Origin of the sequence: Anabaena sphaerica FACHB-251 (genome assembly GCF_014696825.1) — a bacterium.
Lineage (GTDB): Bacteria > Cyanobacteriota > Cyanobacteriia > Cyanobacteriales > Nostocaceae > RDYJ01.
This window is the reverse complement of record NZ_JACJQU010000004.1, coordinates 288358-346028: the sequence shown is the minus strand read 5'-3', so window position 1 is coordinate 346028 and position 57671 is coordinate 288358. Positions and strand designations below refer to the sequence as shown.

Annotated in this window: 53 protein-coding genes, 1 tRNA gene and 1 pseudogene (1 of these 55 running past the window's edge); 25 read left to right on the top strand and 30 right to left on the bottom strand. The window is 39.3% G+C overall.

The annotated features are described in order from the left end of the window. The 3 genes and pseudogenes from H6G06_RS10435 to H6G06_RS10425 all read left to right on the top strand — a co-directional run. Positions 1–19: pseudogene (locus tag H6G06_RS10435) on the top strand (Uma2 family endonuclease) (it extends 545 nt beyond the left edge of the window). A 32-nt stretch (positions 20–51) separates the two neighbouring features. After that, positions 52–573, top strand: coding sequence for a CDP-diacylglycerol--glycerol-3-phosphate 3-phosphatidyltransferase (gene pgsA, locus H6G06_RS10430; protein WP_190559718.1), 522 nt, complete (start codon positions 52–54; stop codon positions 571–573). Positions 574–661: 88 nt separating this feature from the next. Beyond that, on the top strand, positions 662–1531 hold the full coding sequence (locus H6G06_RS10425) for a DUF928 domain-containing protein (RefSeq protein WP_190559716.1): 870 nt from the start codon (positions 662–664) through the stop codon (positions 1529–1531). Positions 1532–1887: 356 nt separating this feature from the next. On the opposite strand, the gene H6G06_RS10420 is transcribed toward H6G06_RS10425, so the two are convergent. Beyond that, positions 1888–2820 (bottom strand): NAD-dependent epimerase/dehydratase family protein, encoded by a 933-nt coding sequence (locus H6G06_RS10420; RefSeq protein ID WP_190559714.1) that lies wholly within the window; start codon positions 2818–2820, stop codon positions 1888–1890. A 180-nt stretch (positions 2821–3000) separates the two neighbouring features. On the opposite strand from H6G06_RS10420, the gene H6G06_RS10415 reads away from it, so the two are divergent. From H6G06_RS10415 to H6G06_RS10395, 5 genes are all read left to right on the top strand, one after another. Next, a complete protein-coding gene (locus H6G06_RS10415) occupies positions 3001–4143 on the top strand; it encodes a glycosyltransferase (RefSeq protein ID WP_190559712.1) in 1143 nt (380 codons plus the stop codon). A 112-nt stretch (positions 4144–4255) separates the two neighbouring features. Continuing rightward, positions 4256–5014, top strand: coding sequence for an undecaprenyl-phosphate galactose phosphotransferase family protein (locus H6G06_RS10410; protein ID WP_190559868.1), 759 nt, complete (start codon positions 4256–4258; stop codon positions 5012–5014). A 415-nt stretch (positions 5015–5429) separates the two neighbouring features. Beyond that, positions 5430–6509, top strand: coding sequence for a GDP-mannose 4,6-dehydratase (gene gmd / locus H6G06_RS10405; RefSeq protein WP_190559710.1), 1080 nt, complete (start codon positions 5430–5432; stop codon positions 6507–6509). 27 nt (positions 6510–6536) lie between these two features. Beyond that, positions 6537–7481 (top strand): GDP-L-fucose synthase family protein, encoded by a 945-nt coding sequence (locus H6G06_RS10400; protein WP_190559708.1) that lies wholly within the window; start codon positions 6537–6539, stop codon positions 7479–7481. Positions 7482–7603: 122 nt separating this feature from the next. Continuing rightward, positions 7604–8218 carry a 5-formyltetrahydrofolate cyclo-ligase gene (locus tag H6G06_RS10395; protein ID WP_190559866.1) on the top strand — a complete coding sequence of 205 codons (615 nt, stop codon included), beginning with the start codon at positions 7604–7606 and terminating at the stop codon, positions 8216–8218. Positions 8219–8223: 5 nt separating this feature from the next. Here the strand turns inward: H6G06_RS10395 and H6G06_RS10390 are convergent. The 4 genes from H6G06_RS10390 to H6G06_RS10375 form a co-directional block, all read right to left on the bottom strand. Beyond that, positions 8224–8297 (bottom strand) — tRNA-Pro (locus H6G06_RS10390). A 129-nt stretch (positions 8298–8426) separates the two neighbouring features. Further along, the gene (locus H6G06_RS10385; protein ID WP_190559707.1) at positions 8427–8792 is read right to left on the bottom strand and encodes a DUF1818 family protein; all 366 of its coding nucleotides are present in this window, start codon (positions 8790–8792) and stop codon (positions 8427–8429) included. Positions 8793–9068: 276 nt separating this feature from the next. Further along, a complete protein-coding gene (locus H6G06_RS10380; RefSeq protein ID WP_242039651.1) occupies positions 9069–9575 on the bottom strand; it encodes a hypothetical protein in 507 nt (168 codons plus the stop codon). A 151-nt stretch (positions 9576–9726) separates the two neighbouring features. Beyond that, positions 9727–9963, bottom strand: coding sequence for a DNA-directed RNA polymerase subunit omega (locus H6G06_RS10375; protein ID WP_190559705.1), 237 nt, complete (start codon positions 9961–9963; stop codon positions 9727–9729). Between the two features lie 106 nt (positions 9964–10069). Between H6G06_RS10375 and H6G06_RS10370 the strand changes: the two genes are divergently transcribed. After that, positions 10070–10621 carry a hypothetical protein gene (locus H6G06_RS10370; RefSeq protein WP_190559703.1) on the top strand — a complete coding sequence of 184 codons (552 nt, stop codon included), beginning with the start codon at positions 10070–10072 and terminating at the stop codon, positions 10619–10621. 9 nt (positions 10622–10630) lie between these two features. Here H6G06_RS10370 and H6G06_RS10365 read toward each other — a convergent pair whose 3' ends face one another. Further along, positions 10631–11779 (bottom strand): extracellular solute-binding protein, encoded by a 1149-nt coding sequence (locus tag H6G06_RS10365; protein ID WP_190559701.1) that lies wholly within the window; start codon positions 11777–11779, stop codon positions 10631–10633. Between the two features lie 530 nt (positions 11780–12309). On the opposite strand from H6G06_RS10365, the gene H6G06_RS10360 reads away from it, so the two are divergent. Then, on the top strand, positions 12310–12684 hold the full coding sequence (locus H6G06_RS10360) for a hypothetical protein (RefSeq protein ID WP_190559699.1): 375 nt from the start codon (positions 12310–12312) through the stop codon (positions 12682–12684). On the opposite strand, the gene cobT is transcribed toward H6G06_RS10360, so the two are convergent. The 3 genes from cobT to H6G06_RS10345 form a co-directional block, all read right to left on the bottom strand. Then, positions 12661–13785 (bottom strand): nicotinate mononucleotide-dependent phosphoribosyltransferase CobT, encoded by a 1125-nt coding sequence (gene cobT, locus H6G06_RS10355; RefSeq protein ID WP_190559697.1) that lies wholly within the window; start codon positions 13783–13785, stop codon positions 12661–12663. The two genes, H6G06_RS10360 and cobT, sit on opposite strands and share 24 nt — an antisense overlap. A gap of 60 nt (positions 13786–13845) precedes the next feature. After that, positions 13846–14580, bottom strand: coding sequence for a DUF2232 domain-containing protein (locus tag H6G06_RS10350; protein WP_190559695.1), 735 nt, complete (start codon positions 14578–14580; stop codon positions 13846–13848). A 124-nt stretch (positions 14581–14704) separates the two neighbouring features. After that, positions 14705–15403: a Crp/Fnr family transcriptional regulator gene (locus H6G06_RS10345; RefSeq protein WP_190559693.1), complete on the bottom strand. Its 699-nt coding sequence runs from the start codon at positions 15401–15403 to the stop codon at positions 14705–14707. A gap of 414 nt (positions 15404–15817) precedes the next feature. Between H6G06_RS10345 and H6G06_RS10340 the strand changes: the two genes are divergently transcribed. Together H6G06_RS10340 and H6G06_RS10335 are read left to right on the top strand one after the other, a co-directional pair. After that, the gene (locus tag H6G06_RS10340) at positions 15818–20347 is read left to right on the top strand and encodes a hypothetical protein (RefSeq protein ID WP_190559691.1); all 4530 of its coding nucleotides are present in this window, start codon (positions 15818–15820) and stop codon (positions 20345–20347) included. Positions 20348–20696: 349 nt separating this feature from the next. Then, the gene (locus H6G06_RS10335; RefSeq protein WP_190559689.1) at positions 20697–21404 is read left to right on the top strand and encodes a sugar transferase; all 708 of its coding nucleotides are present in this window, start codon (positions 20697–20699) and stop codon (positions 21402–21404) included. Positions 21405–21444: 40 nt separating this feature from the next. On the opposite strand, the gene H6G06_RS10330 is transcribed toward H6G06_RS10335, so the two are convergent. Further along, a complete protein-coding gene (locus H6G06_RS10330) occupies positions 21445–22278 on the bottom strand; it encodes a carbohydrate ABC transporter permease (protein ID WP_190559687.1) in 834 nt (277 codons plus the stop codon). 151 nt (positions 22279–22429) lie between these two features. Between H6G06_RS10330 and H6G06_RS10325 the strand changes: the two genes are divergently transcribed. Then, positions 22430–24073, top strand: a complete 1644-nt coding sequence (locus tag H6G06_RS10325; RefSeq protein WP_190559685.1) for a metallophosphoesterase family protein — start codon at positions 22430–22432, stop codon at positions 24071–24073. Between the two features lie 418 nt (positions 24074–24491). Here H6G06_RS10325 and mdh read toward each other — a convergent pair whose 3' ends face one another. The 5 genes from mdh to H6G06_RS10300 all read right to left on the bottom strand — a co-directional run bounded on the left by mdh (position 24492) and on the right by H6G06_RS10300 (position 28131). Next, positions 24492–25469: a malate dehydrogenase gene (mdh, locus tag H6G06_RS10320; protein WP_190559683.1), complete on the bottom strand. Its 978-nt coding sequence runs from the start codon at positions 25467–25469 to the stop codon at positions 24492–24494. A 108-nt stretch (positions 25470–25577) separates the two neighbouring features. Beyond that, the gene (ndhO, locus tag H6G06_RS10315; RefSeq protein WP_190559681.1) at positions 25578–25793 is read right to left on the bottom strand and encodes an NAD(P)H-quinone oxidoreductase subunit O; all 216 of its coding nucleotides are present in this window, start codon (positions 25791–25793) and stop codon (positions 25578–25580) included. Positions 25794–26117: 324 nt separating this feature from the next. Beyond that, positions 26118–26951, bottom strand: coding sequence for a DNA-formamidopyrimidine glycosylase (locus H6G06_RS10310; RefSeq protein WP_190559679.1), 834 nt, complete (start codon positions 26949–26951; stop codon positions 26118–26120). Between the two features lie 128 nt (positions 26952–27079). Beyond that, positions 27080–27295 (bottom strand): photosystem I reaction center subunit IV, encoded by a 216-nt coding sequence (locus tag H6G06_RS10305; protein WP_190559677.1) that lies wholly within the window; start codon positions 27293–27295, stop codon positions 27080–27082. Positions 27296–27537: 242 nt separating this feature from the next. Beyond that, positions 27538–28131 carry a PAP/fibrillin family protein gene (locus H6G06_RS10300; protein ID WP_190559675.1) on the bottom strand — a complete coding sequence of 198 codons (594 nt, stop codon included), beginning with the start codon at positions 28129–28131 and terminating at the stop codon, positions 27538–27540. Positions 28132–28380: 249 nt separating this feature from the next. On the opposite strand from H6G06_RS10300, the gene H6G06_RS10295 reads away from it, so the two are divergent. Next, positions 28381–28617 (top strand): DUF3134 domain-containing protein, encoded by a 237-nt coding sequence (locus H6G06_RS10295; protein ID WP_190559673.1) that lies wholly within the window; start codon positions 28381–28383, stop codon positions 28615–28617. A gap of 80 nt (positions 28618–28697) precedes the next feature. Then, positions 28698–29801 carry a phospho-N-acetylmuramoyl-pentapeptide-transferase gene (gene mraY / locus H6G06_RS10290; RefSeq protein WP_338422926.1) on the top strand — a complete coding sequence of 368 codons (1104 nt, stop codon included), beginning with the start codon at positions 28698–28700 and terminating at the stop codon, positions 29799–29801. Positions 29802–29880: 79 nt separating this feature from the next. Here mraY and H6G06_RS10285 read toward each other — a convergent pair whose 3' ends face one another. From H6G06_RS10285 to H6G06_RS10260, 6 genes are all read right to left on the bottom strand, one after another. Beyond that, complete coding sequence (locus H6G06_RS10285; RefSeq protein WP_190559669.1) at positions 29881–30060, bottom strand: PCP reductase family protein; 180 nt, start codon at positions 30058–30060, stop codon at positions 29881–29883. A 31-nt stretch (positions 30061–30091) separates the two neighbouring features. Then, on the bottom strand, positions 30092–30595 hold the full coding sequence (locus H6G06_RS10280; RefSeq protein WP_190559667.1) for a MogA/MoaB family molybdenum cofactor biosynthesis protein: 504 nt from the start codon (positions 30593–30595) through the stop codon (positions 30092–30094). Positions 30596–30658: 63 nt separating this feature from the next. Then, entirely contained in the window at positions 30659–30994 is a 336-nt protein-coding gene (gene psb28 / locus H6G06_RS10275; RefSeq protein ID WP_190559665.1) for a photosystem II reaction center protein Psb28, read from the bottom strand. 120 nt (positions 30995–31114) lie between these two features. Continuing rightward, positions 31115–31567, bottom strand: a complete 453-nt coding sequence (dtd, locus tag H6G06_RS10270; RefSeq protein WP_190559663.1) for a D-aminoacyl-tRNA deacylase — start codon at positions 31565–31567, stop codon at positions 31115–31117. 74 nt (positions 31568–31641) lie between these two features. Beyond that, positions 31642–32766, bottom strand: coding sequence for a CobW family GTP-binding protein (locus H6G06_RS10265; protein WP_190559862.1), 1125 nt, complete (start codon positions 32764–32766; stop codon positions 31642–31644). 119 nt (positions 32767–32885) lie between these two features. Further along, the gene (locus tag H6G06_RS10260) at positions 32886–33125 is read right to left on the bottom strand and encodes a Uma2 family endonuclease (protein WP_338422925.1); all 240 of its coding nucleotides are present in this window, start codon (positions 33123–33125) and stop codon (positions 32886–32888) included. 175 nt (positions 33126–33300) lie between these two features. On the opposite strand from H6G06_RS10260, the gene cysS reads away from it, so the two are divergent. From cysS to H6G06_RS10245, 3 genes are all read left to right on the top strand, one after another. Next, positions 33301–34755, top strand: a complete 1455-nt coding sequence (gene cysS / locus H6G06_RS10255) for a cysteine--tRNA ligase (protein ID WP_190559661.1) — start codon at positions 33301–33303, stop codon at positions 34753–34755. Between the two features lie 53 nt (positions 34756–34808). After that, positions 34809–35894 (top strand): AI-2E family transporter, encoded by a 1086-nt coding sequence (locus tag H6G06_RS10250; protein ID WP_190559659.1) that lies wholly within the window; start codon positions 34809–34811, stop codon positions 35892–35894. 128 nt (positions 35895–36022) lie between these two features. Continuing rightward, positions 36023–37459 (top strand): TldD/PmbA family protein, encoded by a 1437-nt coding sequence (locus H6G06_RS10245; RefSeq protein ID WP_190559657.1) that lies wholly within the window; start codon positions 36023–36025, stop codon positions 37457–37459. A gap of 159 nt (positions 37460–37618) precedes the next feature. On the opposite strand, the gene H6G06_RS10240 is transcribed toward H6G06_RS10245, so the two are convergent. Next, positions 37619–40648 carry a CHAT domain-containing tetratricopeptide repeat protein gene (locus H6G06_RS10240; protein ID WP_190559655.1) on the bottom strand — a complete coding sequence of 1010 codons (3030 nt, stop codon included), beginning with the start codon at positions 40646–40648 and terminating at the stop codon, positions 37619–37621. 44 nt (positions 40649–40692) lie between these two features. Beyond that, complete coding sequence (locus H6G06_RS10235; protein WP_190559653.1) at positions 40693–41571, bottom strand: hypothetical protein; 879 nt, start codon at positions 41569–41571, stop codon at positions 40693–40695. Positions 41572–41930: 359 nt separating this feature from the next. Between H6G06_RS10235 and H6G06_RS10230 the strand changes: the two genes are divergently transcribed. The 5 genes from H6G06_RS10230 (at position 41931) to H6G06_RS10210 (ending at position 45912) form a co-directional block, all read left to right on the top strand. After that, positions 41931–42401 (top strand): M23 family metallopeptidase, encoded by a 471-nt coding sequence (locus tag H6G06_RS10230; RefSeq protein WP_190559651.1) that lies wholly within the window; start codon positions 41931–41933, stop codon positions 42399–42401. Between the two features lie 194 nt (positions 42402–42595). Then, the gene (locus H6G06_RS10225; RefSeq protein ID WP_190559649.1) at positions 42596–42976 is read left to right on the top strand and encodes a hypothetical protein; all 381 of its coding nucleotides are present in this window, start codon (positions 42596–42598) and stop codon (positions 42974–42976) included. Positions 42977–43140: 164 nt separating this feature from the next. Next, entirely contained in the window at positions 43141–43800 is a 660-nt protein-coding gene (locus H6G06_RS10220) for a Uma2 family endonuclease (protein ID WP_190559647.1), read from the top strand. A gap of 57 nt (positions 43801–43857) precedes the next feature. Then, on the top strand, positions 43858–44559 hold the full coding sequence (locus tag H6G06_RS10215) for a Uma2 family endonuclease (RefSeq protein ID WP_190559645.1): 702 nt from the start codon (positions 43858–43860) through the stop codon (positions 44557–44559). A 3-nt stretch (positions 44560–44562) separates the two neighbouring features. After that, the gene (locus H6G06_RS10210; RefSeq protein WP_190559643.1) at positions 44563–45912 is read left to right on the top strand and encodes a TldD/PmbA family protein; all 1350 of its coding nucleotides are present in this window, start codon (positions 44563–44565) and stop codon (positions 45910–45912) included. A 284-nt stretch (positions 45913–46196) separates the two neighbouring features. Here the strand turns inward: H6G06_RS10210 and H6G06_RS10205 are convergent, their stop codons facing one another. The 7 genes from H6G06_RS10205 to H6G06_RS10175 form a co-directional block, all read right to left on the bottom strand. After that, positions 46197–46394 (bottom strand): hypothetical protein, encoded by a 198-nt coding sequence (locus tag H6G06_RS10205; protein ID WP_190559641.1) that lies wholly within the window; start codon positions 46392–46394, stop codon positions 46197–46199. A 668-nt stretch (positions 46395–47062) separates the two neighbouring features. After that, on the bottom strand, positions 47063–50197 hold the full coding sequence (gene infB / locus H6G06_RS10200; protein ID WP_190559639.1) for a translation initiation factor IF-2: 3135 nt from the start codon (positions 50195–50197) through the stop codon (positions 47063–47065). A gap of 138 nt (positions 50198–50335) precedes the next feature. Then, positions 50336–50575 (bottom strand): hypothetical protein, encoded by a 240-nt coding sequence (locus tag H6G06_RS10195; RefSeq protein WP_190559637.1) that lies wholly within the window; start codon positions 50573–50575, stop codon positions 50336–50338. Between the two features lie 314 nt (positions 50576–50889). Next, entirely contained in the window at positions 50890–51159 is a 270-nt protein-coding gene (locus H6G06_RS10190) for a YlxR family protein (protein ID WP_190559635.1), read from the bottom strand. A gap of 146 nt (positions 51160–51305) precedes the next feature. Next, positions 51306–52583: a transcription termination factor NusA gene (gene nusA, locus H6G06_RS10185; protein ID WP_190559633.1), complete on the bottom strand. Its 1278-nt coding sequence runs from the start codon at positions 52581–52583 to the stop codon at positions 51306–51308. Positions 52584–52702: 119 nt separating this feature from the next. Further along, positions 52703–53164, bottom strand: a complete 462-nt coding sequence (gene rimP / locus H6G06_RS10180) for a ribosome maturation factor RimP (protein ID WP_190559631.1) — start codon at positions 53162–53164, stop codon at positions 52703–52705. A 232-nt stretch (positions 53165–53396) separates the two neighbouring features. Beyond that, positions 53397–54848 (bottom strand): hypothetical protein, encoded by a 1452-nt coding sequence (locus H6G06_RS10175; RefSeq protein ID WP_190559860.1) that lies wholly within the window; start codon positions 54846–54848, stop codon positions 53397–53399. A 666-nt stretch (positions 54849–55514) separates the two neighbouring features. On the opposite strand from H6G06_RS10175, the gene H6G06_RS10170 reads away from it, so the two are divergent. Together H6G06_RS10170 and rfbB are read left to right on the top strand one after the other, a co-directional pair. After that, positions 55515–56474 carry a transposase gene (locus tag H6G06_RS10170; RefSeq protein ID WP_190559629.1) on the top strand — a complete coding sequence of 320 codons (960 nt, stop codon included), beginning with the start codon at positions 55515–55517 and terminating at the stop codon, positions 56472–56474. A gap of 128 nt (positions 56475–56602) precedes the next feature. Next, positions 56603–57667, top strand: a complete 1065-nt coding sequence (gene rfbB / locus H6G06_RS10165; protein WP_190559858.1) for a dTDP-glucose 4,6-dehydratase — start codon at positions 56603–56605, stop codon at positions 57665–57667. Positions 57668–57671 lie beyond the last annotated feature (4 nt).

Sequence of the window (57671 nt, the reverse complement as noted above, 5' to 3'; positions counted from 1 at the left end):
TGCTTGGCTGAAATTATAGAAATCATCAACTTAACATTACCTGAAAATTTCATGAATCTACCAAACTTGATTACTTTTTCAAGACTTTTGGGAATACCATTTTTACTTTATGGTTTATATATTCCCACACCCCAAGCCCAATGGATATGTTTAACTATATTTTTAATAGCAGCATTAACTGATTGGTTAGATGGTTATTTAGCGAGGAAACTTAATCAAATTACTGATTTAGGTAAATTTCTTGATCCATTGGTAGATAAATTATTGGTACTTGCACCATTATTGGTGTTAGTTGAATTGGGAAAAATACCAGCTTGGGGAGTATTTGTAATTTTAGCACGAGAATTAGCGATCGCAGGTTGGCGTGTTAATCAAACTACTATCACTGGTGCAAATATTTGGGGTAAATTAAAAACCGTCAGTCAAATCATTGCGATCGCCCTACTCATAGCACCTTTATCACCAGCTTGGCAACTTCCTTCATTAATTGCCTTCTGGGTTTCCGTAATTTTAACTATAGCTTCTGGAATTATCTATATACTACCGCCAAAAAGCGGTATGATTACTGAATAAAGCAAATTAAGCAAGTTAAATCAAATAAATCTAGTACATAGATCTTAATAAATTCCCTTGTTCTCATAATCTGCTTAGAGCAATATTTATGGTGAGAAAAAATACTTCACTTACCGCCAAAAAATTAGTCGTTAGATTGTTAACTGCTATATTCATCATCTCCAGTTTATCAACTCAGAGTAGAGCGCAATTAACCCAAGGATACCAAGTTAGCATTAAATTTCCACCAGTAGCCGACCGGGGAGCGCCAGAAAGAACGGCACCAGGAGGAAGAAGAGGGGGTTGTGACTTGGATAACCTCGCCCAAGAAGCAACACCATCAGATACTAATACCAGTAAAATCAAAATAACGGCCATAGCACCCATAAATAACATTACAACAAGCGTAGCTCCTAACCCTTCGGTTTATGTGCATATTCCTACTATCACAGATACACAAGTTAAATTTAGTGTTCTTGAACAAAAAACAAAAACAGAAGTGTATAACACCAATTTTTTACTATCTCATACTGCGGGAATAGTAAAAGTAAATCTGCCAGAAGCAGTGAAATTACAACCACATAAAATTTATACTTGGGAGTTTTTAGTCATTTGTGATCCTGAAGATTCATCTGATGATAAATTAGCAAGAGGATGGCTTGAGCGTATAGCTATAACTTCAGAACAACTGGAAGAAGTAAAGCAACTACAACACAAGCCGATAGAACAAGCAAAATTGTATGCAAAATTTGGTGCTTGGTATGAAACTTTAGAAATTCTGGCATCATTGCGTGAAAATCCTCAATCAAAAACAGAATGGGATGAACTTTTAGAATCTGTGAAATTACAACAATTAGTTAATGCTTCTGTAACTGATTGTTGTAAAGTGCCTAATTCTCCCACTATACCTACCAATTCAAATAACAGCGAAAAACTTAAACCAACTTCTGCACAAAACACTGAATTGAGAGGGAATTGATAATTTGAAAAAAGTCGGAAAACCTTATGAATTCTGGGCTAAAACCCTCAAAATTAAAGGATGAATTTCATTTTCACAACCTATATCTGAAATAGATTTAAAGGAAAATATTACAGAATTAAAATCTACATTATCTAGTGCAACTGAAGCATTGCGTCGCGCTCAACTAGAAATTTTAAAGCAAGCAAGAAAAATTTAAACATCTATATTATTGGTCAGCTTTTGTATTAATAGGTGATTGGTTGTAATATCATGTCTGTTTAAATAGTTATCATATCTGTTTGGCTGGTAATTGGTGATTGGTGATTGGTAATTGGAAAAATTTGATTACTCAGTTACCAGTCACCAGTCCCCTATTACACTGCTTTCAAAATCTCATCATCAACAGAAAAATCTATCTCTTGTTTATCTGCACCACTAGCTAAATAATCATTTTGCAAAGAATCTTGCAAACCAGAAATTAAATCATATTCAGGTTGCCAATTTAATTCTGTCATCGCTTTATTTACCGATGCAAAAAAGTGTTGTACCCGCATTGGGAAAGCTTTACGTTTGCCAAAATCAAACTTTTTCGGATCGTAATGCACGATTTTAATGTCATCGGCAGATTTACCAGCAGCAACAGCACAAGCACGGGCTAAACCATCGAAAGTCACAAAGCGATCGCCAGAAATATTATAAATCTGTCCAACCGCCTTTTCATTACCAATCACCTGCACCATTGCCTGTGCTAAATCCTGAACATGGCCTAATTGAGTAAAGTGCATCCCATTACCAGGAATTGGAATCGGGCGATCGCGCATAATTCTATCAAAAAACCAGCTTTCCAAAGGATTATAATTCTGGGGTCCGTATATATAAGTTGGACGAATCGAAGTAAAAGGAATACTTAATTGCTGTAAGTAAGCTTCCGTCTCATGCTTACCCTTGTGACGACTCTTCGGATCAACAGTATCACCTTCGATATGGGGCATTTGATCAGATTTCAGATATACCCCCGCCGAACTCATATACACAAAATTTTTTACCCGTCCTTGGAAAATTTCCGCCAACGGTTGAGTATCAGCAAGTTCTCGACCATTATTGTCAAAAATGACATCAAAGGTTTCTTGTGATAACTTGGCTTTTAACTGGCTAGGGTCAGTGCGATCGCCTATAATTTGTCCTACACCATCAGGCGCTGAATGATTACCACGATTAAACAACACCACCTCGTGTCCAGCTTTCAGCAGTAGCTGAGTCAAGTAGACACCTATGAACCGAGTCCCACCAATAACCAGAATACGCATAAAATCCCAATTCCTTAGTAACTTGGGTGGCAATATCACCCTTGTTTTGAGGTTATCAGGTTACAGGTGACAGGTGACAGGTGACAGTGAAGAAGAAAGGGAGCAGGGAAAGCAGGGGAAGATTAATCAACCAATGCCCAATGCCCCAATGCCCAATGCCCAATGCCCTATTTTTAAACTATGTCTTCAAAATATGCTTTGGTTCATGAGTGGCTGACACCTAAAGCCACAGGCGGTTCAGAACTCGTAGTCAGGGAGATATTGAATCACATTGATGCTGATTTATATGCCCTGATTGATTTTGAATCCAGCAATCCTGAAAGTTATCTTTACAAGCGTCAGATTGGTAAAACCTTTCTCCAGTACTTGCCATCAGCCCACAAAGGTGTACAGAAATATCTGCCCTTGTTACCATTGGCCATCGAGCAACTAGATTTGCGGCAATATGACGTGATTCTATCTTCATCTCACGCTGTAGCCAAAGGCATCCTGACAACCCCTGATCAGCTGCATATCTGTTACTGCCATAGTCCTATGCGTTATGCTTGGGACTTAACCTTTGATTATCTCAACCAAAGCAAACTAGGAAAAGGCGGAATAGGATGGATCACAAAATACTTATTGCATAGTTTACGTCAATGGGATGTATTGAGTGCCAACCGCGTTGATTACTTCATTGCCAACTCCCAGCATACAGCCCGACGGATTTGGCGTTGCTATCGACGAGAAGCAAAAGTCATTTATCCACCAGTAAATATCGAAAACTGTCCCTTTTCATCGGACAAAGAAGATTTTTATCTGATCGTTTCCCGATTAGTCAGCTACAAACAAGTATCCTTGATTGTCAAGGCTTTTAATCAGCTAAAACGACCATTGGTGGTGATTGGTACAGGACCTGAAATGAAACATCTGCAAGCGATCGCAAATCCTCATATTCAAATACTGGGATGGCAACCAGAGGAAGTGGTAAAAACATATATGGCTCGTGCTAAGGCCTTTGTCTATGCAGCTTGTGAAGATTTTGGCATAGCCTTAGTAGAAGCACAAGCCTGTGGCACTCCAGTTATTGCTTACGGTGCAGGTGGTGCTATTGAAACTGTGCGAGATATTCGCACTTGTTTAGATACAGGAACAGGTATATTCTTTAAAGAACAAACCGTAGCAGCTTTGGTGGAGGCCGTAGAAAAATTTGAAGCCTATCAGGATTTTTTAAAATATGAGTATATAAAAATACACTCAACTCAGTTTTCCAGACAGGTTTTTGCAGATCGCTATCTAGATTTTCTTAATCAGTGTCAAGAAAAAAGACCTTACCTGAAGTAATAGTCAGGATTTTTGTATTTCTTTTCTAGGCTTTTGGGAATTTTACCCCAGAATCACTGCCTTTTAGCTTTAAGATCGGGACTATGTGTGGTGTGGATTATTAAGGAGTATGATGACTGCCCAGAGTTCACTCCTCTCCGGCAAGCGATACCCACGTAAAGATGCTAGTGCCTCGACGCATACTTTAGCAAAACGTGGTCAAAAAGCTAAACCCCCCAAGGTAAAACCTAGAGGTTTGGTTTTTCAGGATTTAAACGGAGAGTTTGCCAAACGACTGTTCGATATTGCATTTTCGCTGTCGGTTTTGATCTTGTTTTTCCCAATATACATAATCTTGGCCTTACTGATTGCTGTAAGCTCAGAGGGTCCAATTTTTTATGTCCAAGAACGGGTTGGTAAAAACTATCACCGCTTTAAATGTATTAAATTCCGCACTATGGTCAGCAACGCAGATGAAATTCTCGTCCAAATGATGGAAACATCCCCAGAGTTGCGCCAGGAATTTGCCAGTACTTTTAAACTCAAACAAGACCCCCGGATTACCAAAATTGGTCACTTCCTGCGAATTACTAGCTTGGACGAATTTCCGCAGTTTTGGAACGTTTTAAAGGGGGATATGAGTGTAGTCGGTCCACGACCCCTAGTAGTGGAAGAATTACCAAAATATGGCTGTCACATCGATGAAATTTTAACCATCCGTCCGGGAATTACTGGATTATGGCAAGTGTCTGGACGTAATGATATTCCTTACCCCCGTCGAATCCAAATAGACCTGCATTATGTCAAATTCAGAAATTTTTGGCTAGATTTATGCATCATCTTGAAAACCATTAATGTGGTCATCATACCCAACAATAATGGCGCATATTAACCCAGATTGCTAGTTATAACCGTGATCGGGACATGGTAGGGTCTGGGGAGATGGGGAGACAAATCAAGTCAAAAGTCAAAATTAAAGAACTTCTGCCTCTTGCCTCCTGCCTCCTGCCTCCTGCCTCCTGCTATTAATTTTATTAAATTTTTATAAACATCAATAATCCATGAAATTTTGGCAAAGATTCAAAAATATATAAAATAATACTAAAAATTTAGACTCGGATCATGAGAAACTAACTTGTCAAAGTGCTTTTTGTTAAGTATAGTAGTTGACATTTAAGCTTTGATAGCAACTAAGACTTGTATATTTAACATCAGGCAATTTTAGCAACTTATTGCTAATTTTTATTGCTAATTTACATAGGATTGGCTGTATCTTTTAGAACTTCAATAACAAGGGATAATTGGGCATGACAGAACAAAAACGAGCGTTGATTACTGGTATCACTGGTCAAGATGGTTCATATCTGAGTGAATTTTTGCTAGAACAAGGTTATGAAGTTCACGGGATTATTCGCCGTACCTCTACCTTTAACACAGATCGCATCGACCACATTTACGAAGATCCTCATAAAGATGGGGTCAAATTATTACTTCATTATGGTGACTTGACAGACGGTACTACACTGCGTCGGATCTTAGAAGAAGTCAAGCCTACAGAAATCTACAACTTAGGCGCTCAATCTCATGTCAGAGTCAGCTTTGATTCTCCAGAATATACTGTAGATGCAGTGGGCATGGGAACCTTACGGTTATTAGAAGCTATCCGCGACTACCAACAACGTACAGGGATTCAAGTCCGGTTCTACCAAGCAGGTTCTTCGGAAATGTATGGCCTCGTGCAAGCAGTTCCCCAAAGTGAAACAACACCCTTTTATCCCCGCAGTCCCTACGCTTGCGCTAAAGTCTATGCCCACTGGCAAACAGTGAATTATCGAGAATCTTATAACTTGTTTGCTTGCAATGGCATTCTTTTCAACCACGAATCACCCCGTCGAGGTGAAACCTTTGTCACCCGTAAGATCACTAGAGCAGTAGCCCGCATTTTTGCTGGAAAACAGAAAAATATATATATGGGCAATTTGGATGCCAAGCGGGACTGGGGTTACGCCAAAGATTACGTAAAAGCTATGTGGTTGATGTTGCAGAAAGACCAGCCAGATGATTACGTCATTGCTACGGGTGAAACTCACTCGGTGCGCGAATTTCTCGAATTAGCTTTTGGCTATGTGAATCTCAACTGGGCAGATTATGTGCAGTTTGATGATCGTTATCTGCGCCCTGCTGAGGTAGATTTGTTGATTGGTGATCCTACCAAGGCACAGCAAAAGTTAGGTTGGAAGCCTTCTGTAACCTTTCCAGAACTTGTATCCTTGATGATGGAAGCTGACTTGCAAGCATTGGGTTGCACTTCCCCTAATGGGAATGGTTCACTACAACCCAAAGATATTGCTACTAACCGTCAGGAACTAGGCGCTCTCCATTTTTGATTTACACCCCCCGCCAAGGATAAAAATATGACTGCCTTAGAGCTAAAAAATAAACGGATTGTTGTCACTGGTGGTTCGGGTTTTCTAGGCCGTCAAGTAATAGATCAGCTGTGCAAAGCTGGGGCTGACAGTGAAAAAATTACAGTAACGCGATCGCGTGATTGTGATCTGCGAGTTTGGGAAAATTGCCAACGCGCAGTTGACCAACAGGATATTGTCATTCACTTAGCCGCCCATGTCGGCGGTATTGGTCTCAACCGCGAAAAACCCGCAGAGTTGTTCTACGATAACTTGATGATGGGAACCCAGCTAATTCATGCTGCCTATCAAGCGGGTTTAGAAAAATTCGTCTGTGTTGGGACTATCTGCGCTTATCCTAAATTTACCCCAGTTCCTTTTAAGGAAGAAGACCTTTGGAATGGCTATCCAGAAGAAACCAACGCCCCCTATGGAGTGGCAAAAAAAGCCCTTTTAGTGCAGTTGCAATCTTATCGTCAGCAGTACGGCTTTAATGGTGTTTACCTACTCCCGGTAAATTTATACGGTCCTGAAGATAATTTCAACCCCAGTAGTTCCCACGTTATTCCAGCCTTAATTCGCAAAGTTCACGAAGCCCAAGTTAAAGGAGAAAAGCAACTTCCTGTGTGGGGTGATGGTTCTCCTACCCGTGAGTTTCTGTATTCCACAGATGCTGCACGGGGTATTGTCATGGGTACTCAGTTCTACAACGACTCTGAGCCAATTAATTTGGGTACAGGTTATGAAATCTCGATCCGCGATTTGATTAATCTGATTTGTGAATTAATGGAATATGAGGGGGAAATTGTTTGGGAAACTGACAAACCCAACGGACAACCAAGACGTTGTCTAGATACCGAGAAAGCCAAGGAAGCTTTTGGTTTCACTGCTCAAGTCAGCTTCCAAGAAGGGCTGAAAAATACCATTCAATGGTATCGTCAAAACGCTGCATAAGTAAAAATGCAGGGTTTGATCTCGTATCTCGTTCCCAGTCTCTGACTGGGAATGCCATCACAGAGGCTCTGACTCTGGTACTATCAAAGGCAGAGCCTTTAGAATTCATTCCCATACAGAGTATGGGAACGAGAGAAATTCGTTATATTGAAAACTGCACATTGCTAAAAATTGATTCACAGCTAAACAAGACAAAACTGCGCCGCAGATTGCTGAAAACTCGTCAATCTATGACTGTTCAAGAGTGGAGAGAAAAGAGCGATCGCATTTCTGACCAACTCCAAAATTCGCCTTTATTTAACCAAGCAACTACCATTTTGGCCTATTTCAGTTTTCGTCAAGAACCTGATCTCAGTCCACTTTTTACCGACTCTCAACGTCGTTGGGGTTTTCCCCGTTGTGTTGGTAAGTCCCTATCATGGCACTTATGGCAACCTGATGATGTGCTTCAAGTTGGTGAATATGGCATTACTGAACCACACCCAGAAGCGCCAACTATAGACCCTACGGAAGTAGATTTAATTATTGTCCCCAGCGTAGCTTGCGATCGCCAAGGATACCGTTTAGGTTATGGTGGTGGATATTATGACCGTTTGTTGAGTTCTCCAGCTTGGTCTAAAATACCGACGATGGGAGTAATTTTTGACTTTGCCTATTTCTCTCAACTACCGTTTGATAATTGGGATAAACCGTTACAAGCAATAGTTAGTGAAACACATCTGTTTACTTGTAACTGAATCAATCGGAGCGGCGGGATTCGAACCCACGACCTCCACTACCCCAAAGTGGCGCGCTACCAAGCTGCGCTACGCCCCGTTCACTTAATTTTTAGATTCTCAGTTCAAGATTTTGGATTGGGGATTTTTTCCAAATCTGTGAATCTAAACTTAATTAAGTCACTCTTACGAGAATAACACAAGGTTATAGAAAATAGCAAGCCTTTTATCAAAAAACTTTCAGTATTCCTGTAGCTTGCAGCAATCCTGGTACTGCATCAGCATCCCATTGTCCTTCTATACACCGTCCTGTATTGAGGATAAAGCGCAAACTGTAGGAGTGAGGATACCCTTCTACCTCCATCCATAATAAATCGCTTTCGGCTTCACAGGCGATTTTTTCTTCATCCATTAATTCTGTGGCTAAATGCTTCATCGTATCTGCCAGCTGATTTAATAAGCGGCAAAAGTCGTTTAATTCAACTTCGGTTAATTCAACTGCCCAATCGTCTGTACCTACTAAACCTTTAAATTCCGGTGCGTCTGGTTTCCACCCTATACGCCAACCAGTTCCACTTTTAATCACTTTTTGCATTAGTAGTTAGTTAGTCGTAGGGGCGAAGCATTCGGGCGATAAATGATCGGTTTTTTCCAAAGACTATTCTCCGAATGCTTTTTGCATTAGTAGTCGTAGGGGCGAAGCATTCGGGCGATAAATGATCGGTTTTTTCCAAAGACTATTCTCCGAATGCTTTTTGCATTAGTTGTAGGGGCGAAGCATTCGGGCGATAAATGATCGGTTTTTTCCAAAGACTATTCTCCGAATGCTTCGCCCGTACATTAGTTATTGGTCATTAGTTATTCTCCCCTGTCACCTGTTCCCTGTGTTAAATATATCAACCAGGACTTGTACTAGGTTATTACGTTGGTTGCGGGTAAGTTTTTTTATGGTGGTGCGATCGCCCTCCAGTGGATTTTGCGTTAAGGAATCCTTACCAGGATAGGATGCTTCATATATCGTTTCATTGGCATTTAAATAATCAGCTAAGGTTAGCTTCCAATCTAAGCGATATATTGGGGATCTGCCTTTAACATAAATGTGATAACGAATCAACCTACTAGCTAGGGTGTTATTTTCGGCTACCTTACCAGTCTCTTTACTGCTATATTGGTTTTCTTTTGGCAGATCGGGTAATTGCTTATACACTAATTGCCAAACATCACTAGGGCTAATTCTCTGCGCTACAGCAGGTGAGATGCTATCAGAATTTGAGTTTCCTAAACCCAATACTATAAAACTCACTGTTATTAAGGCAATTATCAATCCTAAGTTAAACCGTAAAAATAAAAGTTTTTTCTTTTTCATTGTTTTAGCCATCAGTAAGCTGGGAACTGGAAACTAGTATCCAATTCCCAGAATCATGCAAATTATAATTCTATAGATCCTGCACCTAGCCTTCATCCCTTGGCTAAAGCACGGGCGTGTCCGACTCAGGAGGACACACCTTCAAGGGTTTTCGACATTTATCTTATAATTCCCCGATAATTTCTGGCTGAGTCATTTCATCAGACATCTCAATAATTGCTCTAAGTACAGGTTTCATCATACTATCCTCATTATTCTCAAAATCTTCGTAACGCCGACGCTTGGCACGATTAGCCACTTGAACTGTAATCCGATAGCGATTTGATGCGGCGCTAATGAGATCCTCAGAACGGTGCATAATTTGAGACTGGGTTGTCTCGAACTTGGAACGCTTAAGCATAATTAGTGGTTGTTGGGATTCTACACCAGTTTAGCAGTACCGATAGAACCTAAGAAATTTGAATCATATATATTAGAAATATTACAAGAAACTTTCAGGTGTACTTATGTCTAAATACAAGGTCATCACCCTCCAAAAATCTCTGTCACTAATATTCAGCTTAACCACTACTTTTACTATTTTACCGATTCTAGCCTCACGGGCAGAAAATATACCCCGTCCTTCTGATGCACCACTAGAACTAAATTTATTAACTAAGCCTACAGGTTCTGTAATCACAGCTAATACTATTAACCGCCAAAGTCTAACCATCCCTAGTTTATGGTGGGCAAAAGAAACCTCGGAAAATAAACTTTTAGATAACTGGATAGCATATCCAGCTTCTGAAAAAAAATCAGCCCGTGTAGACTTGATAGTTAATCAGCAAATTTGGAGTTTATTAGACTATCTAGAACGCTACAAATTTGTTAATCGTTTGGGTACAATCGCTAGGAATTTTGGTTATAACGTCCGAGTTTTCAATTATCAAAAAGAAATGTTAGCAACTTACACTTGTAATCTGGATATAAATCCAGATTTATGCAATATCCAAATGCGTAATCAGAGTAGGCTAGGTTTACGTCAAACTCTACAACAGAAATTGAGTGATTCACAATAAGTAGCAGTATTAGCCTAGATTTTTCATCTTCTTAAACAACGAATCATACTTCTGTGTTGCTGCTGCTGATAATGGTAGTAAAAATTCGCTTTTATCCAACAATTCTTGATTGATGAGTAACAGGTTTTGTAATGGTTCTGAAATATCAGAAGCAGCAATATTTGTGGCAATTGGTGTATTAGTTTTAGTCAATATAGTAATTTGCTTGGCTATATTTGGTTGCCAACAAAAATTAACCCATTCAGATAGTAAATTGTTTTTGTTAACCCCTGCGGGCTGTACCCATAAGTCTGCCCAAATTGCTGTTCCTGATTGGGGAATTACTGCGCTAAGTTTCGGATAACGAGTGAGTACAGGTATAACGTCATTTGACCAACCCACAGCTAACCAAGTATCTCCGGTGATTAGCGGTTCTAGGTATGTAGTGGAATCATAAAATTTTACTTGTTGATTTAATGTCTGTAATTCTGTTTCTAAGGAAGAAATTTGAGCAATATTTTCTGTATTATAAGATTTTCCAAGTTTCTTTAATACCAAACCAATTACTTCTCTGGGGTGATTGAGTAAGGAAATGCGCGATCGCAACTCACTACGCCATAAATCATCCCAATCTTGTGGCTGCCAATCAAATTGTTGTAACTTTTCCCGATTATAAATAATTACTGTATTACCCCAGCGATAAGGTGCAGCCCAAACTTGGCCTTGGGGATTTAAATTACCTTGATCATCCCGTTTTACTAGTTGCTGCCACTTTTGATTTAAAGCCGACCATTGTTTAATTTGTTCTGTTGCCAGTGGTTGAATCAGTTTCTGTTCAATCGCTGCTTTTAGCCAATAATCTCCCAATGTCACCAAGTCAGATTTAGAGACTTTTTGACTTTGGGTAAATGGAAGAAAACGTCTCCATCCTTCTTTATTAGCTTCTGGTTGTTGCCAAGTTTGTAACTGTTTAAATAAATCATGAATCTGATTAATGGGGACAAACTTTAAACTCGCCTGTGACTGTAAACTTTTGCGAAACTGATTAACCACGTGACCAGGTATGGAACCTTTTAATAGCTGCACGTTGAATTGTGTCTGGTTCTTGCCGTTACACCCAATCAGCATTTGGGAAACTACCAGCCCGCTTGTACCTAGTAAAAAAGACCTTCGATCCATTGATTTTTAGCTGTAGGACTATAAACATAATCTTAACTACAGGAGCAGAATAGCTAAGGATATGACGACATCCCACTCCTGTGTCCTTAAAAACTGATGATAACAAATTGGGATCGATTATATATATGATTTCATGTCGAGGAATAGTTTAGAGCAGTTTTCATGTACTCATACCACACCCTAAACTCATCTATTTTTTCCTTTGCGTCTTTGCTTCTTCGCGCCTTTCCTGGAAATTTTATTTAGTTAAAAAGGCAAGTAGCAAGCTGGTTTTACTGCTTACCGTTGCTGCCAGTTTGAGATGGGAGCAAAATTTAGGGGTTATGTATGTCAATCACCGCCCAATACTTCATGTTTATCAATACATATTTGAGTGATATTTATAGTAAGTATTGAGTTATGTATATAAATCTGAATTTATCTACCACCACACCAAGAAAAATATGAAAGATTAAATAAATCATAAGTATTTTTAACATTGGCAGTAAATTGAATAACATATAGAGATTATTTTGTGATAAAGGTATTAAATGGATTCATTGCAAAAACAGATACTGACTTTGAGCCAGAAAGTAGATGCTCTATACCAGGTAATTGACAACCTTGACAAGAAACTGTCTCAGGGTTTGTCTGATTGCTTTTTAGAGCCAAAAAAGCTAAAAAATAACTATCTAGAAAATCATGAAGTTGAAAATTTCCACTTAAAAGGGCAGATTAATTTCACTTCTAATCTGGAACATAAGGATGTGTTAATTGATGGCATTTACCCAGACATGAATCTGCAAGCTGGAGATAAGCAAATAACGCCAGAAATTCAAATTCAACGACTAACAGCGCAATTAACAGCAGCATACAATCGCATTGCTGCCTTAGAAGAACAATTAATGAGACAAAGAATTCATTAATTCCTCAAGTTGCGATTCAATAGCTGTTAAAAGTTGTTCTTGCTGCCAATTTTGACTGAGATAGGCAGCTATACACGCGGCTCCAGCACCAACCCCTTCTTTAACGAAACCCTGCTCATAAGCTTGGAGTTGGGGATAACGAGAATCAGTAAAACTTAACTGTGTAGCTAGTAGGGGAGGAGTTTCTTTACCCTGATTTATGCTGTTTTTACCTAAGCTGAGGGCTAAGTCAACTGTAGCACCAGTTGTGTCTTCCGCTACCCAACGGGTTGTACCAACGACGATAGCTTCTGGTTGCCAAGATAAAGAGTAAGCTTGAGCGATCGCTTGCAACAAAGCATACACAGCCAGCATTTGCGTCCCACCAGCCAACAAAACCCCACAGCGACGACTAGCGGCGATCGCCATCCCAGCCACTACAACTTGCATGGGATCTCCCACCGCCGCCACAAGTTCCAGAGGATCTGTAAACTTGTGAAGTTTTTCCAGCCCAGCTTTTACCACATCCCACTTTTGTAAATGATTACAAACAGGATGGCTACTGTTCACCTTTCCTGCTGCATCAATACCCAAACCAGTTAAAAGTGCCAAAGCGGTGGTAGTGCCGCCGACAACGCACTCACTTAAAATCAGATATCCCTGTGAAATATCAGCACTGAGTTGAGAACCCCAACGCAAACCCTGTTCCAGCAGGTGTTTTACCGTGGCTATTTCCATAGCTGCACCTGTACTTAAGCACCTAGCAGTCGTGCCACCCAAATCGATTAATGGTACAGATGGAATTAAGGGTAAACCCGCATTAAACAAATAAACTGGCAACTGTAGAGCAGCAACTACAGCACGAGAAATCAGCACTGGGGAAGCGCCAGCAGTCAAAGGTGGTAGAGGATATTTGGGCTGATGCGCTGCACCATAATACAAAAACTCCGCATCAGCACAAGCTGTATATTTTCTATCTTCTGGAGTCAAACCCGCAGCGGAAATACCTGGAATTAAACAAGTTTCTGTAAAACCTAAAACACAGGCAAAGACAGGTAAACCACCGCGATAACGTCTTAGCCATGCCTCACCCTGTTCAATTTGCGTATATATACGAATCATTTTCAGTTGTCAGTAGAAACAGGGAATAGGGAATAGGAGTTTTGAATTACAAATTACGAATTATCCCTCATAATCCAACAGTACTTGTACCCAACGTGGGGCGCGGGGGATGGGATTTCCCAGACGATCCAAAAGTATCCATGCTGCCAGATGTACCACAAACAAGTAAATCAAGTTGTTGAATGCAATCAAAAGCATCGCTCCTACTTGAATGACAAACACACTGGGAGTTGCTAATATTTGCAGCTTCAGGAAGATCCATTCAATAATTTCAGTGACTTGGTTAATTACATAAACCCAGAGGTCTTCACCAGATAACACCGACAGTAACCACAGACGGAAAAACACACCCAAAGTACCCAATAACATCCCTAAAGTAATCGACACAATCCAGGGTACACGACGATGCCACGTTGCCCCCAACAGCACACCCATCAATCCAAAAGGCATCACAAACAACATACTACGAACAGGTCCCATCAGCACAGCTAACAGCAACCCAGAGGTGACAGCAGCCATCCATGCAGCACGTTTACCCCAACGCAAATAAACTAAAGCGATGGGGACTGGAAAAAATATCCGTAAAACTGGACCTAAAGGAAAATAGAAATTAATAAACCAAATCAAACTAGCAGTGCTGGCTAAAAATGCTGTTTCCACCATCCTCAAGGGTGTATCAACCTTCAGTTGAGGGCGCTTTAACTTTTGGTGTTGATCTGACTGATAACCAGGGGTTGATGATTCAGGTGATGAATCTTCCTCCGGTTCATCTGGTAGAGAATCTAAAATACTCATATCAAGTCTATTTTAACACCTATCATATCTGTTTTAGCTGGTAATTGGTGATTGGTAATTGGTAAGAATAAACTCTTGCCTGTTGCCTGTTGCCTGTTGCCTGTTGCCTGTTGACTGTTCCCTGTTAAATGATCATTTTTTCCAAAGCGGCCACATCGGGTATACACATTACATCTTGCTCCCTTAGAATCAAGCCTTTTTTTTCCAGCCTTGTCAGTACCCGTGTTACTGTTTCCCTTGCTAGTCCACTCAAACTGCTCAATTCCCGGTGAGGTAAATTAGGAATTTCTGTACCTGTCTGTCCTCTCTTACCCTGTCCTTCTGCCAAAAATAGTAAAGTATCTGCTACCCGTGATTGACTATCTGATTCTCGCAGACGTAAACGGCGATTTACTTGTCTTAATCGTCGCGCCATTAATTGCGCCAATCTCATTCCCGCTAAGGGTTCTGTTTGCAGTAATTTGACAAAATCTTGAGCAGGCATACTGCCAATCATAGTTGGAGTGAGAGTAATTACATCAGTGGAACGGGGAACTTCATCTAGCGCCGCCATTTCTCCAAATAATTCCCCATGCCCAATAATATTCAGTGTTACCTCTTTTCCTTCTAAATTGTAAGTACGGATTTTTACCCATCCCTCTATAATAAAATACACAGAGCCACCCCAGTCATTTTCTAACAGGATCACTTGGTTGGCTGGGTGGGTACGAGTAACAAGATGTGCGAGGGCTGTTTCCACAATAGATTCAGGCAACCCTTGAAAAAAGGGCGCTGAAGTGATCCAGTTTTGAGCGGATGTCTGCAAGCTATATCGGTCTTCCATTAGGACATATTTATTAAAGCTGCTATGAACAAAACAAGTAAGATATGTGTTTTCAACCTCAGCTATCAAATTACAGCCACTTTCAAAGATGAAACTAAACTATGTTACACAAGAAAACGACAATATAATTTTTTCTCAACAATCTTTACCTTGTCTCAGTATTTGCTGATTAAATACACCCGGCTTACCTCCCTGTCACCACGACCACATAAAATTTTGATTTTACACCTAACTTAGCCCAAAATTTGGCTAACGATCTGAGAAGGAAGCTAACCATCTGGATCAAGTTGCATCTCTCAGTAATTCATAACATAATTGCCCTCAGAAGTACGAGCAATAACTTTTATCACTCAGAGCTTCTGTAATTGTAAATACCATAACATCACAGTACATTTCTAGCTAAGGTAACTTAACGTGACTTCCCGTGCAGATGAAATTCACAAGCTGATTGCAGACATTGACAACTTACTTGCCAATAGTGGCAATCGTCTATCAAAACTGCTGTCTGGTCAGGGACAAGAAGAAAGAGATGTTTTACAGAGAGTTCGTGACTTTTTGGTTACACTCAACGAAAGTGAGACACCAGCAGAAACTCCTCCCGAACAGTCACAGACAGCACCACTATCATCGTTGTTGGCGCGATATGTGGAACAAGAGCAGAACCAAACTGCGTCACATTCGTATCAATCCCAACAGGAACAGACTAATTTTACCGCAGAACAATTAAAAGATGAAATTTCGGCTTTGCTTCAACCATTGCAAGCAGAATTATCAGGGTTGTTGCAAGAAAGGGCTTCTCTTGTGCAAGAAATTAGGCAGTTGGAGCAAAAGCGACTGCAAAATTATTCCTTAACACAGCAGTTGGCAAACCAAGAGCAGATAATTACTGAATTTTTACAAGTGCTGATCAGTCGTTTAGTGCCAAATTTAATCCCATATTTGACAAGAAACGCACCTAATCCTCTTAGTTTGACGACAGGTGAACATAACCCAGAAATAGGCAACTCTGCTATTCAATCTGTTTTAGAATCAGTCGAGGGGGTAGAACGGTTAGCTAGTCTCTCTAGAGAGTTGGATCAGCGTTTGCTGTCGCTAGATGGAACTGTTAACTTTGTCTTTGGGGCATTAGAGAGTAATATCAACACCTATTATCAGTCTTTATCCCAAGCACTAGCAAGAATGCACAGTCAGGGGATGCAAAGTGAACAGTTGATGGCAAATTTTCTGAATAATTTGAATCAGAATTTACAACAACAATCCCCAGACGCTCAACCTTTGATATTTGGGGTAAATACTGCCACAGAAGTACAACCAGTTTCTTCCATTACTGAGGAATTAATCCAGGAAATTGCTGCTGATACTCAAGAAACTCCGACGATGGGGAATCTGGATACGGTACTGTCAGAAATTACCGCCCAGGAGCCTTCAGTTTCAGTTACTGATACTTTTCCCACTGTTGATGAATTTCCACTTGAGAGTGCGGAAGAATCAATCCAGGAAACTCTGATTGTGGAGAATCTGGATGCCGTGCTGTCACAATTGAGGACAGGGGAGCCTTCAGTTTCAGTTACTGACACTTTTACCACTGTTGATGAATTTTCACTTGAGAGTGCTGATGAATCAATCCAGGAAACTCCGATTGTGGAGAATCTGGATGCCGTGCTGTCACAATTGAGGGTAGGGGAGCCTTCAGTTTCAGTTACTGACACTTTTACCACTGTTGATGAATTTTCACTTGAGAGTGCTGATGAATCAATCCAGGAAACTCCGATTGTGGAGAATCTAGATACAGTGCTGTCAGAAATTACCGCACAGGAGCCACCAGCTTCAGTTACTGACACTTTTACCAATGTTGATGAATTTTCACTTGAGAGTGCTGATGAATCAATCCAGGAAACTCCGATTGTGGAGAATCTAGATACAGTGCTTTCGGAAATTACCGCACAGGAGCCACCAGCTTCAGTTACTGACACTTTTAGAACCGCTGATGAATTTCCACTTGAGAGTGCTGATGAAGTAGATCAACTTTATGCGAGTTTGTTTGGTAGTGCAGATGCGACTAACTCCACAGAATCCACTACTTTGTCAGTGGTGACAAGTGAGGTATATAACACTTCTGAGATTGACGAAAGTTTGCCAGCATCAGCCATCATTCCAGAACAACAAGATGATAATTTGCTGGTTTCCTCAGAGTCGCTAGAGCAACTGGATTTAAATCATTTAGATCAAAGTAACAATTCTCTACCAGAAATTGCCGCTGTTGTTGTAGAACCTACAGAGCAAGCATCTGATTTATGGGAGAAATCATTGTTGCCAGAGGATACGCAATCACAAGCTGAATTTGCCAGCGTTCCTACATTACTCAACTCTCACCCAGATAGTAGTGATACCATCACAGTCCTGACTGACTTATTGGTTGATCTCAGCAGTGAAGAACAAATTGCAGAAGTTTTATCTTTTGAAGATAATCCTGAAACAGCATCTGTAGAAACTCCCATCCTAACTTCTCCTGTGGAGGCATCAACAGAGGAGCAAGATTTACTTGCAGCTACTTATATTTCGGCTTCACCACAGGAAAATTTACTCTCTCTAGAAGATACAGATAGGTCTACGCAAGGCATACCGAATATTGTTCTAGATGGAACACAGTTGCAGCAATTGGATCGAGATTTAGCAAATTTTGATTGGCGCTTCAATTCTGGATCGGAACAGACAACAGATTTAGAAAGTTTCCAGGTTTCGGTGTCTGACAGTCAGGATATGCTCGATACAGGAATGCTTTTCGTAGAATCTCTTAGCAGTCCTCCATCAGAAAATATACCCTTAACTGCTGTCTCTAATCTGGATATTCCTCAAACTGAAAAAAAAAAGGAAGTCACAAAATCTCAACCCGAAGCTGTTTTGCTTGCCGATGAAAATTTTGATGACAATTTAAGTGATAATTCTCTCGTGAGAGTCAAAGACCCGAACTCAGTTTGGTATTTAGGAATTGACTTGGGTACGACTGGGATTTCTGCGGCTTTGTTGAATCGCTCCCAATTGGTTGTGTATCCTATCTATTGGTCAGCAGAAAGTAAATCAGGTGAAACTTCTTTTGAGCAATCATTTCGTTTACCCGCAGAAGTTTATCTACCTACGGCTTCCATCCCTCACCCAGAAGCTGAAAGCACAGCTAATATTGAGCAGACAGCGCCGGCAGCAGTTGCACAAGATAAAACTCTCTCCACACCTGCACCCAAACAAAATCTTTATTCTGCCCATTTAAAGCCTTTTTTACACCTGGCCATTCCCTACAAAACTACGCAGCAGAAATGGGAACCCGTGTTGCAGTTAAATGAATTTTCTGCTGGTCCTTTAATTTGGGTGGTGCGATCGCTCTCTAAACTGCTGTTAACTCTCAAATCAGACCAAACAAGTACGACTCCAGCTTTAATTGCTCATGGGGTGGGGATAGATAAACAAGCTTTCTTTGACATCATTAATAATATTGCTGGTGTTGTTTGTACTTGTCCCTCCAGCTGGTCAGAACAATATCGCTTTAATGTGCGGGAAGCTATACTCACTAGTAAGCTTGTCTCCCATGCCCAACAGATATTTTTTGTCGAGGAAGCGATCGCTAGTTTGCTGCCAGAACTTGATCCTGCTAATTCTCCATCAGTGCAGTTGCATGAAAATCAAGGTTTGCGTCCTTTAAAAACCGACGAAAATCTCAACCAGGGTACAACCCTGGCGCTGAATATTGGCGCGACTGCCACAGAAATGGCACTCGTTGATTTACCGACAGACGTGAGCCAATTAACATACAGAGATTTCATGCTCCACAGTTTTGCCTACGCTGGTAAGGCGATTGAGCAGGATATTATTTGTCAGCTACTACTGCCACCACAATCTCACCAACCCCGTGGAAGGTCACAAGCTAACACTTCTAGTAGTAATCCTTGGCATTGGCAACCTTCACTTCCTGGTTTAGACCAAATACAGTGGTCTAGTTTGAGTTTGGAAGGGTTAGAACTACCGCGAGTTGGGGAACCAGATATGCTCTACCGCATCCGCTTGCAGCAAAGATTGGAAAGTTCTTTGTTGGGACAAGGATTGTTAGACGCTGCTATGGCTCTAAAACTGATTTTGCAGCATCACGAATCTTTCACCCTGGAATTAGCCGATCAATTTTGGGTATTGCAGCGACGAGATTTGGAAAGCCAGGTTTTTGTACCTTATGTGCGTCGTCTCAACCGCGAACTTAATAAATTATTAGTGGCTCGTGGTATCCCCACAGAAGCTATTAATCAAGCAATTCTCTCTGGTGGAGTGGCTGCCATCGGCACAGTCAACCGTTGGTTAAGACAAAAACTCCCCAACGCCAAAATTATTCAAGATTTATATTTGGGTGAAAATGGCGCTCCTAAATGCAGTCGAGTGGCTTATGGGTTGGCTATGTTACCTCTGCATCCCCAGGTTTTAGAAATATCTAGACAACAGTATACAGATTACTTCCTGTTTTCTGAATTGTTAAAAATTTTACCGGATAGCTTAGGTGGTGAAACCATGCGTTCCCTATCTTTCGGTGAAGTTCTGCAATTATTTGAGAGTCGTGGTATCAATACCCGCATTTGTCAACAGCGGCTGCTGGCTTTCTTGGAAGGTGAACTACCTGCTGGTTTAATACCTGCTGTTGCCTTTGAAACTGGATCAGAACAAGATGGAAACCAAACTTCTTTACATTCTATATGGTTGGCAAAAACCTCTCAGGAAAATTCTGATTATCGAGCGATCGCATCCACTCCATTGTTTCAAAAACAAGGCAATCTCACTTATCGTCCCAATTCTCAACAACTTCTGTTTTTGCGTCGCTATCTGGATGCTATCAAAGCTATTTCTCTCCAATCACTGGAAGAACCTTATGCGGTTAATTTTTTCTTAGCAGTCAACCCTCAACAGCATTAATAGTCCAAAAAAACTTCTTCCCAAAGTAATATATTAAGAGGATTAAAAGGGAGATTTACGCAAATATTCACTGAGTCTAAATCATAAGCGCCCATTTCCAAGTAGAAACACTATCTACTCAAGAATGGGTGTTTATTTCTCACATTTGTTCACATCTATTTTTTAGCTTCTTTACAAAAAAAACATCAAAAATTTAAAACAACTTGGTTTAATAAAAAGATTGTGTGAAGTTCTGGTGTTTGGCTTTTTAAGGTAGGGAAAATTACATACAATTTTTTTGTATTGATACACTTTTCTATCTTTACCTATCTAAAGATAGATGTAAAAATTAAATAAATAGTTAATAGTTATGTCATTTTCTACTCTGACAAATCAAACAAAAAGTTACAGCGTGGCTAATGTGAGTGTTCCTCCCCATCTGACTCTGATGGAATTATCACCACAGTCAATCCACCCATCAGTCGCTAATAATACAAAAAGATTAATTGACATACTCGGAGCCATAGTTGGTTTAATAATTACATCCGTGGTAGCGGTTCCTATAGCAATTGTTACCTTATGTTCTGATCCAGGCCCCATATTTTATTCTCAACTTCGCTGTGGTCTAAACGGACGCACCTTTCGGATCTGGAAATTCCGTTCTATGGTGGTTGATGCAGATAAACTCAAGTCTCTAGTCAAAAACCAAGCCAAAGGTAACATCTTTAAATCTACAGAAGACCCTCGTATTACTCCTTTGGGTAAGTTCTTGCGACGCACTAGCTTAGATGAGCTACCCCAATTTTGGAATGTTTTAATGGGAGATATGAGTTTAGTTGGTACTCGTCCCCCCACTCCTGATGAAGTTATCAATTATGCACCCCATCACTGGGAAAGATTGCTAGTTAAACCGGGTATGACTGGAGAATGGCAGACCAGAGGACGTTCCACCATCACAGACTTTGAAACGATAGTCAGTATGGATTTAGACTATCAGCGTAAATGGTCTATTGTTTATGATTTGATTTTAATTTTTAAAACTTTTTGGGTAGTCTTAGATAGAAAAGGAGCTTATTAGGTGACAGGTGACAGTAAAGACACTGGTAATTGATAACTGATTAACCTTTAACACCGCTACCCGTATCGGTGGGTACAATAAACCTTTGTAAAAACAAAAATAATAGCAAAACTGGAGCGATAGAAATTACCGACCCAGCTGCTACCAAGCGCCAATCTAAAGAAAATGTACCTGCTAATTTAGCAACTCCCAAGGGTAAAGTATATAAACTCTCATCTTGGATGACAATCAAAGGCCATAAAAAGTCACTCCAAGCACCAATAAACACAAAAATAGCCAGAGTTACTAGTGCTGGACGAATAGCTGGTAACATCACAAACCACCACAATCCTAGCTCAGAACTGCCATCCATGCGGGCGGCTTCTTCTATTTCTTTAGGCACACCTATAAAAGCTTGTCTTAATAAAAAAATGCCAAAAGCAGAAGCTAAACTGGGAAAAATCATCCCTAAATAACTATTTGTTAACCCTAACTGCACTGTCAAAATATATAAAGGAATCATCACGATTTGAAAGGGAATCATAATTGTGGAAACAATAGCAATAAAAATTCCGTTTCGTCCCACAAATGATAATCTTGCCAGAGGGTAAGCAGCTAAAGCACAAAACAGCAGATTCAATCCCACAGTCAATAAAGCCACCAGAATACTGTTATATAAATATTGTCCAAAAGGTAGAGATTGCCAAACACGAGTGAAGTTCTCTAAAGTCGGTTGACTCGGCCATAACTGTGGTGGAGATTGTAAAATATTTTCTGTAGGGGATTTTAAGGCTGTGCTAATTAACCATAATAAGGGGAAAAGGGTAAACAGTGCGATCGCTGCCAACAATCCATACATGATGAGAATTTGCAGTTGTGATTTTTTAAAATTCATAAATCTCCTGGGAAGTTTTGCATTTAAAGTTTTTGCATTTAAATTAAATAATTACTCTCGCTACAACAGCCGGAAAATTTCCCTAATAACTGTACTTTTTCTGGTAATATATTTGACCTTAATAAGTGTGAGTTCCTTTGCTAAAATAATCATGATATCACCACTGCAACTGCTGACAGATCCATTTTTGCAACTACCAACAGAAAATTCTGTACGAGTAGTTTGGTTTACTGAGTTTGCAGGTGATCAACATTTAGTTATCTCCGGTGAGAAACTTGATCACAGTTTAATTGCAAAAACTACCAAACTGAGCCGCACTAGAGAAGATCAACTATCAAGAGTAGCAAATCAAACTGAAAACGGGCAAATTTATCAACAACCCGTAAAACGTGAAATTTGGCGACATGAAGCCGAAGTTACGGGTTTAACTCCAAATGTGCGAGTTCCCTATTATGTCACGAGTACAAGAGAGGATGGAGAAAAGGTTAGCAGCAAAGTTTTTACCCTTGCACCTACTCCAAAACCCGGTACACCTTTAAAAATTCTCCTCACCTCAGATCATCAATTAAAACCGATGACGGCCGCAAATCTCCAAAAAGTGGTAGAAACTGTAGGAAGAGTTGACGGAGTATGGTTCGCAGGAGATTTAGTCAATGTTCCAGACCGCGCTTCAGAATGGTTTGATGATAATCGCGGAAATGCTTTATTTCCAGGTTTGCAAGGTCGCGCTAATTATCAAATGGAACATAACGGTGTAAAATTCACTTACACAGGTGGTAAAATTATTCAAAATGCCCCTATGTTTACTTGTATTGGTAATCATGAAGTCATGGGGAGATATGCCAGAACGGGAAGTTTAGATGATGAATTTAATGATACGATTCCTCGTGTAGTTGCTGAAAAATTGTATGGGGAAAAATCTTTAAAAGATAATTCTTTTAATACTGTCACATACGAAGAAATTTTTACTTTACCTGAAACTAAAACGGGTGGAAAAACCTATTATGCAGTGAATTTTGGTGATGTGCGCCTAGTGGTTTTGTATATTACGAATATGTGGCGACCTCCTCAATTAAAGTCAGAACGTAAAGGCAGATATATAGAACCAGAAAAAGATTTTAATGATCCTGAGAATTGGGGTTACGGACAGTTAATTTATGAACCTATTTTTCAAGGTAGTGAACAATATAATTGGCTTCAGGAAGAATTAAATAGTCCTGAATTTAAACAGGCAAAATATAAAGTTGTCATGTTCCATCATCCGCCTCATACTTTGGGTGATAATATTGTTCCAGCTTATACGAATCCTGTGACTATCATTAAACGGTATGAAGCAGGAAATATCAAAGCTATTCGTTATGAATATCCCAAAAATGCAGATTATATTATTCGTGATGTTATTCCTTTATTAGAAGCTGCTAAAGTGCAGTTAGTATTTTATGGCCATTCCCATTTATGGAATCGCTTTGTAAGTTCAAGCGGAATGCACTTTCTAGAAACTTCTAATGTTGGTAATTCTTACGGTGCAGCTTGGGGTGAAAGAAAGCGAGAAGTACCAACAGGCTATCAAGAGGATTATACTGAAATAGGTGATCCCAATGGGCTAGAACCAATAATACCAACCATTTCTCCATTGTTAGGAGAAGATAGCAAGCCGCTACCTTATATTGCTAGTAATGATATTACAGTTTTCAGCATCTTCGACACAGGAACAGGTACTATTAGTAGCTATCGTTTTGATACTAGAAAACCTAATTCAGAGGTCATTAAGTTTGATGAATTTAAGTTGAAATAATTAGCCGTGAGCAATCAAATTAACCCTCTTTGATAATTTCAGCCAAGACCCCTACGGCGACCCAGCCGATGAGGAATATCGCTACTAATAAGCTGACAAAAATATTGCTGATGAAGGAGAATATTTGAGGGGGCAGTAGCTCACTGCCCTTTGTTTTTTAATGGAAATATTAACCCTGCTTTGTCACTCTCGGAAAACAATAATCTAATCCATCTTTTGTAACTCTTATTTCATCAAAGTTGGGCGCTTTTTTATGTATTAAAAAATAAAATTGCTGTATAAAATGTCAAAGCCAAAGCCCCGTAAACCTTTCAGGTATTGCATTTTCCCAATCTGACAGAACAGGGATACAGGAAAATAAAAATCAGGTATTGCATTTTCCCAATCTGACAGAACAGGGATACAGGAAAATAAAAAATTATTCTAAAACTGTCAAAACTTCCTGCGCCCTCTCAATATTGCTCCTCACTGACTCCGCTGAAGTTTGCAAAGCTGCCCTTTCTTCATCGCTGAGAGTCAATTCCAAAATGCTCTCAATTCCGCCGCATCCCAAACGACAAGGCACACCAATTACAAGATCATTTAAACCATATTCACCTTGTAAATAAGCTGCCACTGGCAACAACCGCGACTGATTTAATAAAATTGATTCTACCATCAGGGAGGTAGCAGAAGCAGGAGCAAAAAACGCGCCTCCTGTGTGCATTAATTCCACGATTTCTGCGCCACCGTTGCGGGTTCTTTGTACTAAACGTTCAATTGTTTCTGCATCTAACAATTCTGTAATAGGAATACCATTGACAGTGGCATAACGGGCTAAAGGAACCATTAAATCACCGTGACTACCCAAAACCATCGCTTTGACATCCGCAGGTAAAACTCCTAATTCTAAAGCAATGAAAGTTTCAAACCTAGCTGAGTCTAACACCCCAGCCATGCCCATTACCTGATTTCTGGGTAAATTTGTAGCTTGCCAAGTTAAATAAGTCATCACATCCAAAGGATTGGTGACAACAATAAAAATAGCATTGGGAGAATGTGCGATCGCATTTTTTGCTGCCTCAACCACAATCTTGGCATTAATTTTCAGCAAATCATCCCGACTCATCCCCGGTTTGCGGGGAAAACCAGCCGTAATTACCACAATTGCTGAATTAGCCGTATCTGCATAATTATTAGTACCGCTAATTTGCCGATTATGTAACTCAAGTCCCCGCGCTTCTAGCAAATCTAAAGCTAAACCTTGAGGCATTCCTTCGACAATATCCAACAACACCACATCAGCGAGATTTTTCTCTGCAATGCGTTGGGCTAAGGTACTGCCAACCCTACCAGCACCCACAACAGTCACACGGGGAGATTTACATAAAACTGGGGAAGATGGGGAATCAGACATAATTTCTCTATGATGGCGATAATTCAATCATCGTAGGGTGGGTTAGTGACAACGGAACCCACCTTGCTTATAGCTTTTACGTTAAAGCACAACTATGAACTATGTTTGTTATACAAACTCTTCCAACTGTTCCAACTTTAACCAAATATTCGGCGTTGCTACTTTCCCGAACTTAACCAAAGCGTAATCACCCTTGATATCTACCACTTCCCCCTGACTTTCAAATAAATAGGAAGGAAAGCGGGAATCACTAGCTTTAGCTTCTACACTATTTTCCAATTTCTCACGGATAGCGCGAACCATATTTCCTTTTTTAACCGCCATTAGTTCCCCTCATAATTTATAAACGCTTTTATTCATAATTTTATATCGTGCCAAGATCCAAAGGCACAATTTCTTTCCTAAAAAAATATAACCACCTACGATCAAGTAAGCGGTTTTGGAAGAAGTCCAAATTTGTTTGTTACAAGATAGTTCTTCCTTATCAAAATTATCATAACAAATTTTAAATCCTTTGTCAACCTCTTGTATCCAACTAATGGCGATTCCTACAAAGCACTTCGCTATCACTGTTATTTGAACAAGAAAGCTGATAACAATGCAGCGGTCATCAGGAAAAACTCTTTACTGCCACCTATTAGGTGTTCCCTACTTCTGACATTGGGAACAAAAATGACTAGAACGCCCACCTAACTTAATACGCGCAATCACATTACCACAAATTTTACAAGGTTCCCCAGTGCGGTTATAAACCCATGCTTCACCGCCATAATTTCCGTTAACGCCTTTAACATTGAGAAAATTACTAAAAGTTGTCCCACCAGCGGCAATACTTGCGGATAAAACTTGAATTATCGCTGATCTTAAAGGTTCAATTTGTTCGCTGCGTAATTCTGTACAGAGGGTTGTGGGTAAAATGCCACTTTTAAACAAAGCCTCATCAGCATAAATGTTACCTAATCCTGCAACTATCGACTGATCTAACAGCGCAGTTTTAATAGGACGACGAGATTTTTGCAGCTTATTCGCTAAATACTCAACGGTGAATTCTGGTGAAAATGGGTCTACAGCCAGTTTTGCTAAACCTGTAACAATACTTTCTACCGGCACACCAGGGGGAACATACCACATTTGTCCAAATGTGCGCTGGTCAACAAAGCGTAATTCTTGCTGTTCCCCAAAAAATAATCTTACTCGTGTGTGTTTGTGTAAGGGTTCATCTTTGTTCTGCCATAATAATTGACCCGTCATTCGCAGATGAACACCCAACCAGGAAGATGGGGAGAGTTCAGCTAAAAGATATTTACCGCGACGATGCCAGGATTTAATGGTACTTGTTTTAATGATTTCTATAAACTTATCAACAGAAAAAGGGTAGGCGATGGTGCGTTGTAGCAGCACATCTCCCCCCGTAATTTCTTGGTTTAGGGTTAATTGATTTAAACCCCGTCGGACTGTTTCAACTTCAGGCAGTTCAGGCATTTCCAGAGTAACGAGTGCTGGGTGTTTAGTTCAGAGGTATGACTCAAAAATCAATTGAGGGCATGGAATTAGCATTAGTTTACCGCTTTTCCATGTTTTTATCTCAGCACTCAGCACTGTTATGCTGCTTACTTTTTAGCTGCCTTAGCTTTGGGTGCTTCCACCTCTACTAATTCATCTAAGGCAAAGTTGTTGGTATTGATCCCAGCGTAATTGACGTTAGGGAACCGGACAATTACAGGGTACTTGATGCCGCTTTGGTCAATGGTAGCGACTGTGCCTACATCTTGAAACCAGTAGGATTCTGGACGAAGGATGCGTACTTTAGAGCCACGTTGAACCATGATTATCTTCCCTTTGAATGATCAAATAAATTAGGGCTAATTGTTTTCACTCTACTACCTGAAGGTCTTTACTAGAGTATTTGTTAAGTTATTTGTCATGAGTCAGGGAATAGGGAACAGGGAATAAGTTTCTCCCCCCAGTCCCCAGTCCCCAGTCCCCTGATAAAAGTATCAGACTCTACTTGACAAAGTAGCTATAATAGAATAAGGTCGTTCGCAAACACTTCTTGCGAATAAACTCCTTATGCCTTTGATGCCTTGCTTAAAACAAAGACACTCCCCTCGTTACCTCTGCCAATACGGAGATCATTGTCTAGATAAGTGATATCCAACCATCCTTGTTGTTGGTCGCTGTTGATAGGAAAATCAAGAGCAGCAAATTTTTTGCCTGATTCAATCTGTTGGATAAAGGTTGCGGGTGACTGGTAGGCAACTAACCTTTGTAAGCCAATAATAGAACGCTGAAACTTAACTTGAACTCGACGTTCGGAAACTGGTTCAAATTTAGCGGCTACGCTGACTAATCCTTCCAAAGAAGGTAGTCCATAAATTTCAGCAATGTTATAAACACTGGTAGTTTCTACTCGAATACTTTGGTAAATTTGACCAAGTTTACAAAAGGGAAAACGATCCAGGTTCAATAAAGCTTTGCTAGTGGTGTAAAGTAGTCGCCAATCACCTTCTAGTAAGTGCCTGGCTTCCATTGGGTGTGGTGTTGGGTTAAAGTCTTCTAAACTAGCGATCGCAGCTAAGATAGCTTGTTTTTGGGTTTCAGTTGCCAGCAAACCCCGATTTGTACCAGCAATTGCATCCAAGAGAGCAGATTTTGTGATCATCACGTTTTGCCTCAAAATATAACTATGAAATCTATGAAATCAGGATTAACAACAGGTTAATGTTCTACGTATATGTCTGTGCAATTCACCAAAAATGGTTTGCCGTTTGGCATAGGCTTATTAAATAATTTTTTTTGTTCCAGTACCGGATTGATCAATCAAAGAGTTGAATCATTAACTAAATTATCCCGTATCAAATGATAGACTCTTAATGTCCAGTTACATAAACCTCTTACTGACTTCGTTGATATGTTAAATTCTCCCCTGCGTGAGCATCCCCGGAACCAGAGAGCTACTGTAATTCCCTTGAAGCCAGAGTCCTCAATGTTGGACTGGTTGCAGTCTAGCGGCCGTCTCATAGCGCGTGACTTTAACGAATCGACTTTTTCGGAACAAGAAGCAGAAATATCTGACTTTTTGGTGGGAGAAGATGGAATTGGTGACCTTGACTATGATGATAGTGATATCAGCTTAGATGAGGATTAGCCTTGAGGATTTTGGGGACTGGGTTTTATCAATGTTTCGGTTTTCGGTTTTTTTAAGTGTGGAGTGAAGGGAAATTTTCTGTGGACGCTAAATTATCTCCAAACCAAGGATTGAACATTTCTGGAATCGGGCTGGCCTCTCTGTTAGCCCTTGCGCTGACTACAGCTGCATTGATTTTAGATTCAATGGGACATAGAGTATTCTGGCAAACTAGCTCGCTCACCATGCCGTTTTTGTTGTGTGCTGTGGGTGCTGCTGCTGCTGGCTACTGGGTTGTACCATTGCTCCAAGCATTGAAAACAGGGCAAATTATTCGGGAAGATGGACCGCAAGCACATCTGAAAAAAGCTGGTACTCCAACGATGGGTGGTGTTTTTTTCATACCTGTAGCTGTGACAATTGCTTGTATCTTGTCTAACTTTGCTCAAGATGTAGTTGCTGTTTCTGTGTTAACACTCAGCTATGGTTTTATAGGCTGGATAGACGATTGGCAAATTTTACGTCGTAAATCAAATAAAGGTATATCTCCGACGATGAAACTTGCTTTGCAGATTATTTTTGCAGCTTGTTTCTGTCTGTGGATGATGTTGAATAGAGATTTTAGTATAACAAATATCGCCTTACCTGTGGTTGGCTTTTCCTTGCCTTTAGGATTACTTTTTTGGCCTTTGGCTGGTTTTGTATTGGTAGCGGAAAGTAACGCTACTAATTTAACTGATGGGATTGATGGGTTAGCGGGGGGAACAGTTGCGATCGCTATCTTCGCTTTAGGCGCTGTAATTGCACCGACTTCACCAGAACTGATGATATTCTGTGCGGCTATGAGTGGTAGTTGCTTAGGATTTTTAGCCCATAACCGCAACCCAGCCCGTGTTTTCATGGGTGATACTGGTTCTCTGGCTTTGGGTGGTGCGCTGGCTGCTGTGGCACTACTGACTAATAGCTTAGTAGCCCTGTTCATTCTCAGCGGTATTTTCTTTGTAGAAACTCTGTCTGTGATGGCGCAAGTCAGTTATTACAAAGCTACCAAAGGGCCAGATGGGAAAGGTAAGCGTCTGTTTAAAATGGCTCCTCTACACCATCACTTAGAATTAACTGGTTGGTCAGAATTGCAAGTAGTTGGTGCATTTTATATAATTGCTGCAATTTTGGCTACCATCTGCTTGACATTTATTAAATTTTAAGAGTCTTAACAAATCAACGAAGAAAAAATGATAAACCTCCTATAGATTAGGGGGTTTTTATTTTCCTGTTCAAGATTTTTTAGTCGTATTTTTTGTTGAATTGTTTCTTAACCTGTTCGTAAATCTCGATTGTGATTAGAGATAAACTATGATCTTGAGCATAAGTTTCAATCTTTTTGCGGGCAAAAGGACGAACAAAGAAGGGAATATCTTTGAGTTTAGCTTCGGCTTCAGCGGTCCATTGAATTTTTTCACTCATTGATTTTTAGGTTTTGCTTTTGATAGTTTACTTATTCCGTCACCTGTTTTACCAAATGCACCAATTCTGGTAAAATCAGTTTTTCCATTCCCAGTCGTACAGCGTTACTAGAACCGGGAAGAGAAAAGATAATTTTATTTTGATAAATACCAGCGACAGCGCGAGAAGCTATCGCTCGTGAACCAATTTCTTGATAGCTTAAAAAACGAAATAACTCACCAAATCCCGGTAAAGTTTTTTCTAACAACTTGGCGATCGCATCGTAGGTGGTATCTCTGGGTGCAATTCCTGTCCCCCCATTAAAAATTAAAGCATCTAAATTTACATTTTTACCCAAAATTTCTATCTGTTGTTGAATCTGGGCGGGTTCATCTTTAATAATTATATAATCGGCAATAACATGATTAGCTGTTAACAATAATTGCTGGATCAGTTGACCACTTTTATCTGTTTCTGGGTTGCGCGTATCACTAACAGTGATAACCGCACAAGTTACCGTCATTTCTAGTGAGTCTGGATGGGGTTGCAGTTTCATAGATACTGAGGTTTTAGCCTTTAGTCAATGACCACTGGCCACTGACCAATGACTGATGATTACTTAAGATTTGCTTAATCCCAGATCGTTTTCTTCAGCGTAGCGTTCCATAAAGCGCATGAAGCGTTCCCATTCTTCAAGGGTTTTCATCAAGTAAACCGCTTCTAATGCTTCCGGTTTACCGTTGATAAATTTGCCCTTGACTTCACGAGTCAGAATTTCACCTTCTTCGTCAACCATGTACATCCCCGTGATTTCGTCTGTGCTACCTTCTCTCAAAATGTTGGGATTGGTAAAAATAAACGTTGCTGTACCTTGATCACCACTCCGCGATCGCGTTAAGCGTACATCTGGAACTACTGTTTCGTCAACGCCTCTAGAAAACTGGATTTTTGCCATGATGAATGAATTTTAAGTTTTATGATCTTTAAGTTAATATTCTCTCATCTTACAGTAGGCATTTGGCTATCGTGCTTGAATATGTTTCTTAGTTTTAGTTAGTTTAGCAAGATTAGAGAGCTAAATAGCTTCTTTCTCCAGGATCAAAGTAACAGGTCCATCATTTTGAATCTCTACTTGCATCATTGCGCCAAATTGACCAGTTTCCACCCGTAAACCGCTTGTTTTTAACTTTGATACAAAACGATTATACAAATCGACAGCCAATGTGGGTACAGCAGAACGGTCAAAAGAAGGACGACGGCCTTTACGACAATCACCATAAAGCGTAAACTGACTAACTACTAATAACTCACCGTTAATTTCTTGTACAGATTTTTGCCATCTGTCACCACCCTCATCATCAGGAAATAGCCGCAATTCCAAGCATTTACGAACCATCCAGTCAAGTTCGGCATCAGTATCAGTATTAGAAATACCAACGAGTAAATTTAACCCTCTGCCGATTTTACCGACAATTTCGCCATTTACAGTAACTTGAGATGATTTCACTCGTTGAACGATAACGCGCATGGTGCTTATTCATTTTAGTTGTCAGTTGTTTTTTCTATACCACTGACAACTAAGACCTGACAAGTAACTAATGACTATTTCCCAAATCCTTTACCTTTGCTAACTGAAGGAAGACAAAGGCAGTTTTCTAGTTGGTTGAGTAAAGTTTCTTGATCCAAATTTTGACCAATCAACACTATTTGGTTTTTGCGTTCACCTTTCCACTGATCATCATCAATGGTGAAGCGTTTACCGCACAGGTGGAAAATATGGCGTTGGGGACTTTCCTCAAACCACATAATGCCCTTAGCACGGAAGACATTTGTGGGTAGTTGGTTATCTAAGAAATACTGAAATTTTCTAATTGAAAAAGGTTTATCACTTTGGAAAGATATAGAGATAAAACCATCATTTTCTAAGTGGTCAGAATGGTGGTGATGATGTTCATGATCATGATGGTCATGTTCACAGGTAGAATGATCATGGTCGTGATGTTCATGACCGCAGTCAGAATGATCGTGATCATCGTGATCATGATGATCGTGTTCGTGTTCTTCTGAATCAAAATATTGATCAGATTCAAACAAACCAACGCTGAGGATTAAAGGAAGTGGAACTTGAGAATTTGTAGTTCTAATAATTCTTGATCCTTCCTTCACATCGTTAATCTTGCTTTCTAATTCCTGTAAAGTAGTTTCATCAACTAAATCGGCTTTATTGAGCAGAATCACATCACCATAAGTAATCTGACTAAGTGCGGCTTGGGAGTTGAATAAATCTAAGCTATAATTGGCTGCATCAACTACAGTAATGATGGAATCTAAACGAGTTAAATCTCGCAGTTCTGAACCCAGAAATGTCATTGCTACAGGTAAAGGATCTGCTAGTCCAGTGGTTTCTACAACTAGATAATCTAGCTTTTCTTCCCGTTCTAAAACTTTGTAAACAGCATCAACTAAGTCGTTGTTGATGGTGCAACAAATACAACCATTGCTGAGTTCCACCATATTTTCATCGGTAGCAACAACTAATTCGTTATCAATACCAATTTCGCCAAATTCGTTGACTAAAACAGCGGTTTTTACTCCTTGCTGATTAGTCAAAATATGATTGAGTAAAGTTGTTTTGCCGCTACCAAGGAATCCCGTAATAATTGTTACCGGTAATCCTTGCTTGGGAGCTTCCATTGGGTGAGATTCGGTAGTAACTGCTGATGGCATAATCATGAAGTAGGATTTAGGTCTATTTTGAATGTTAGCCTGATTTTGGCTACTTGGCATTGCTGATTTACAGCATTAATTTACATAACAGCTTGAAAAATCTGATTAGCTGTTAATTTTCACTCTGGAAATGTTGCTGAAACAAAAACACTTTTTGCTATTCCATAGGGTAAGTCTAGCCGTATGTATTCAGACGAGATTTTTCTATTTAAAAAAAGGATAATCCACTCATGAAAACCTAAAAGTTGATTCATTTCAATAATTACGCCATTATGTAATTCATAATACTTTGCTTCTGGTTTCCATTCGCCAAACTCAGTAAAAGTTACTGGTTTAGTTTTGGGTAAAGCTTGAATCATAATTTACTAAGCTGTGGTGAAGGTATTACATGATATTACTTGGAATTATCTGTAGAACTACATCAGATATCATAGATGAAGAGAGCGATCGCTCTTAATTCAGTTTCACTTACCTATCCGGTTACTCGCAACTTACGTTATCATTGCTGATCGTTAGATGCCTTATTCCTCTATTATGACCCTATCTATTTACAATACTCTCACCCGTCGTCAAGAACCGTTTACCCCCGTCGAAGATGGGAAGGTAAAGATGTATTATTGCGGTGTTACGGTTTACGACTATTGCCATTTGGGTCATGCTAGAGCTTGTATTGTTTGGGATATAGTGCGTCGATATCTTCAGTTTATCGGTTATGATGTGCGCTATATACAGAATTTTACGGATGTTGATGATAAAATTCTTAACCGCGCACGCTCAGAAAATTCGACGATGGAAGCGGTATCCGAACGCTTTATTAAGGCATATTTTGAAGATATGGCACGTTTGGGAATTAAAGAAGCTGATGAATATCCCCGTGCTACCCATACAATGAATGGTATTAAAAGATTAATTCATGATTTAGAACAAAAAGGTTTTGCTTATCCTGCGGATGGTGATGTTTATTATGCGGTGCGGAATTTTGCGGAATATGGCAAACTTTCGGGACGCAAATTAGAAGATTTACAAGCTGGTGCGAGTGAACGGGTAAATGTAGAAGACGCAGAATATAAAAAGAAGAAAGACCCCTTTGATTTTGCTTTATGGAAAGCTGCAAAACCTTCCGAACCTGCTTGGGAGTCACCTTGGGGTAAAGGTCGTCCCGGATGGCACATTGAATGTTCGGCAATGGTGCGCGATCGCTTGGGTGATACCATTGATATTCATGCTGGTGGTGCTGACTTAATTTTCCCACACCATGAAAACGAAATTGCCCAATCAGAAGCAGTAACCGGTAAACCTTTAGCTAATTATTGGTTACATAACGGGATGGTCAAAGTTGATGGGGAAAAAATGTCTAAATCTTTAGGCAATTTTACCACAATCCGCGATTTATTAGATCGTGGTGTTGACCCGATGGCATTAAGATTATTTGTGTTAATGGCACAATATCGCAAGCCCATTGATTTCACCGATGAAGCAATTTTAGCAGCAACAAACGGCTGGCATACTATCAAAGAAGGTTTGTTATTTGGCTATCAGCACGGTAAACAGTTAGGTTGGGAAAATCTAGAAATAAATAACGCTAAACTTGATAAAACGGAAGTTGAGAAATTTACCACAGCAGTCAATGATGATTTTAATTTTCCCGGTGGTTTAGCGGTAATTTTTGAATTAGCTAAAGAATTAAGGAAGGAAGGAAATATTATTGTTCATCAAGGAAAAACAGAAACTCCCGCAGATGAATTACTGAAACAATGGCAAACTCTGTTAACACTAGCAGATGTTTTAGGTTTAACTGCCAAAATAGAAGAAGAAAAACCTGCAACTGATGGTATAAGTGATGCGGAAATTGAAGATTTAATTCAACAAAGAAAAGAAGCAAGAAAAGCCAAGAATTTTGCTGAATCTGATCGAATTAGAGATCAACTAAAAGCCCAAGGAATTGAATTAATTGATAGCAAAGAAGGTACACGTTGGCATCGTTCATAAAGGCAAAAGGCAAGATTTAGAAGTTTATTCTACCCAGTCCCCAGTCCCCAAACATGATAGAAAAGCGCAAAACTATTACCCTTTCAGAACTGTTGTTAATTGTTGCCGTTAGTTGTCTGATAGTTCTGATGTGGCAACTACGGAGTTTGTTGGTAACATTAATGGTTGCTGTAGTTTTAGCATCAGCGATCGCTCCCATAGTTAACTCAGCAGAAAAATTACGCATTCCCCGTTGGTTAGGTGTAATAGTCGTGTATATTACCTTGATTGCTGGATTGATTGGGGCCGGTTTAATTATTGGACCATCTGTTTCTGAGCAAATTCAACGATTAGCTAATAAATTGCCCATTTACTTAGAAAATTTGCAGATTACAACTGAAAATCTGGCTATGCAAATGGGAATCACGCAAATCGAGACAATTGAGCAATTTCTTGATCTTCAGTCCCTCACCAGGTGGGTATTTAGTTCTAGTAAGCAGCTGCTTGTGCGTTCCTTCGGCTTGACTCGTGGCATTGTTGGGGGTGTGTTGAATCTAATTTTAGCTTTAGTAATTTCAGGGTACATGGTTGCTGGTAGTAGCAATTTAGTCAAAGGTTTAGCAGATTTATTTCCCCAACCTTGGGACAAACGCCTCGCAGATCAAGTTGCGCCAATTTCTCGCCGCATGGGAGGTTATGTTCAAGGTCGAGTTTTGGTTTCCGCTATTTTAGGTTTTGTCATCACCCTGAGTTTAAGTGTTTTAGGACTATCAGAATTTGCTTTAGCACTCGGTGTAATTGCTGGATTTACAAATTTGATTCCCTTCATCGGTCCAGTCTTAGGGGCAATTCCGGCGTTAATTGTCGCTATTCCCCAAGGAGGATTGACTTTTTTATGGGTGCTGTTGTTATTTGTAATCATTCAAAATATAGAAACTTACGTACTTGATCCCTTGCTGGTAGGTTCATCAGTCAGCGTTCATCCTTTGTATCAACTCTTGGCAGTATTAGGAGGAACACAGGTTTTAGGTATTATTGGCGCTGTAATTGTCCCCCCTTGGGTTGCGGGTGTATCAGTATTGTTAGAAAATCTGTATCTGCACCCAAAAATGTTAGCTCAATCTCAGAGTAAATCAGATGCTATTGAGTTAGATAATTGACCCTGACTAAATAAGTGAAAATTCTTAGTTAAAATATTTCAATTACCAAAAATTTAACCTAAGTTGTGTTTATAATATAACTTTTGTGTTAAGCATAATAATTTACCAGTCTTTATATAATTTCCGCTATGTGGTCAGAATTAACAACCGCCATTTCTCATCTTAACATTCCTGCTGATTGGATCGGTATTCGAGCCGTCAAAGAAACAGCCAGAAACCATTATGTTCGTGATGGCTTACCCAAAAGCAATGGTAAATCATTGACAATGGGAGCAATGATTGAAGTCATGGTTAATGGTAGTTTGGGTTATGCTGCTACTAACTCCTTAACATTATCATCATTGCAAAATGCAGCCGAAATAGCCTATAAACAGGCACTTGCAGCTGGTGAATTTTGGATATATCCCTTTAGTGAAAATACCCGTCCTAAAGTCGTGGGTGAATATAACTCACCTTTCTTTGAACCATTAGATGCTATTAGTCCAGGGGAAATCAACGATTTATTAATTCGTATTTGCCACCACCTGAAAATTAACGAAAAAATTGTTCAAACTACAGCCAATATTAACACTAGCGAAAAAGAGACTTGGTTTGTTAGTAGTAACGGCTCAGAAGTTTACCAAAAAATTATTTCCTTGGGTACACATTTTGGCGTAATTGCCCAAGATGGTGCAGTTGTTCAACAGCGCAGCAATCACGGAATGCACGCCAATTGTTACCAAGGTGGATGGGAATTATTAAAACAAGATAACCTATGGCATCAAGTACAACAAATTGGTGAACAGGCATTAGAATTATTAACAGCCGAAGAATGTCCAAATACTCGCACTCATTTAGTTTTAGCCCCAGACCAAATGATGCTGCAAATTCATGAAAGTGTCGGTCATCCTTTAGAAATTGACCGCATTTTAGGAGATGAGCGCAACTACGCTGGGGGTAGTTTTGTCACCAACAACGATTTTGGCAAACTACAATATGGTTCACCTTTAATGAATATCACCTTTGACCCCACAGTAGAAGGTGAATTTGCTAGTTATGGTTTTGATGACACTGGTGCAAAAGCAACCAGAGAATATATTATTAAGGATGGTATTTTACAAAGAGGTTTAGGGAGTTTAGAAAGTCAAGCCAGAGCCAATTTACCAGGGGTTGCTTGTGCGCGTGCTTCCTCGTGGAATCGACCCCCAATTGATAGAATGGCTAACTTAAATTTAGAACCAGGAACCGCCAATTTTACGGAAATGATTGCGGATATAGAACATGGTGTTTACATGGAATCTAACCGTTCTTGGTCAATTGATGATCAACGTTATAAATTTCAGTTTGGTTGCGAATACGCTAAATTAATTGAAAACGGTAAACTTACTAAAACCCTTCGTAATCCTAATTATAGAGCCACTACACCAGAATTTTGGCATAGTTTAATTAAAGTTGGAAATGATTCAAATTGGCAAATGTACGGTACACCTTTCTGTGGAAAAGGAGAACCTAACCAAGCAATTTGGGTAGGACATGGTTCACCCGTTTGTGTATTTGCAAATGTTGAAGTTTTTGGTGGTGGTTAGTAAATAAGATCCCCGACTTCTTATTTAATAATTTTTGCCACATATTATTGAATATTAGAAGTCGGGGATCTGCAACAGTAAACAAAAACCTAAGATCCCCGACTTCTCAGATTAGATCATCATTTATTGACATAATTAAAGTAAGAAGTCGGGGATCTACTAATCTGCTAATCCCAAACAAATAAACGCCGCCCAATATTTCGGATGTTTATAAGGTTGATAATCGTTGTCATCATTAGCCAATATCCGTAAATTATCCTCTGATTTAGGACTATATCGCCCTACATATTCAATCTTTTCTTTAGTTAACCAAGTATCTCGCATTTGCCTCACAGTTAAATTACGGACATATCTTTTCGCCTGTTCTAATGCTTTACCTACAGGTAATTTATCCTCTAAATAATAATGATAAAACCTTCCCATTAAAATCGCCGTAGCAATATCACTCACAGCCCATAAACTGACAATTAAACTTTTTGCCCCTGCTTGAATAAATGCGTGTCTTAAACCCTGTACAGATTCCCCTAATTTGACATCTCCTAAACCTGATTCACAGGCAGATAATACTACTAATTCGGTCCCTCTTAAATCTAATAAAGTGGCTACATCTTGGGCGGTAAGAATACCATCCTCTGCTGCTGGGGGGAGTTTACTACCATTTAATGCTGTATTTGCTCCTGCAAAGGCTAATCCTGCCCTTAAAAGTGGATTTTGGATGTTTTGCATTCCGGCTCGATGTAGGCTGTCTAATTGAGAAAAAGGAGTGTTTTCTAAAGGTTTTAGGTATTCGATGGGGAGAAAATAGCCATGTGTAGCAATATGCAAAATGCGGGGAGATAATTGAGATTTGACCAGAGATTCTAAGGCGTTTTTTTCAGTATTGGGAGTGACACCTAAATATTTAGATATTTCTACACTTTCTAAAAATGTTCCGGGTAGGGGTGCAAATTGACCTCCTGGTTGAGATTTGCAGAGATCAGAATAAGTAATATCTACGTTTACCTGAGTTTGTGTAGTTATATCTTGGGAAGTGATAGCAGTTTCATCGCTGAGGTTATAGTCAGGATTGGCAATAATTAGAGCTTGGGTAGGTTGGATGTTACTGGGGAATTTTAAGCGGATGAGATCCCGTCCCACGTTCAAATAACTAATGGTGTATTTATCCATTAAATATTGATGATTATTGATGGGTAAAATTTCAAAGGGAAGTAAGTTTAATTGTCCATCAGCAGCAATGATTAATTTTTGAGTATCTGCGGGTAAGTATTTTTGAATAGGATCAAATAGCAGTTGTTTTAATTGTTGTTTATTCTGAAATACTTCGTTTAATTCTGGATTATCTTTAATTTTATTTAGTTTCTCTTGCGTGGGTATGTTTTTTGTAATCATTCTTTTATCACCATCTGATCTTTCTAGAATGATATTTTCTCGAAACACTTTAATCAGACGATCAATATTATCAGCTTCTCCTAAATCAATCATTTGTATGTTATCTGGTTGTCCTGCGGGTAAGATAAAAGCTAGATAACGCGCAGGTTTCCACTGAGTATCACCATTAGCGGGAATTGCTTTAAAATCAAAAACATTTAACTGCACAAATTCTAATAGGCTTGAACCTGATGGTAGTGCTAATGCAACCGCACGGCAATCTATTTTTAGTAACTTTTGTTCAATGTTTAATTCAGGAATTTGCCGACTGAGTTCTTGTTCAATTTTTTGTTGTTCTTTAATGAGTTGATTACGATAGTCTTGTTCTACTTCTGTGAGATTTTGAAAGGTTAAGTTAATGATTATTTTTGTTTTCTCTTGATATTCTTTAAAGAGTGTGTTTAGGTGAGGATAACGCCATGACAAAAGAGCATTTTTTTGTAAAATAGTGATTTCTGTAACGATTAGCTTACGTTTTTGGATTAATTCAAAAGCTGAGTGTATAGCTTTTGAGGAATTGGCGAGATATTGAAAAATAAGAGAGATAAAACCCTCGAAATTATAGTAATTTCTATGCAAATAATTCAAACGTTGTGCTTCATTGCTAAGTTTAAAAATTTGAGAAATTAAATTTAATTCAATATCAAAATATTGTTTCATGAATTTATAAGCATATTCATAATCTCCCATTGATGAATACAATATTCCTATATCATAGAGAAAAGTTGCTATATCAGGATGATTAATACCTAAGATATTTTCCAAGTTTTCTAAAGTCTGTTGATACAGATTTTCAGCATCTTTATACCTTCCCATTAATGAATACAATACTCCCAAATTATGTAGAAAAATTCTCGTATCAGGATGATTAATACCTAAGATATTTTTTAGAATTTCTAAAGCCTGTTGATATAGAGGTTCAGCATCTTCATATCTCCCCATTGATAAATACAATGTTCCTAAATTATTTAGAGAAATTGCTGTATAACGATCATTAATACCTAAGATATTTTTTAGAATTCCTAAAGCCTGTTGATATAGGGGTTCAGCATCTTCATATCTCCCCATTGATTTATATAATGCTCCTAAATTATTTAGAGAGGATGCCGTATCACGATGATTAATACCTAAGACATTTTTACTTATTTCTAAAGCCCGTTCATAGAGGAGTAAAGTATCTTCAAACCTCCCCATTAATTCATATAATAATCCTAAATTATTTAGGGAATTTACCGTATCAGGATGATTAATACCTAAAATATTTTCCCGAATTTCTAAAGCCTTTTCAATGAGAGGTACAGCGTCTTGATATCTCCCCATTAATTTATACAATAATCCTAAATTATCTAGAGAAGATGCCGTACCAGGATGATTAATACCTAAGATTTTTTTCCGAATTTTTAAAGCCTTTTTATACAGAGGTTCAGCGTCTTGATATCTCCCCATTAATTCATACAATAATCCTAAATTATTTAGGGAATTTGCCGTATCAGGATGATTAACACCTAAGACATTTTTCCGAATTTTTAAAGACTGTTTATATAGAGGTTCAGCATCTTCATACTTCCCCATTAATTTGTATATTTTTGCTAATTTTTGTAAGGCATTTGCCCTATCTGCATGAAAATAGGGTAAGTGTATTTTTATTAATTCATAAATTTCTACTAGTAAATTTATTGAGTCACAAGATTTTTGTTGGTCATAGAGTTTATTTGCATTATTCAACAATAATTCAATTTTTTCAATGATTTTGTTTTCCATAATAGCCACCTATTTTAAAATAATATGCAAAGTTTATTTCAAATTTAACTTACTTTGAAAACTCGTTGAAATATCTGACAATCAGACAATTTACCCACATCTTGAAAAATTTCAAATAAATGCTGTTCATCCAAATCTACATCCTCATTACGATAATATTCATTTATCCAGGATAATGTAATCTCCTGCTCTGTTACAATCGCCAAAAACAACTCTTTTTCAGTACCAAAAGCTAAAGGAGCGCGGTGTCTATCATTATCAGGCGGTAAATAAAGCGGTTGAGAGAGACGACAAGAAGGAATTTCAGCATAGGCTTTAGAAGGAGAAATTAAGCATTTATCACCATTAGCACTTTCATTAATTAATAATAAATAACCTGTATTGGGTAAATTCAGTTTTAATCTATAGTCTTTTTCCTTTTGTAAAGTTTCCTCTCTAGGTATACGTGCAGTAATCATGCGGTTATCATCAGGTACAGGTATTTCATAAGGTATCATTTCCATTTCGTCTTTTACTGGATAAGCCTCTTTTTTAGCCAACTCCCAAGCCATACGGGGAAACTTTTTCTCCCATAACCATTGATAGGTGACATGATAAGGAGATTGATCTTCATTTCTAGGTTGTCCTCTTTGACCAGTTCTTTCTACAGTAAAACCATCAGCAATCATTTCTTCTTGAAAATTTTTCCATATTTTATCAGCAGACCTAGCAATAAATAAACTAAGACCTGAAGAAAGATTTTGAAATGATTTACTTTCAGTATTCATATTGAGTTGTTTAGCTATTTGTTGGGAAATAAATCCTTGAGACTGTGTGTAGTTGCGCGGATGCCAACGCAAAGGAAAGCATAGTTGCTCATAGGTTTCTTTTTCCTTTGGATATAGCTGTTGTGAAATTCGTTCTAAAAAGGCATCTTGAAGCATTGGCTTTCCTAGTTATTACTAAAATAAGAATCAATTATAAGTAGTCTTCAGTACATAGTCAATACCTCTAACAAAAAATAGTAACATTACCTTGATATTTCCTTATAAGCCTTAACTGGTAGGGGTTCAGCAATGCTAAACCCCTGCATAAATCAAAGCCTATTCTAGATTTTGTTATTTCTTGTTATTACTTTTTATTTTCTGTTATTTCTTGTTATTAAAATCAGAAAATTGCTATTTTCAAGACCTTTACTAATCAAAGTAATTGAGCTAACTTGATTATCAAGAAACGAGCAAGGTATTGATTCTCACAAATCACTATCTGCAAAATTAGGGTTAAACAACTGAGGAAAAAACGTATGCAATTAAATTCTGTAATGAAAGCTCTTGCTATTCTCACTTTACCAGTAATCGTCAATCCATTAACGGCTGATGCTGCTACTTTCGCTAATCATATTAATCATCAAATAGCCTCTAAACAATTGATTGCACAAAACAATTCTCCTGTTACACCTTTATCTTCACTTTCCCTTTTTAGTTCTAGTTGTGATTTCGGAGGAATTTGTGCAGGATCTCATCAAAATAGACACAATGGTGTGGATTTTCGAGCCAGTTTCAGAACAGAAGTTAGAGCAATCTGTGATGGGGTAGTAATGGAAGCACGAACACCAAGAACAACCCCAAATATTTGGAATCGCTTTACTAATATCAAACACTCAAATTGTGCTGGTTATTCAGAACTGTATGGCTATTACGGCCATATTGATGCAATTGTTCGTGTTGGGCAACGAGTTACAAAAGGTGATGTAATCGGTCATGTTGGAGATTAGGGTCGAAACTCCCACTTACACTTCGGGATGGCCACAAGATATGTCAACAGTGGTTGGGGCTATGGCATGACACCAAATTGGGTGAACCCTAGATCAATTTTCTCCTACTAAATCTCAATTATTAATTAGGAGTAGGTAACATTTACCTACTCCTAAGTATTCAACATTTTCTTCAAAAAAATAGGAATAAAATCATGAATTATAAAGTTACAATTAGCATTTTGATTGTATTCTGCACATCTATTATCAATGCACAAAAAGCCTCAGCTATTGAACTGAGTCCACTGGTAGAAAAATTAGGTACTCAATTGATTGATAGGTTATTATCACCACAATCAACTCCCACTAACACACCTTCATTTTACCCACCCCAAGATAGTAACTATCCTAGTAATTCCAACTATTACAATTCTTATCCCCCATCATCCATGCCTTCTTATTCACCTACATATCCACCCACACAATATTCACCTTCCTCACCTTCAATGCCGATGCCATTCATCTATAATCCAATAATTGTTGTACCGCAATCTCCACCAGTGTTTAATAATTACAGTAATAGTGTGCAAAGGTAAGAAAACAAGAATATTGGATAAATTAAATAGATACTTGGTGAAAATTACAGTAGGGACAATTCATGAATTGTCCCTACAACGGTTTCAAATTATGCAGATTGAGTTACCACCAAATGTATAATTAATGCTACAATCAACCAATAACTACTTGATGCTATATCAATATGATGATTGCACAAGACTTAGAACAAACAAAAGACATCTCCCCAGATGTTATATTTCCCCCCAGTGATTTATATAGTGATGAACCACCCGTGGAAACCGAACTGCATCTAAGACAAATTATCTTACTTCTACAATGTTTAGAATGGTTATGGAAAGATAGAACAGATTTCTATGCTGCGGGAAATTTAACTATTTATTATAGTCCTAACCAGAAAAAAAATGAAAATTTAAGAGGACCTGATTTTTTTGTAGTCTTAGGAACAGAAAGAAAAACCCGCAAAAGTTGGGTAGTCTGGGACGAAGATGGTAAATATCCTAATGTAATTATAGAAATTCTCTCACCCAGTACAGCTAACAGTGATAAAGTGACTAAAAAAGAACTGTATCAAAATACCTTTAGAACACCTGATTATTTTTGGTTTGACCCTTATACGCTAGAATTTGCAGGTTTTTATTTAACAAATGGCAAATATCAACCTATAGAACCAAATAAAAAAGGATATTTATGGAGTGAACAATTAGGTTTATATTTAGGCGTGCATGAGGGTTTGTTAAGGTATTTTACTCCTGAAGGTGATTTAGTACCTACACCAGAAGAAACCGCAGAACGTTTAGCAGCCAAATTACGAGAATTAAATATTGATCCAGAGAAAATCTAGGCTCTGATATTTACTTAATGCTACAATCAACAAATAGCTACTTGATGCCATATCAATATGATCATTGCACAAGAATTAGAACTTGCAGAAAATATCTCCCCAGATGTAATATTTCCTCCTAGTGACTTATATAGTGATGAACCTCCTGTGGAAACAGAACTGCATCTAGAGCAAATTATGCTCTTAATCAAATGTATTAAATGGTTGTGGAAAGATCGAACTGATTTCTATGCTGCGGGAAATCTGACTATTTATTATAGTCCTCACCAAAAGAAATCAGAATTTTTCCGGGGTCCTGATTTTTTTGTTGTTTTGGGAACTGAACGCAAAACTCGTAAAAGCTGGGTAGTGTGGGAAGAAGATGGTAAATATCCCAATTTCATTTTAGAAATTCTTTCACCAACTACAGCTACCACTGATAGAGGATATAAAAAAGAACTTTATCAAAATACTTTCCGCACACCTGATTATTTTTGGTTTGATCCTTATACATTAGAATTTGCAGGATTTCATTTAGTTGATAATAAATATCAACCTTTAGCAGCAAATGAAAAAGGATATTTGTGGAGTCAACAATTAGGTTTATATTTAGGAATTAATGAAGGGTTGTTACGGTATTTTACCCCAGAAGGAGAATTAGTACCTACACCAGAAGAAACCGCAGAAGAGGAAGCCAAAAGAGCAGAACAGGAAGCAAGAAAAGCAGAACGTTTAGCAGCAAAATTAAGAGAACTAAATATTGATCCAGAGACAATTTAAAAAATGAAAATTACAGAATTATCAACATTAGAAACAACCTTTGACAAACTGCTCGAAAGTCTTCTCCAGAAAAAAGCAGAAACCGAACATTTTACCATCAGACTCAACAGCGAAAGAAGCCAATTTACCCGTTTTAATGGTGCTAAAGTTAGACAAACTGGAGTAGTCGCTGATGGTTCAATTAAACTCACTTTAATGGAAAATCAGCGCAGCAGTTTCCGCCATTTTCCTTTTACTGGTAATTGGGAAATAGATTGGCAAATAGCATACACATCTTTAGAAGAATTACGCGACGAAATTACCCTATTACCAAGTGATCCTTATCTAGTTTTACCTACAGGAAATAATCACAGCAGAGAGGTAAATACAGGTAAATTATTAACACCAGAAACAGTTGTTAATAAAATCTTAGAATCAGTTGCTGATTTAGATTTTACTGGTATGTATGCTGGGGGAGTTATTATTAGAGGCTATGGAGATTCTAACGGACAAAAACACTGGTTTGTAACTGATTCTTTTAACTTAGATTATTCTTTGTTCATGGCATCAGGACAAGCGGTTAAAGGCACTTTTGCTGGTAGCGAATGGGATGAATATGCATGTATAGCAAAAATAAATGAAGGTAAAGAACAATTAGTATTGTTGTCTCGTCAACCGAAAGAATTACCAAGAGGAAAATACAAAACTTATTTTGCTCCCGCTGCTGTGGCTGAATTATTGGGTATGCTTTCCTGGGGTGCTATTAGTGAAGCTGATATTCAACAAGGAAATAGTGCTTTAGTGGCTTTATCACGTCAAGAAAAACAACTTTCACCAAAATTTACTTTAAAAGAAAACTTTAAATCTGGTTTAGTTCCTAGATTTAATGACCTGGGAGAAATGGTAGCACCGGAGTTAACTTTAATAGAAAAAGGAGTTTTATTAAATAGCCTAGTTAATTCTCGCACGGCTAAAGAATATAAGAAACCTGCTAATGGTGCTAATAGTTCAGAAACCTTACGTTCTCCAGAAATAGGTACAGGTAATTTAGCTTTTGAGGAGATTTTATCCAGTTTAGATACAGGGTTATATGTGTCGAATTTGCATTATTTAAATTGGAGCGATCGCCAAACGGGTAGAATCACAGGTATGACCCGTTATGCCTGCTTTTGGGTAGAAAATGGGGAAATTGTCGCCCCCATTGAAAATTTACGCTTTGATGAAAGTCTTTATCGCTTCTGGGGAGAAGAAAATTTAGTTGATTTAACTAACTTTCAAGAATTTATTCCCGAAGTCGGAACTTATGAAAGTAGGCAATTAGGTGGTAGTTTAGTTCCAGGAATATTGGTGCAAGATTTCACATACACTTTGTAATCTCAGGTTCGTTTGTAAGCTTTGCTGCTCCTCAGAGATATATAGCAGGAGTCAGGAGTCATGAGTCAGGAGTAAAATCCTTTTGTAGTGGGAGTTTCATTATCAATTGATGTCCTAACCACCCTGTCCATGGCTATAGTTATCATATCTGTTAGGGCAGGGAATAGATAATAGGAGAATACGGTTCAGTTAACTTCAGCCACAATGTTTAGGTGGTGGGGTTATCTAAACCGTATTGGATGAAAAAAGCTAAGTTGGTTATGATTGTGAAATTTTCTGTGTTCTTAATAAGCTAAAGTTTCTAAGGTTTCTCGTAAATACCGTTGTACTTGCTGTTCTAGGCGCAGACCGTTTAATTGAGCATTACTCTCTAGCTGCCAGCGTTGGAAACCGGAACTAGCAGAGATTGCATACTTAAGGTTTTGCCAAATGTTAGCATCGCGAGAAAGCTGGCCATTGCTAGAAGCTGAAATTTGAGCCATAGTTCCTCATTCCTCATTTTTAACTTCCAGAGTCAAACAATTTTAGGTTTTGGATTTGTAATTGATGATTGTTTTGCCCGCAGGGGGCAAGACAGAAACCAAACAAGCCAAATTTAACATCTGTCCTATGGGGCAAGATGTTGATCCATGCCTACCCCTAAAATTTTGAAAAAAATCTTATACCAACTTGAAAAATGATTGCGACAGATGGATTTGCACCAATCTAAAATCTAAAATCTAAAATCCAAAATGGTATTACTTAATCTTTTCTCAAGATAACTGTTATGTAGGAGCAAATTCTGTGTTATTGATCACTAAAACTAAGGATATACTCGGAAAAATTCTCAAAACAACTTTTTTTAATTAAACAGAAGATTTTTTATAGCCATGGACAGGGTGGTTAGGATATCAATTGATAATGAAACTCCCACTACAAAAGGGTTTTACTCCTGACTCCTGACTCCTGCTATATTACTGGTTTTATGGTGTTTTATCTTTGTGATCATCTTTTCTTTCTTCTTTTTCCGTCTTCGCTGTCACCTGTTACCTGTCACCTGAGTTTCTCAAAAGTTATGAGTGCTGAGAGTTCAGTTTTGAATGTTGAACTAAAAACTATGTCAATTCAACATTCATAAATTAACTCAGCACTCAGCACTCTTTACTTAACACTACTTAGTAAGGGTGAGTGTACGGCGTTTAGTTACCATTTGATAGGCTTCGATGATGTCACCTTCAGCCCAGTCATGGAATTTATCAATGTTGATGCCGCATTCATAACCAGCGTTAACTTCGCGGGCATCTTCTTTCATCCGTTTGAGGGAATCAAGAACGCCTTCATAGATCACCTTACTACCTCGACGGACGCGCACTTTGCAGTTGCGAAGCAGTTTGCCCGATTGTACATAACAACCAGCAACCGCACCACGACCGACTGGGAAGACAGCACGTACTTCTGTTTGACCCAGGGGTTCTTCCACCAACTCTGGTTCTAGCAGACCTTCTAAAGCTCCTTGAATATCTTCTAGGAGTTTGTAGATGATGTTGTATTCGCGCACGTCCACACCTGCTTCATCCGCAGCTTGTCTAGCACCACTAGCGTAGGTAGTATTGAAACCAATGATAACGGCGTTACTAGCAGCAGCTAAGTCGATATCTGTTTCTGTGATTTCTCCCGCAGTAGCCAACAACATCCGAATTTGAACTTCGTTTTGGGGGATTTGCTTGAGAGAGCCGATAATGGCTTCTACAGAACCTTGGACATCTCCTTTCAAGATCAAGTTGAGTTCTTTCAACTCGCCTTCTTGTGCTTGAGCCGAGAGGGTTGTGAGGGTAACACGTCCTTGTAACAAGCGCGATTGGCGTTGTTTGTCGGCACGAACGCTGGCGAGGGTACGAGCTTCTTTTTCGTTCGCGAACACCTCGAAGTCATCACCTGCTGCGGGTACATCGCTTAAACCCAGCACCTCAACAGCACAGGAGGGAGTAGCAACTTCTACTCTTCTGCCTCTGTCATCTACCATTGCCCGGACTTTACCAAATGCCGACCCAGCTACCAGCATATCTCCAACATGAAGAGTACCGTTCTGAATTAGCAGGGTAGCGACCGCACCCTTGGCTTTATCTAAGTGAGCTTCGATGACTGTTCCTTTAGCCACACGATTTGGGTTAGCAGATAGTTCTGCTACCTCTGCCACAAGGAGAACCATTTCTAGAAGTGTATCCAGGTTTTCGCCCTTGATAGCACTCACAGGAACCATAATAGTCTCACCACCCCAGTCTTCTGCGGTCAGACCATAATTGGTCAGTTCTTGTTTAACGCGCTCTGGTTGCGCCCCTTCTTTGTCAATCTTGTTAATAGCGACGACAATTGGCACACCTGCGGCTTGAGCATGGCTAATGGCTTCCACTGTTTGCGGACGGACACCATCATCAGCAGCGACTACCAAAATAGCAATATCTGTCACCCGCGCTCCCCTAGCCCGCATAGCTGTGAAGGCTTCGTGACCGGGGGTATCTAGGAAGACTATCTGTTGTGGCTTACCATCATGTTCCAAATCAACGTGGTATGCGCCGATATGCTGGGTAATGCCACCTGCTTCACCAGCAGCCACCTTAGTTTTGCGGATTGAGTCGAGCAGAGTGGTTTTACCGTGGTCTACGTGACCCATAATTGTCACAACCGGCGGACGACGGATCAGATGTTCGAGGTCTGCAAAGTCAATCATTTCTGTGACTTTGCGGGCTTCTGCTTCTGGTTCTGCCGTTTCGACTTCTACTTCTAACTCTTTACCGACTAGGGTAATTGTGGGAATATCCAGGTTTTGGGTGATACTTACCGCCATGCCTTTCATAAACAGGATTTTGACAATCTCTGTGTCGGCAATACACAAGCCCTCAGCCAACTCTTGTACAGTCATCGGTCCTGTGACCACCAGTTTTTCTGGACGCTCTTGCTTGACTTCTACTTCTTGTTGACGACGGTTTTGGTCGCGGTGGGAACCAGACCTTCTGTTTTTAGTAGGTGCGGCCGCAACCAATGTTGGTTGCTGTGCAGGTCGAGAAGCCTTGGGCTTAGGTGGACGAGCTATAGAAAGGCTCACTTGGACGGTAGCTGGAATTTCCAGACCCTCTTCATCCAGTAAGTCATCTTCTTCAAAATCATCATCTAGGATGGGTTTAACTCGTTTGCCTTTAGGTCCAACCTTGGCTTTCTCTTTGATTTCGTCAATTATTTCTTCTTCTTGCCATTTTTTACCACCTTTAGTTGGTCGGGGTGGTGTTGGCCGTTTCAAATCAAGCAAACCTGGTGCGATCGGCTCATCCACCAATCCCTCTTTTTTAGCTCCTCCAGACATTGGTTTTGGTGGAGTAGCTATGGGCATGGCGGCGACGGCTTCCCCAGGACGTGCTGGCCTGGGTCGTTGCACCTCAGTTGATGGTGTGGGTGCAGATCTACTGCCTCTGTGTTCTGGTTTCGCTGGTGAAGGAGTGGATCGACCCGGTTTTTGGGGAGCAGTTTGTGGGATCTGGTCTGTTGTTGCCCTGCCCATCCTGGGTTTAGTGTGTTCCCGTTCTTCTTCGCCACGCGCTGGGCGTTCGCGTTTCAGAATCGGTTTATCTGCCTGAGATAGCTGTTCTGTGGGAGAGGTTTTTTCCTCCACAGGTCTTGCCGGTGGACCAACCAGTTGCGGTTTTGGGGTTTTTTCCTGTTTAGGTCTCGGAGAAACGACTTTTTCCGGTTTTTCCGCTTTTGTTTTTTCTGGGGCTGGTTGGAAATTAGGCTGATGTTCCGGTTCTGCCACAGGTTTCTGTGGGGTCTCAGATTGATTCCGGGGTACAGGTCGAGTTGGTGCCGTCGGTTTCATGGTTGAGACTGGTGTAGCAAAAGGCCGTGGAGGTGATGGAGAATTAGCAATAGCTTCGTCATGCAGGCTATCAGACGAAGCAAATTGGCTATTGGTAGCAACTGACGCTTCTGAGGCGTTGGAGGTAGTATTTCTCAAGATTTTGGGTTTGCGAATTTCCAAAATTTGCTGTTTATGGGTTGCAGCAGGTCGGTTTCGGGAGCCAGTTTGGTGTGAATTTGGTTTATGGCTGTTTGTATCTAATTCTTTTTTGTCTGTGACACTCGTCGCTGCGACTTTTTCCGCAGCTATACGAATTTGTTCAGCCTCAGATTCTGAAATCGTGCTGCTATGGCTTTTGACCGCAATATTGAGCTGGTCGCAAATTGCTAATAGCTCTTTGTTATCCAAATTCAATTCCTTTGATAATTCGTAGATTCTAACTTTGCCGTTGTTCATCCACTCTTTCCCCTTTAGTTTACAGTTTTAACGGATGGTTGCCTGGTTTTCGACATCTCCATCCTTTGAACACTGTTTTTTAGGTTGCCCTTGGTAATGTTGCCGGTGCCTCCAATCAGGAAAGAGAGATGTTTCGGTTTAATACTGGCATCCCCACCAGGAATGATGGTTAAAGGAACCCCATAAAATTTTTCTAAATAGAAAATTTTTTTGGGCATCCTTGATGCCGAACTGCGCTTGAGCGCTACCAGGTTGCCATTGTTTAGATTTTTGTTTTGCTGATTCTGAGTCTTCCACAACACAATCGAGTAAAACTTGTTGGGAGTATTGCTTCGTCTCTCTCCAATTTTTAGAGATCCACTTGCCTTCTACACCCATTTACTATTTTGGCACTAACCCCCACGATAACAGAGGCTGTGATGAAAGCGTTAATTGTTCGGCTTTCATCACAATTTCTCTAGAGATTACCGTTGTGAGGTGGTTTTGAGTGCAGTACCCGGACTGGCACTTCTGTGCTGAGGTCGCGGTTTCCTGTCTCATTGACTGTTGCTCTGTTAGGAACATCTTAAATAATGTTAGCAACTGAATGCTATCCGAGTCTGACACAGCCTCTCTGGTTCTGAAACCTTGATCCGGTCTGGCCGGAACCGAGGTAGTAGTCTGCCGAGGGCAGACCAAAATATTTAGTTCGTTTAAATTTGATTTTGGGGATTGCTTTCGGTGAGACGTTGCCACAATGTCTGATACAGTGTTTCTGGCACTGTTCCATGTAGCGATCGCCCTAATCTATTTTTTTTCTGAGCCGCTTGCAGGCAGTCAGTTTCAGGACAAATATAGGCTGAACGCCCCATGCCCTGATCTAATTGTACCTTCCCAGATGGAAAGATGCGGACAATGCGCCAAAACTCTTCTTTTGATCCTACACGGCGACAACTAATACAACGCCGATAGTTTGGTTTCATCGGGTTTGTGTTCTGTCAGGTCAGCAGTTTGTACTTCCCTCAAATTAGTTTTTGTTAGTTTTTGTTAATTTTCACACTTGCTAAATGTTTCTAGTTTACCTTTAACCGTTAACAGTTAACAGACAATTGCCAAAAACAGTTGGGAATTAATCTTCCTCACTAGTGTCAAAATTATCATTATCTAATTCTAAGTCTTCTTGATATTCATCTTCTAGTTCCTCCATCTCATTTTCATCATCCTCCGGTTGATATTTTGCCCTGACAGCTGCAAATTTAGAATCCTCTGCGGCATAGTCATATTTAGCTTTATCTTTAATGTCAATTTTCCAACCGGTCAGACGGGCTGCTAATCGCACATTTTGTCCTTCTTTACCAATAGCTAAACTCAGTTGATCTTCAGCTACTAAAACGTGGGTTTGCCGACTTTCTGGGTCCATTAAGCGCACTTCATCGACTCTTGCTGGACTCAGGGCGTTGGCGATATAAGTTGCTGGATCTGGAGACCAGCGAATTACATCTATTTTTTCACCCCGTAATTCATTCACTACCACTTGAATTCGTGATCCCCTAGCGCCAATACAAGCCCCAACTGGGTCTACATCTCGATCAAGGGTATCTACTGCTATTTTAGTCCGCGGACCTACGTAACGGGAAGGGGGATTAGCTTCTCTGGCTACTGCGACTATTCGGACAACTTCATCTTCTATTTCTGGGACTTCGTTGGCGAACAAATAAACCACTAAGCCTGCATCAGCACGAGACACCAATAACTGCGGTCCCCGTTGCTGACCTTGGGAAACTTTTTTCAGGTATACCTTAAAGGTGGCATTAGCCCGATAGTTATCATTTGGCAGTTGTTCCCGTTTTGGTAATTCAGCTTCTACTTCCGGCTGACCAAAACCGCTGCTAACTGCCAAAATTACAGATTGTCTTTCAAATCGCAAAACTCTAGCTTGTAAAACTGTGCTTTCTAAATCTTGGAACTCTTCTTGCACCATTTGGCGCTGTTGATCCCGCAATTTTTGTGCTAATACCTGTTTAGTCTGCATCGCCGCCATCCGCCCAAATTCTCCTTGATCTGGGGTGACATCTAAAACCACAGAATCACCTGATTGAGCCTCAGGAGCGACTTGTTGCACTTCTTCTAGAGAAATTTGATGGTCGGAGTTACTAACTTCTTCGACAATTGTTTTGGTAGAAAGAACTCGAAATCCTTCTCCGTCAATATCCAGTTCTACTTCAAAATTATCAAAATAAGTTTCATCAAATTGTTTGCGCTCTAAATTTTGAGCCCGGCGATAACGTTCGTAACCTTTAAGTAATGCTTCTCTAATAGATGATTGCACTGCTAAACGAGGTAAATTTCGTTCGCGGCTGATGCTTTCAATTAAATCTTTTAATCCAGGTAAAGTGACCATTGACATAAGCAATCTCCTTAACTTTTAAGTCAGCACCCGCCACAATTTTGAATTTTAAATTTGGAATTTTAGATTCCACTCTAAAACCCCCAGTCTAAAATCTAAAATCTAAAATCTAAAATTGGTTAGCTGCGCTCATCCAGCTGCACCCTGGTAACTAGGGATCTGGGAATTTCAACTACACGACCTTTCTGGTTTAAGTAAACTTTTGTTTCATCCCGGCGAATCAACAGACCAGTCCACTCTTGCTGTCCGTCGTAGGGTTCACAAGTGGAGATAACTACAGGAAAACCTTTAAAGGAAATAAACTCTCTGTCAGTTATCAGTTGTCGCGAAATCCCAGGACTAGATACTTCCAACACATAGGCATCTGGAATTATCTCTGCCGCATCTAAGGAGGCTTCTAAAGCACGGCTCATCCGTTCGCAATCGTCCAGACCAGTATCCTGTTGGGGATTACGGATATCTACCCGCAAAACTGGCGGACGTTGGTTAGTATGAAAAACTATGCCAACAATTTCTAATCCCAGTTCTGCTGCTACTGGGGTCGCCAAGTCAATAATTTGTGGGACTAAAGGATGAGTCATGCGAGAATTCAATAAAAAAAGTGGGCATCTACCCACTTCCTGCGATAGGGATATCTTCCAAGAAGTCTTGTGACGAACCGTTATTGGTTCGCCCCTAACATGAGTGTAGCGTATTTTTTTCGTTAGTCATTAGTCAGTTGTTAGGGAACAGGGAACAGGGAACAGGGAACAGGTGACAGAAGCCAGGAGTTCTTTAATTTTGACTTTTGACTTTTGACTTGATTTGTCCCCTCTACCTCCTGTCTCGAATTTCTGGGAGAGCAGCACCTCTATCTACCACTATCCGAACAGATCCTTGCGATCGCATATGTCTTGTTTGTTCAATAATTTGCTCAATGTCTTCTTGGGATAAGCGTTGAACGTAGTTAATTTTGACTTCTTCTAAAAAATCATTGAGCAAACTTTGAATTTCTAAAATTACGTGTTTTTCCTGAATCTCTAAGCCTAAGACTGTAGTGAATTTTTCTACTAGCTGACTAGAAAGTTTGGCAGCGACTGGATCTTTAATGGCGCTAACTAAAGCAATATATAGGTTAGTGGTAATTTGATTGGCTAGTTGCTCACTTAACTGAATTTGTGCCTTTTCTACTCCTGGAAGCATCAGCAAGTTGCGATAAACAGGTACTTGTTGAAAAGCAAGTTCAATATTGTGGCGCAAAATGGCATTAATTTCTGGTTGGATTTTTGGGAGAACTTGATTAACGATAGTTTGTAATAACAGTCCAGCGATCGCTTCCACTTCGTTGATATTATTAATATCTATGTAGGCACGCTCTTTTTCCGGCTGTAATAGCCACCGAGTTATATCACCTCGCTGAATTGAACCCTGCATCTGGTTAATTACCCGCACCACCACAATTTCTGTGATTTCTTCGGCAAAATTGGCTACTATACCTTGGTGAGTTTGCCTTCTTAAAGAATGCAGATCAATCAAATGCGCTTGATCTAGACGTACCAATACTGGTAAAACTCGCAACCAACGCCAAAAGGGAATTACTAAGAATAGGTCATACCAACGCCACAAAATCGCTTCCAACCAGCTTAAATGGCGTTTTTGACGTTTGATATAAAAAGTCCGTCCCACCAATTCCAAGCCAAATATCACCACGAATGATAAGTCAATTAGCCAAAAATAATCTATAAATTCTCCATTTTCGCCTATTTGGCGATAATAGTTAGTAGCAATCCCAGGCCGAATCTGCTGGTTGAAAAAATTAATTTCTTGAATCCAGCCCTGTTTAGATAAATATTCTGGACTCCAAAAAGTAGCAAAGGCGCGTTTTGCTGATTCTTCGCTGATGTGTTCCCGCATTCGGTTTTTAATTTTTTCCAGAGTTCCACTTTTACCCGCACCTGCAAAGGGGTTACTATCAATCATCTCTCTACTGAGAAGCCTGATTTCTTCTAACTTACTTTTTACTTGAGGAGAATTTAAACCAGTTTGGTTCACTTGTTCTTCTAAAGCAGCTATTGTTTCTAAATAATTTTTCGTGTCTCGATGGGGTTCAATACCTTTAACCGGATCATAAATATGGGTGATTTGAGGAACTCTTCGGAAGTAGAGATCGCGCCAATTTACGTAACTCAAATCAAACAAAACTAATCCTAAGTTGAGAGTCGCAGTTATGGCCATTAACCTTTCAAACCATAAGTTCCGATGCTTGGAGGATTTTAATCTACTCATCATCAGTTAGGAATTATACAAAATTAACGATATTTCTTTATTGTAGAGTATCGGCTGATCATCACTCCTGCTAATTAAAATCAGACTTTTGATAGATGCAAAAAAGCAATTTATTTTTGTGAGTTGATAATTATTTGGATTCAAATTAATCAAAATTCATGAATAATTTAAAGATAACAACTTAAAGAAAATTAAGATACTAGGACTTACGCACTTTACAAAATAATCATGGTATGATTTTACCGAAATAGGCCGTTTCAGGTTTTGATGAATGATTATGTCCATAATAAATAGACCCGTTATGTAGGGGTTTAGCAGTGCTAAACTCCTACGAAAGATGTGGTTTTTAGCACCCTGTATATTTGGTGTTTGCTGTCAATGCGTAAGTCCTATTGTCTGTGGATTGGGCGAATTTTTACAATACCATATATTTATATGCCACCAAGGTTTTGTATAATATATGTGCCAAGAGGGTTAGTAAAAATTCTGTATAAGTATCTTCTGCGGAATATAGGTTATATGGAAAATTTCAGTGTAATAAAGTGTAACAATTAGTTATGCTCCTGGAAATGATGGTTGGGGTAGGCTAAATTTGGCCACACTACTTGAAATAACAGTTACTTATAAGCTCTTGGAAATCCGTTTAAATATAACTATTGCCACTCTATGACAAATCCTAAGCTTTCTATCATTATTCCCATGAGGGAAGGTGTTCAAGATTCATGGCTACAAGAAATATTAAAAATTCAAGGTAGTGCAGAGTTTATTTTAGTTTATCCACCTCATGTCCCTTTCATCAATATTAGCGATTCTCGGCTGCATCAAATTACAAGTCCTCTCCGGGGAGAACTCATTCAAAGAGTCACTGCTTTACTGAATGCGTCAGGAAAATACGTTCTTTCCATTAATTGTGATGAGTATCTACATCCAAATATTATTGACATTGCGGAAGATTACTTTAGCAACTTTCCTGACAGCTATTTTTTTAGATTAAATCAAGTTCAATTCCCTTTTGGGGATGCACCCATTGATAAACCCTGGGATTCTCTACCGAAGATTCAAGACATTGAAGTAAGAAAGCGTGAGACTTCCAAAGCTTACTCGGAAGCAGAAAAGCAACAAATGATGCGAGAAATTCCGATTGTTCCTTTTGATAATAAACTAGACCTATTAGCAATTTTTAGGGGACGTAAAGATCAACAAGGACCCCATCAAGAAAATTTTGATAAAAAAGTTTGGAAAAATGAGCTTGTACAGAAAGCACTTAAGGGGGTTGTCCCGAATTTTACCCTCTTTGGTCCTTTCAAATATATTCCTTTTTGGACTGCTGACCGATTGATGGGTTTATCTGTACAGGCGGGATTTTTTGAGCCTGAGAAAATAGCTGGTCATTGGCTACCTTTACCAGAGCAACTTCGCACTGAAGATAATCCTCCGAACCAACCGCGAAAAAATCGACGTTATGTATTAGCTGAAATTCTCTTATTAAGACAATTTCCCAGTTTTGGCTATATCTGGAACTTGACAGTATTTGACAGAGGGGGACTTTTTATGGTTTGGTTTCCTAAAGATGCACTAAGAAAACTTGCCCAAAAATTAGGTTTGAAAAAGCCGAATGTTTCCTAGTATAAGTTAAATAAAGAAAAGAGGAAATTACAGTTTTGTAATTATCAAAGTTTACATTGATATAAGAAATAAAAAACAGCAATACATAGGAAGACTAAGCTTGTATGTCAAACTTCAAAAAAGATGAAATGCCAACTCTATTAGTAACAGGTGGAGCAGGATTTATTGGGGCTAATTTTGTCCTTCAAGCGAGAAAAGCAAAGTGGGCTAATATCATTAATTTAGATAAACTGACTTATGCCAGTAACCTCCAAAATTTGGCAGAATTGCAAGATGATGTCCACTATCATTTTGTTCAGGGAAATATTAATAACTTTGAATTAGTCAGTTATTTATTAGATCAATATCATCCAGATGCTGTTATCAATTTTGCTGCGGAAACTCATGTTGATCGTTCCATTCTCAGTCCTGAAAATTTTATCCAAACTAATGTAGTTGGAACATTTCAATTATTAGAAGCCAGTAAAGCTTATTGGCAAAAACTCACATCACCAAAACAAGAAAATTTCCGCTTTTTGCATATATCTACTGATGAAGTATATGGTTCGTTAAATCCAACAGATCCAGCTTTTCGAGAAGATACACCTTATGCACCCAATAGCCCTTATGCTGCTTCTAAAGCTGGTGCTGACCATCTCGTGCGCTCCTACTATCACACATACAATTTACCTACTTTAACAACCAATTGCTCTAATAATTATGGACCTCTGCAATTTCCTGAGAAACTAATTCCTTTAACTATTCTCAATGCTTTAAATGGTAAACCTTTGCCTATCTATGGTGATGGTCAAAATATCCGAGATTGGCTATATGTAAGCGATCATTGTGATGCTATTTATCAGGTTCTCAGAGAAGGAAATATTGGCGAAACGTATAATATCGGTGGACTAAATGAACAAACTAATTTGGTTGTTGTCGAAAAGATTTGCAGCATTCTGGATGAATTAGCACCTAAAGAGAATTTTCAACATTCTTCTTTGATTACCTTTATCAAAGACCGTCCAGGTCATGACCGCCGCTATGCAATTGATTGTAGTAAAATCAGTGAAACTTTAGGCTGGAAACCAAAGGAAAATTTTGATAGTGGTTTATTAAAAACAGTGCAATGGTATCTGAATAACTCGGCTTGGGTAGAATCTGTATGTACAGGTACATACCAAAACTGGATTAAACAAAATTATGAAACCCGTTGATTTA

Excerpts from the sequence above, each read along its gene's own strand:
- pgsA (WP_190559718.1), top strand. The coding sequence starts at position 52 with ATGAATCTACCAAACTTGATTACTTTTTCAAGACTTTTGGGAATACCA.
- H6G06_RS10425 (WP_190559716.1), top strand. The coding sequence starts at position 662 with ATGGTGAGAAAAAATACTTCACTTACCGCCAAAAAATTAGTCGTTAGA.
- H6G06_RS10420 (WP_190559714.1), bottom strand. The coding sequence starts at position 2,820 with ATGCGTATTCTGGTTATTGGTGGGACTCGGTTCATAGGTGTCTACTTG.
- H6G06_RS10415 (WP_190559712.1), top strand. The coding sequence starts at position 3,001 with ATGTCTTCAAAATATGCTTTGGTTCATGAGTGGCTGACACCTAAAGCC.
- H6G06_RS10410 (WP_190559868.1), top strand. The coding sequence starts at position 4,256 with ATGACTGCCCAGAGTTCACTCCTCTCCGGCAAGCGATACCCACGTAAA.
- gmd (WP_190559710.1), top strand. The coding sequence starts at position 5,430 with ATGACAGAACAAAAACGAGCGTTGATTACTGGTATCACTGGTCAAGAT.
- H6G06_RS10400 (WP_190559708.1), top strand. The coding sequence starts at position 6,537 with ATGACTGCCTTAGAGCTAAAAAATAAACGGATTGTTGTCACTGGTGGT.
- H6G06_RS10395 (WP_190559866.1), top strand. The coding sequence starts at position 7,604 with ATGGGAACGAGAGAAATTCGTTATATTGAAAACTGCACATTGCTAAAA.
- H6G06_RS10385 (WP_190559707.1), bottom strand. The coding sequence starts at position 8,792 with ATGCAAAAAGTGATTAAAAGTGGAACTGGTTGGCGTATAGGGTGGAAA.
- H6G06_RS10380 (WP_242039651.1), bottom strand. The coding sequence starts at position 9,575 with ATGGCTAAAACAATGAAAAAGAAAAAACTTTTATTTTTACGGTTTAAC.
- H6G06_RS10375 (WP_190559705.1), bottom strand. The coding sequence starts at position 9,963 with ATGCTTAAGCGTTCCAAGTTCGAGACAACCCAGTCTCAAATTATGCAC.
- H6G06_RS10370 (WP_190559703.1), top strand. The coding sequence starts at position 10,070 with ATGTCTAAATACAAGGTCATCACCCTCCAAAAATCTCTGTCACTAATA.
- H6G06_RS10365 (WP_190559701.1), bottom strand. The coding sequence starts at position 11,779 with ATGGATCGAAGGTCTTTTTTACTAGGTACAAGCGGGCTGGTAGTTTCC.
- H6G06_RS10360 (WP_190559699.1), top strand. The coding sequence starts at position 12,310 with ATGGATTCATTGCAAAAACAGATACTGACTTTGAGCCAGAAAGTAGAT.
- cobT (WP_190559697.1), bottom strand. The coding sequence starts at position 13,785 with ATGATTCGTATATATACGCAAATTGAACAGGGTGAGGCATGGCTAAGA.
- H6G06_RS10350 (WP_190559695.1), bottom strand. The coding sequence starts at position 14,580 with ATGAGTATTTTAGATTCTCTACCAGATGAACCGGAGGAAGATTCATCA.
- H6G06_RS10345 (WP_190559693.1), bottom strand. The coding sequence starts at position 15,403 with ATGGAAGACCGATATAGCTTGCAGACATCCGCTCAAAACTGGATCACT.
- H6G06_RS10335 (WP_190559689.1), top strand. The coding sequence starts at position 20,697 with ATGTCATTTTCTACTCTGACAAATCAAACAAAAAGTTACAGCGTGGCT.
- H6G06_RS10330 (WP_190559687.1), bottom strand. The coding sequence starts at position 22,278 with ATGAATTTTAAAAAATCACAACTGCAAATTCTCATCATGTATGGATTG.
- H6G06_RS10325 (WP_190559685.1), top strand. The coding sequence starts at position 22,430 with ATGATATCACCACTGCAACTGCTGACAGATCCATTTTTGCAACTACCA.
- mdh (WP_190559683.1), bottom strand. The coding sequence starts at position 25,469 with ATGTCTGATTCCCCATCTTCCCCAGTTTTATGTAAATCTCCCCGTGTG.
- ndhO (WP_190559681.1), bottom strand. The coding sequence starts at position 25,793 with ATGGCGGTTAAAAAAGGAAATATGGTTCGCGCTATCCGTGAGAAATTG.
- H6G06_RS10310 (WP_190559679.1), bottom strand. The coding sequence starts at position 26,951 with ATGCCTGAACTGCCTGAAGTTGAAACAGTCCGACGGGGTTTAAATCAA.
- H6G06_RS10305 (WP_190559677.1), bottom strand. The coding sequence starts at position 27,295 with ATGGTTCAACGTGGCTCTAAAGTACGCATCCTTCGTCCAGAATCCTAC.
- H6G06_RS10300 (WP_190559675.1), bottom strand. The coding sequence starts at position 28,131 with ATGATCACAAAATCTGCTCTCTTGGATGCAATTGCTGGTACAAATCGG.
- H6G06_RS10295 (WP_190559673.1), top strand. The coding sequence starts at position 28,381 with ATGTTAAATTCTCCCCTGCGTGAGCATCCCCGGAACCAGAGAGCTACT.
- H6G06_RS10285 (WP_190559669.1), bottom strand. The coding sequence starts at position 30,060 with ATGAGTGAAAAAATTCAATGGACCGCTGAAGCCGAAGCTAAACTCAAA.
- H6G06_RS10280 (WP_190559667.1), bottom strand. The coding sequence starts at position 30,595 with ATGAAACTGCAACCCCATCCAGACTCACTAGAAATGACGGTAACTTGT.
- psb28 (WP_190559665.1), bottom strand. The coding sequence starts at position 30,994 with ATGGCAAAAATCCAGTTTTCTAGAGGCGTTGACGAAACAGTAGTTCCA.
- dtd (WP_190559663.1), bottom strand. The coding sequence starts at position 31,567 with ATGCGCGTTATCGTTCAACGAGTGAAATCATCTCAAGTTACTGTAAAT.
- H6G06_RS10265 (WP_190559862.1), bottom strand. The coding sequence starts at position 32,766 with ATGCCATCAGCAGTTACTACCGAATCTCACCCAATGGAAGCTCCCAAG.
- H6G06_RS10260 (WP_338422925.1), bottom strand. The coding sequence starts at position 33,125 with ATGATTCAAGCTTTACCCAAAACTAAACCAGTAACTTTTACTGAGTTT.
- cysS (WP_190559661.1), top strand. The coding sequence starts at position 33,301 with ATGACCCTATCTATTTACAATACTCTCACCCGTCGTCAAGAACCGTTT.
- H6G06_RS10250 (WP_190559659.1), top strand. The coding sequence starts at position 34,809 with ATGATAGAAAAGCGCAAAACTATTACCCTTTCAGAACTGTTGTTAATT.
- H6G06_RS10245 (WP_190559657.1), top strand. The coding sequence starts at position 36,023 with ATGTGGTCAGAATTAACAACCGCCATTTCTCATCTTAACATTCCTGCT.
- H6G06_RS10240 (WP_190559655.1), bottom strand. The coding sequence starts at position 40,648 with ATGGAAAACAAAATCATTGAAAAAATTGAATTATTGTTGAATAATGCA.
- H6G06_RS10235 (WP_190559653.1), bottom strand. The coding sequence starts at position 41,571 with ATGCTTCAAGATGCCTTTTTAGAACGAATTTCACAACAGCTATATCCA.
- H6G06_RS10230 (WP_190559651.1), top strand. The coding sequence starts at position 41,931 with ATGCAATTAAATTCTGTAATGAAAGCTCTTGCTATTCTCACTTTACCA.
- H6G06_RS10225 (WP_190559649.1), top strand. The coding sequence starts at position 42,596 with ATGAATTATAAAGTTACAATTAGCATTTTGATTGTATTCTGCACATCT.
- H6G06_RS10220 (WP_190559647.1), top strand. The coding sequence starts at position 43,141 with ATGATGATTGCACAAGACTTAGAACAAACAAAAGACATCTCCCCAGAT.
- H6G06_RS10215 (WP_190559645.1), top strand. The coding sequence starts at position 43,858 with ATGATCATTGCACAAGAATTAGAACTTGCAGAAAATATCTCCCCAGAT.
- H6G06_RS10210 (WP_190559643.1), top strand. The coding sequence starts at position 44,563 with ATGAAAATTACAGAATTATCAACATTAGAAACAACCTTTGACAAACTG.
- H6G06_RS10205 (WP_190559641.1), bottom strand. The coding sequence starts at position 46,394 with ATGGCTCAAATTTCAGCTTCTAGCAATGGCCAGCTTTCTCGCGATGCT.
- infB (WP_190559639.1), bottom strand. The coding sequence starts at position 50,197 with ATGAACAACGGCAAAGTTAGAATCTACGAATTATCAAAGGAATTGAAT.
- H6G06_RS10195 (WP_190559637.1), bottom strand. The coding sequence starts at position 50,575 with ATGGGTGTAGAAGGCAAGTGGATCTCTAAAAATTGGAGAGAGACGAAG.
- H6G06_RS10190 (WP_190559635.1), bottom strand. The coding sequence starts at position 51,159 with ATGAAACCAAACTATCGGCGTTGTATTAGTTGTCGCCGTGTAGGATCA.
- nusA (WP_190559633.1), bottom strand. The coding sequence starts at position 52,583 with ATGTCAATGGTCACTTTACCTGGATTAAAAGATTTAATTGAAAGCATC.
- rimP (WP_190559631.1), bottom strand. The coding sequence starts at position 53,164 with ATGACTCATCCTTTAGTCCCACAAATTATTGACTTGGCGACCCCAGTA.
- H6G06_RS10175 (WP_190559860.1), bottom strand. The coding sequence starts at position 54,848 with ATGAGTAGATTAAAATCCTCCAAGCATCGGAACTTATGGTTTGAAAGG.
- H6G06_RS10170 (WP_190559629.1), top strand. The coding sequence starts at position 55,515 with ATGACAAATCCTAAGCTTTCTATCATTATTCCCATGAGGGAAGGTGTT.
- rfbB (WP_190559858.1), top strand. The coding sequence starts at position 56,603 with ATGCCAACTCTATTAGTAACAGGTGGAGCAGGATTTATTGGGGCTAAT.